The organism is Pseudomonas sp. KB_15 (genome assembly GCF_052114525.1).
In the GTDB taxonomy this organism is placed as follows: Bacteria; Pseudomonadota; Gammaproteobacteria; order Pseudomonadales; family Pseudomonadaceae; genus Aquipseudomonas.
Genome location: NZ_JBFREX010000028.1, coordinates 1 through 54237, shown reverse-complemented (window position 1 = coordinate 54237; position 54237 = coordinate 1). Strand labels below are relative to the sequence as shown.

Genomic DNA, 54237 nt, shown 5'->3' with positions numbered 1-54237 from the left:
GCGTTCGGCTGCGAAGCAGTCGTAAAATCAGTCATTGCGGTACGTCAGGCAGACCGCGTCAGCTGGACTCACGACTGCTATGCAGCCGAACGCAGCCTCGCGGGCTCGGCAGCTGCTACAAAGGGTGTCGCGGCTAACTGACTGGCATTACCCTGAAACGCTGTTCTTCAGACGTGAAAAAGCCCGCATCAAGCGGGCTTTTGTGTATTCGGCGGCGCCAGGATTACAGCTCTTTAACGGTACGAACCTGGTCTTTATTGATGCGGGTCTGTTTGCCGTCGAGCTGTTCGAATTCGTAGAAACCGGAATCCTTGTCGAACTGTGGCGTGTCGACGGCCTGGATTTCGCGACCGTCATTCAAGGTGATCACCGTAGGCGATGCACAACCGGCGAGAGTTGCGAGGCCGAGTGCGAGCATGAAAGTGGCGAGGGTCCGTTGAGTCATGTGTGTGTCTCCGAATAAGAAATCTTTGGTTACTGAACCTGAGACGTGCACCGTCCGTGCAAGTTCCTGATGAAAGTCAGTCTGACACAGTGTTATGACCGCTTAACAGTTCCGGCGTGTTGAGGTTGGCCAGCCGAGGGTCGTTGTCGGGGCATTGCAGCGCTGTCGCGCCGAGGTTGCGCATTAACCGGCCAGGGCTGCGTTCACCTTCGTTCCAGGCATTCTCGAACGCCGCCCTGTGTTCCACGGGAATCACGCACAACAACGGCTCCCAGTGATTGTCATGGCGCACCATCAGCGGTTTGTCCGGATGCAGGTTGGCGGTCTCGCGCATGTTGCCGATCAGTGCCGCATCAATGCCCGGAACGTCACATGGCAGGACCAGCAGATGAGTATGGCGAGCCGCTTTCAGACCTGCGCGAATTCCGGCCAGAGGCCCGGGGAAGTCACCCTCATCATCGTGGACCAACTGGTCGGCGTAGGGCCCATACTTTTCAAGGTTACGATTGCAGGAGATGATCAGGTCATCGGTCAGCGGACGGGTCTTGCGATGCAAGTGTGCAATCAGCGGTTCACCGTGCCAGTCCAGCAAGCCTTTATCCCGCCCCCCCATACGTTGGCCACGTCCGCCCGCCAGGAGCAGAATGGAGCAGGGTGGCAATTGTGAATTCGTGGTCATGGCAGGTCTCCATGGGAGCGGCGAAAAAACGGAGCGCTGTGATATAACACCGGGCTGTTTCTCCTACAACTGGACGAGCCTATGAAAGCCAAGGCTGATGTACCTTTCGCACCGCTGAACATCGCAGTGCTGACTGTCAGCGATACCCGCACACTGGAAACCGACACCTCGGGTCAGGTTTTTGTCGACCGCTTGACCGCTGCCGGACATTACCTGGCGGCCCGGGTGTTGCTCAAAGATGACCTCTACAAAATTCGCGCGCAAGTTGCCAACTGGATTGCCGACGATGTCGTGCAGGTTGTGCTGATCACCGGCGGAACCGGTTTTACCGGGCGTGACAGCACGCCGGAAGCCGTCAGCTGCCTGCTGGACAAACAGGTTGACGGATTTGGTGAACTGTTCCGCCAGATCTCGGTTGCCGATATCGGCACCTCGACCGTTCAGTCCCGGACTTTGGCCGGATTGGCCAACGGCACACTGGTCTGCTGTTTGCCGGGTTCGACCAATGCCGTGCGCACCGGTTGGGACGGCATACTTGCCGAGCAGCTGGATTCGCGGCATCGCCCGTGCAATTTCGTGCCTCACTTGAAACAGGCGGCGCCTTGTGAATCCCGCGGGTAAGCCTGGCAAGGCTGGCAGTCTGATGCCTGTCGAGCTGGCGTTGGCGCGCTTGCTGGAAATGGCCGAGGCCTCAAGGATTGTCGAGCGTGAACGCTTGCCGTTGGCGCAGGTACAGGGGCGTGTACTGGCTGAAGATCTGGTATCGACGCTTGATCTGCCGCCCTGGCCCAACAGCGCCATGGACGGTTATGCCTTGCGCATGGCTGACTGGACGGGAGAGCCGTTGGTGGTCAGTCAGAAGGTGTTTGCCGGTCAGGCCCCCGATCCATTGCAGCCAGGAACCTGTGCGCGCATTTTCACCGGCGCGCCTGTTCCCGCCGGTGCCGATTGCGTCGAGATGCAGGAAAACGCCGAAGTTCAGTCCGATGGGCGAGTACGTTTCACTGGATCCTTGACCCAGGGCCAGAACATCCGTCCGCAAGGCCAGGAAACGACCATCGGCGAGTTGATTCTGCCGGCAGGTACGCGGCTGGGACCGATCGAGCAAGGATTGGCTGCCTCCTTGGGATGCGCTGAGCTGGAAGTGGTTCGCAAGGTACGTGTGGCGGTGCTGTCTACCGGCGACGAATTGATTGAGCCCGGGCAGACGCTGGGGCCGGGACAGATCTACAACAGCAACCGGGTGTTGTTGTGCAGCTGGTTGCAACGTTTGGGATGTGAGGTCGTCGACGCGGGGATTCTTCCGGACAATCTGGAAACCACTCGCTCCCGATTGGGTGAATTGAGGGATGTCGACCTGATCCTCTCGACCGGTGGTGTATCGGTAGGAGAAGCCGATTTCMTGGGCATCGCCTTGCGCGAAGAAGGCGAATTGACGCTGTGGAAACTCGCCATCAAGCCCGGTAAACCGCTGACGTTCGGACATTTTCGCGGTGTGCCGGTGATCGGCTTGCCGGGCAATCCGGCATCGACCCTCGTGACCTTTGCTTTGTTGACCAGGCCCTATCTCTTGCGTCGTCAGGGTGTGGAAGACGTTGAGCCGCTGAAGGTGCAGGTGCCGGCGGGGTTTGACTGGCTCCAGCCCGGCAATCGGCGTGAGTATTTGCGTGGACGGCTGGAAAACGGCAGGGCGACGATCTACAAAAACCAGAGTTCCGGTGTGCTGCGTAGCGCTGCCTGGGCTGATGGACTGGTAGAAGTCCTGGAAGGTCGCACGCTGGTGCAGGGCGACAGCATTTTCTTCATTCCGTTGAGCGAAGTCCTGAGCTGATGGCTTCGGCGGCTTAGCCGCACAAGACCCGGTTGCTTGAACCGGGTCTTGTGTTGAAGGCAACTCAATGCGCCAGAAGCAATGAAATAACCTGCTCGAAACGGCTATTGGCGATCCAGCCAAGGAGGCCGAGGATGACCGCTGTTCCGCCGGCGGAATAGGCAAGCCTGTGCTTGATGGATTTGACGTCATCCCGGGCTTCTTCCATGTCCCTGCGAATGCACTTGAGGTGTGTTTCCAGCTCGGTGACGCGAGGTTCCATATCAACTTCTCCCGTGGCTTTCATGCTGTTGCGGCATTCAGCTCGATGGCCTGTGATTTTATTATCTGTGAGCGGCAAGACCGAAATGGCCGGTGATGCGAGGTTTTGGGGTTGCATGGCACGTCCTTGTGATGTYCTGCTGTAACCCCAAGGTCTATCAATTCAGATTTCTGGTCAATTGAGCCGATTCCTCACGTTTTGTAAGAAAAATCCTGCCGTGTCGTTTTGCCTGGAAATAATTCATTTTCTTGCGACTTTTAACGGGGGGGAGGTCAACGAGACTGGCAGGAGGTGGACGGGACGTAGAAAAACCTGCTGACCGAAGGCTTCGGCATTGACAGCATGTTGGTCCGTGCGCGCCTGCCCCGGGTCGAGATCAAGGTCTCGGAAGGGCTTTATATCAATCTGGATGGTGAGCCGCTGGAAGGGGATAACCTGCGTTTCTCGGTTCGCTCAGCGGCGCTGCTCGTGGATTTACCTGAGGATTCGCCGCTATTGAATGCCAGTGAGGCGACTAGTCATCAAGGCTGATGATTTGTTCGCGCACCGCAAACAGCACCAGGCCGGCCACATCGTAGATCTGCAGACGCTTCATGATCTGCGAGCGGTGGGTTTCGACGGTCTTGATGCTCAGTCCCAGGCCGTTGGCGATCTCTCGGGTGGATTTTCCGCGAACGATCAACCGCAGGATTTCCAGCTGACGTGCCGTCAGGTTGTGCGAGTCGGCAGGTTCGGGCTGGTGCTTCTGGTTTCGGCTCAACGCCTGATTGATCACCGTGTGGGCAATGGCCGGGCTCAAATAACGCTCGTTGTTGCGCAAGGCATCCAGCGCGTGCTCGAGTTCGGTCGCCGTGGTGTCCTTGAGCAGGTAGCCGTGGGCTCCGGACTCCAGAGCCTGCATGATCAGGTCCGGGTCGGTGTGCATCGAGAGGATCAGGACCTTGCTCTGCGGACGCACTCGCTTGAGCTGCTGCAAGGCTTCGAGGCCGCCGGTCTGGCGCATCGAAATATCCAGCAGGACAATATCGGGGGACAGATGCCCGACCATTTCGAGCAACTGCGAGCCGTCATTGGCCTCACCGATGACGGCATAGCCGGGCAGATCCATTACCAGGGCGCGCACRCCAGCCCTGATCAGCGAGTGGTCATCCACCAGTAGTAAATTACAAGTCAATGCATAACCTTATTCGGGCTGGCCCGTTCGAGCGCACGGGGCGCCCAGGGAAAAAGAGCTTCGATTCGAGTGCCTTTGCCCGGCTCGCTGGTAACGGTCAGTGTACCGCCCAGTTGATCGATCCGTTCCGACATCCCGGCCATACCGCGTTGCCCTTCGCGACCAGGGTCTGGTGCGGGAGCGAAGCCCTGACCATCATCGCTGATCTGCAACTTCAGGCCTTGGGGCAGGCGCTGCAGGCATACCAGCAGGTTTTTGGCCTGGGCATGTCGCAGGATGTTGGTGACCGCTTCCTGGGTGATACGGAAAGCGGCCACGGCCATTTCCTCCGGTATGCCGGTCAGGCGCTGCTGGCATTCCAGGCTCCAGTGCACCGGGGTGTTGGCCAGGGTCTTGAGCAGGTGCGCGCGCAGACTGGCTTCCAGCCCAAGGCTGGTCAACTGCCGGGGATTGAGAATGGCGGATACGTCACGAACTTTGGTCAGGGTTTCTTCCAGTGTGTCGCAGAGGAGCGAGCATTGACCCTGGAGTTCTTCGGGCATTCGGCGTTTGAGCCAGTCACTTTGCAGTTTTGCAGCGGTGAGCAATTGGCCGATATCGTCATGCAGTTCCCGGCTCAGCCGGTGACGCTCGTTTTCCTGAACCTGCAACAGCCGGTCGGCCAGTTCCTGGGGCTGGAATTTGATGGATTTGCGCGAGAGGCGGTACTGCACCGCAACACTGGTCAGTGCAGCTACGTTGAGCGCCAGCAACGCCAGGGGCAACGGAATGGACAAGCCATAGACCAGCAAACTGCCGAGCGTCGAGCAGGCGCATAGCAATAGCGTGAATGTGCGTGCACTTTCTCGGGAGGGTGGCCACATGGCGATTGACTTGAGACTGGCGTGCATAGCGGATGGAGCCAATGGATGTACGCTGCGGGCTGACCGGTCATGCTGGCTGACAGGCCCCTGGTTTTTAATGTGGAGCGTCGACTTCAACGGGATCTAATCTTTTTTGTTGGAGAAATCAGCCCCAGGCTGTCCGACTGCAATCACACTGCCATTAATTGGCGCCAACTAACAGGCGGCATAGTAGCACTTAAGATACCGTTGGTCGCGTTCGTATGTATGTCTGAAAGGTCAGGAACAGGGCGATGGTTCCATACTGAACAAGTTGGTTGTTGCGGTCGCAAGTTGACGATTGTCCCTGGGTTAATACCTTGGTGAAGACAGGCACGTAACTGTCGATGGGAATTAGTGTTTGTTACAAGATGTCGTTTATGGCTATGAAGTATTCATTTGCGACATGTGCGCACTCAAGTTGCAGCGCGGTATTGATAACCAAAACACACCTTACGGCATGGTTTGGCAAGTTCAGGCCTGTCGTTCCGAATGGGATACGAGGGTGAACGGCCTGGAATTGACCGGTGGTTGAAATCGGCTTTGCCCTACCTGAAAGGCAAAGGCTTCGATCAGGGTGACCTGCTCGCTGTCGTCGAGGCTGAGTTGCCCGGTGGTCTGGTCGATGAGTTCGAGTTGCCAGGCAATCAGGGTCAGGCAGTCTTTCAGGGCACCCAGCGCCTCGTCGTGCAGGCTCATCGTGTTCTGTGCGTGGTTCAGCAGGCCATGAATATGTAGAGAAAATTCAGACACGGCCGCCAACGCCAGGGCATCGGCCTTGTTGGCCAGCTTGAGCAGTATGCTGAGCATGCAGTCGATGGCGTCCTTGTCATTGCTGATCAACTGCAGATGACTCAGGCATTCCTCGGTTTTAGCCAGGAGTGTTTCAGCTTCGACGAGAAACTCCGGGAGCCGCTGGGCCCACTCTTTACGGTCGTTCGGCATACTTATCTCCACAACGTCATGTCAAATGAGGGGATATCGTGTGTGTCGACGAGGGCGGTCGGAACCCCGGCATTACCGAGTCGTCGGGTAAACGAACTGCGGCTGGCCCGGAAGCAGGCTGGGGAACACGCGAGGGTGGTTGGCCACTGACCTGCGATCGCACACAAAAGCCTGACTCCGTTCATGCAATGAGAATGGCGTCACATTAATGGCTATTGGATATGGCGAATATCAGGTTGCGCCTGATTGTTGATAGGGGAATCCCTTATGCAGCGGAACTTTTCGCGCGAACAGGGGTCGCGCTGGCGCAGAAGTGCAGCAGATGTAATCACAGCGTCAGTAAAGCATGATGTTAATGTGACATCAATGGCCGTGCGTGGCATTTTAGAGAGGGTCAAGCTTCGGCAAAAACAGCCGATAACCTTCTTTAAGTGAAATCATCCGAACAAGACCAGGAGTCATTGATGGCCGGCATTCTCGACACGGTAGACCAACGCACGCAACTGGTGGGTGAGAATCGCCTGGAAATTCTCATGTTCCGGCTCGCGGGACGGCAATTGTTCGCGATCAACGTCTTTAAAGTACAGGAAGTCTTGCAGCTGCCAAAGTTGACGCTGATGCCGCAGCGCCATCCTTTTGTGTGCGGCGTGGTCAACCTGCGTGGCCAGACCCTGCCGGTGATCGACCTGTCCCAGGCCATTGGCATGCGCCCATTGGTGCCGGGGCCTGGCAGCACGATCATCGTCACCGAATACAACCGTTCGGTGCAGGCCTTCCTGGTCGGTGGCGTGGACCGGATCGTCAACATGAACTGGGAAGCCATCCTGCCACCCCCGAGCAGTGCCGGCCGCCAGCACTACCTGACGGCCATCAGCAAGGTCGATGATCAACTGGTGGAAATCATCGACGTCGAAAAAGTCCTGGCCGAAATCGTCCCGTACAACGCCAAGGTCTCCCGCGACAAGCTCGAAGATCCGGTGCTGGAACGCGCCCGTGGCCGTGAAGTGCTGCTGGTGGACGACTCGAACGTGGCCCTGGCGCAGTTGCGCGATACCCTGGGGCAGTTGGGCGTGAAGATGCACATCGCCAGCGACGGGTTGAAGGCCTTGAACATGCTCAAGGCCTGGGCCGATACCGGCGTAAACATGACTGAAAAACTGCTGATGGTTTTCACCGATGCGGAAATGCCGGAAATGGATGGTTATCGCCTGACCACCGAAATCCGCAACGATCCGCGTCTGCGTGGCTTGTACGTGGTGCTGCACACCTCGCTGTCCGGCAGCTTCAACGACTCGATGGTGAAAAAGGTCGGTTGCGACAACTTCCTCTCCAAATTCCAGCCGGACAAACTCGTCGATGTGGTGCGCCAGCGCCTGATGCTTGACGAAGTGCCGGCCTAAGCGGGGCCTGCACAACMTGTGGGAGCGGGCTTGCTCGCGAAGGCGTCGGCACATCCAACACTGATGTGACTGATACACCATCGCGAGCAAGCTCGCTCCTACAGGTTTTGCTCTTTGATTCGGTGATCAAGCTCGTATAGGGTGGCGTTTTTGCCTACCAGGGAGCTGGCCATGTTGCGTCTGAGCGCGCTGTATCGTTATCCGTTGAAGTCCGCCAAGGGCGAGACGCTGCAACAGATCGGTCTCGATAAACTCGGGCTGGACGGCGATCGCCGCTGGATGCTGGTGGATGAGGCCAGCGGGCGCTTCCTGACCCAGCGCGCAGTGGCGCAAATGAGCCAGTTGTCGGCGTTGTGGAATGCCGAGGGTGGCTTGACCCTCAGCGCGCCGGGGCATTCGTCGATCGATATTGCCTTGCCTGGCAGCGATGCAGAACTGCGTGGCGTGACGATCTGGCGCGATACCTTGCGAGTCCCCGATGCAGGCGATGAAGCAGGGGCCTGGGTCAGCGAGTTTATTGGTAAACCGACCCGTCTGGTGCAAGTGCCGCTGGATCGGGCGCGGATGACGGAGGCCGGTTACGGCAAGGATGACGATCAGGTGGCGTTCGCCGATGGCTATCCGCTGTTGCTGATTGGCCAGGCCTCCCTCGAGGACTTGTCGCAACGGGTCGGGCGTCCGTTGGAGATGCTGCGTTTCCGGCCAAACCTGGTGATCGAAGGCAGTGAAGCGTTCGCCGAGGACGGCTGGAAGCGCATCCGTATCGGCGAGGTCGAATTCCGCGTGGTCAAGTCCTGTTCACGCTGCATCCTGACCACCATTGACCCGCAAACCGGGGAGCGCAGCGACGACCGCGAACCCTTGGCAACCTTGCAGAAATACCGTTCGCAGGAGGACGGCGCAATGTTCGGGCAGAACCTGGTCAACGATGGCAACGGTCGACTCGAAGTCGGCATGCCGGTGGAGATCCTCGAGTAATTTTCCACAGAATAAAAAATGCCCGTGTCGAAAAACACGGGCATTTTTTTTGGCGCTGGCTTTATTTTGCTGAAGCCCCGCAGGTTTAGCCGCGGTATTCGCACAGGTAAGCGGTGTCGACGGCCACTTTCAGCTGGAACTTGCTGTTGGCCGGCACGTTGAACTGGCTGCCGGCGGCGAAGGTTTCCCAGTCGCTGCTGTCCGGCAGTTTGACGGTCAATGCGCCGCTGACCACGTGCATGATTTCACGCTGGCTGGTGCCGAATTCGTACTCGCCCGGAGCCATGACGCCGATGGTCGCTGGACCTTCTGCGGTGCCAAAGGCGATCGACTTGACGGTGCCGTCGAAGTACTCGTTGACTTTAAACATGGGCGATTCCTCGAAAAGGGCTAAAAAGGGCCGGCCAGTATGCACAAGGCCCTGGGAGTCGTCACCTGTCTAAAGCGGAAGAACCAGCGGCAGCAGTCGTGCGGTATTGCGCGCATCTTCCAGCGCCCGGTGTTGCTGGCCGGTGAACTGCAGGCCAGCCAGTTGCAGAGCGCCGTTGAGCCCCAGCGGACGTTCCAGGCGTCGGGCCTTGGCAAAGCGCTGCTTGAGGTTCATGTGCGGCACGTTGGCCAGCGCACTGGCGAGCCCCAGCCGCTGCCATTCCTGAAGCAGTTGTTTGCGATCGTAATCGCCCCAGCTGACCCAGCCTTCAAGTCGCGTGTGGTGATGACCGAGCCAGCGTTCAAACGCCGGCCAGACTTCGCCCAGCGGTTGCGCGGCATCGATGTTGGCTTGGGTGATGTGCGTGAGTTCGCGGCAAAACGGTGTCAGCAACGGCCGCCGCAAGGGGCGGACGAAGCGCTGGAAGTAGTCCAGTTCGCGTCCTTTGCGGTCCACCAGGGTGGCGCCGATTTCAATGATTTCCATATCCGTTACGGGCCAACCACCCTCATCGGTGGTCGCCTCCAGATCAATGACCAGCCAGTGAGGCATTGCAGGGTTCCTGGTATCCGCGTCCTGATAGGCTTTGAGCGTAGCCAAACCCGGCGGTTCCGCCTAGCGGCTTATTCGATCTCCAACAGAATCTGCCGGTTTTTCACCTGATCCCCGACTTTTACTTGCAAGCGCTTGAGAACACCGTCTATGCCCGATTTCAACGGGTGCTCCATTTTCATCGCCTCCAGTACCACCAGTAATTGGCCTTTGGTCACCGGGCTGCCTTCATTGACCAGGACGTCGATAATCGCCCCGTCCATCGGTGCCTTGAGGGTGCCCGAGCTGACACTGGCCTGGCTGCAGACCTGCGCCTGAGTGCGATCCACGAACTGCAGACTGCCCGGACGGGTAAACAGCCAGAGATGCCCGGTCTCCAGGCGGTAAGCGTGGCGTTGGCGAACGCCTTCGATTTCGAGGGTGGCCCAGCGTCCGTCGCTGTGGATGATCTTCAGTTCGAGGCTGCGCTCGGCGACCTGAATGCGCAACGGCTCGCCCGGGATCGCCTGCAACGCTACCGGCCAGTCCTGATCGTCAAGGCCAATGCGATAGTGCAGCGGCACACTGGCGTTGTTGCGCCAACCAGACAGCGGTGCCGGATGAGCCTGCGCCGGCGCCTGATAGAACAGGGCGGCTGCGATGGCCAGGTGTTGCGCGTTTGGGACGTGAGGATGCAGGCAGGCATGCTCGGAAAAATGCTGCGGGATGAATCCGGTACTGAAATCACCGCAGGCGAACTGCGGGTGTTCCAGCAAGCTGGCCAGCAGGCGTTGATTGCTTTGCAGGCCCAGCAGCACGCTGTCTTGCACCGCCCGCAGCAATTTGCGCCGGGCTTCTTCGCGGGTGGCACCGTGGGCGATGAGCTTGCCGAGCATCGGGTCGTAGAAGGGACTGATGACCTGGCCTTCGATCAGGCCGTGGTCAATCCGCACGCCGTCCTGTAATGCCGGTTCCCAGGCCACGACGCGCCCGGTTTGCGGCAGGAAACCCCGGGCAGGATCTTCGGCATACAGGCGCACTTCCATGGCATGGCCCTTGAGTTGCACCTGCTCCTGGCGCAGCGGCAATGGTTGCCCCTCGGCAATGTTGAGTTGCCAGGCCACCAGGTCCAGCCCGGTGATCAGTTCGGTCACCGGGTGTTCCACTTGCAGCCGAGTGTTCATCTCCAGGAAGTAAAACTGCCCGCGCGCATCCAGCAAAAACTCTACGGTACCCGCGCCAACGTACTGCACCGCTCGGCCGGCCTTGAGCGCCGCTTCGCCCATGGCCTGCCGCAACTCAGGGGTCATTACCGGGCAGGGCGCTTCTTCGATGACTTTCTGATGCCGGCGCTGCACTGAACAATCGCGCTCACCGAGGTAAATCAGGTTGCCATGCCGGTCGCCGAACAGCTGAACCTCGACGTGACGTGGTTCGACAAGTGCCTGCTCAAGGATCAGTTCGCCGCTGCCAAATCCGTTCAGGGCTTCGGAGCGCGCAGTGCGAATCTGTTCCAGCAATTCGCCGGCGTCGTGCACCAGGCGCATACCGCGTCCACCGCCGCCAGCGCTGGCCTTGATCATCAACGGATAGCCGATGCGCTCGGCTTCGCGGCTCAGGGTGGTGTCGTCCTGTTCGACACCTTGATAACCATTGATGCAKGGCACGCCTGCTTCGATCATGGCGATTTTCGACAGGCGCTTGCTGCCCATCAGTTCGATGGCCTCGGGGCTGGGGCCGATGAAGGCGATGCCGGCGTCCCGGCAAGCGAGGGCAAACCCGGCGTTTTCCGAGAGGAAACCGTAGCCCGGATGGATCGCGTCCGCACCCGTGCGCCGGGCCGCTTCGAGGATCGCCGGGATGTTCAGGTAAGACTGTTGCACCGGGGCCGGGCCGATGTTGACCGCTTCGTCGGCCATCTGCACGTGCAGGGCATCGGCGTCGGCATCGCTGAACACGGCGACCGTGCGATAGCCTAGCGCCTGGGCCGTGCGCTGGATTCGGCAGGCGATCTCACCGCGATTGGCGATGAGTATTTTTTTGAGTCCGGGCATGGGTTGGCTCTCTGGTTTTTGCGGTGTCTGGTCGGGCCTCATCGCGAGCAAGCTCGCTCCCACATTTGAAATGCATTCCAGTGTGGGAGCTGGCTTGCCAGCGATGCTTTTCAGGAGGCCCACCCCGGTTTGCGTTTTTGCACGAAGGCCATCGTTCCCTCGACGCCTTCTGCCCCGGTCACCGCTTCGCTGAACCATTCGGCAGCCTGATCCAGCATGGCATCCGATGGTTGTCCGGTACTCGCCAGCAAAAGTTTCTTGGTCATCGCATTCGCCTCTGGAGCACAACACAACACATGGGCCAGGACCTCGTCGAGACGCTCGGCCAGGGCCTGCGGATCATGCTCGACAAAATGCACCAGCCCCATGCGCCGTGCCTGGTGACCATCAAAACGGGCCGCGGTCAGGGCCAGGCGCCGGGCCTCGGTCAGGCCGATGCGCTGGACCACGAATGGCGCGATCTGCGCCGGCAGCAGGCCGAGGCTGGTTTCCGGCAGGCCGAATTGCGCCTGGTGATCGGCCAGGGCGATATCGCTGACACAGGCCAGGCCGAAACCACCGCCAAGTACCGCGCCTTGCAGCACCGTGATCACCACTTGCGGGGCGTGTTGCACCTCTTGCAGCAGCGCACCGAACAGCCGGTTCAAGTCGCGGTGCGCACTGGCACCTTGAGCGCGGGCGTTGGTCATGTCCTTGAGGTCGCCGCCGGCACAGAAATGACCGCCGGCACCGCCGATCACCAGAGCGCGAACCCCTCGGTCATCGCGCACGGCTGTCAGCACCGAACGCAACTCGGTGACCATCTGCAAGCTCATCGCATTGCGGCATTCCGGGCGGTTGAGGGTGATATGCAGCACGCCGTTGTGCAGTTCCAGGAGCAAGGTCTGGCAAACCGGCAGGCTGCTCATTTCTTTTTCCCCGGCAGAATGCCCATCAGTTTGCAGATGATCCCCAGCATGATTTCGTCGGCGCCGCCGCCAATCGATACCAGCCGTACATCGCGGTAAGCCCGGGCCACCGGGTTGTCCCACATGAAGCCCATGCCGCCCCAATATTGCAGGCAACTGTCGCTGACTTCGCGGCCCAGCCGGCCGGCCTTGAGCTTGGCCATGGAGGCCAGGCGCGTGACGTCCTGGCCTTTGACGTATTGCTCGGTGGCCTGATAGACCAGCGCCCGCAGGCATTCGATTTCGGTTTGCAGTTCAGCCAGGCGGAAGTGGATCACCTGGTTGTCGATCAGCGCGTTACCGAAGGTTTTGCGCTCCTTGCAGTACTCGATGGTGCTGTCGACGCAATATTCCAGGCCCTTGATCATGTTGGCCGCGCCGAASAGGCGTTCCTCCTGGAATTGCAGCATCTGCATCATGAACCCCGCGCCTTCATGGCCGATGCGGTTGCGCTGCGGTACGCGCACATTGTCGAAAAACACCTGGGCGGTCTCCGAACTGCGCATGCCGAGCTTGTCCAGGTGCGAACTCAAGCTGATGCCCGGTGTGTTCATCGGCACCATGATCAGCGATTTGTTGATGTGCGGTTTGTCGTCCGACGTGTTGGCCAGCAGGCAGATGAAGTCGGCGCTCGGCGAGTTGGTGATCCACATCTTGCTGCCGTTGATCACGTAATCGTCGCCGTCCTTGCGCGCGGTGGTTTTCAATCCGGCGACGTCGGAGCCGGCACCGACTTCGGAAACGCCGATGCAACCGACCTGCTCGCCGCTGATGGCCGGGCGCAGGAATTCGTCGCGCAATTCATCGGAGCCGAAACGTGCCAGCGCCGGCGTGCACATGTCGGTCTGCACGCCGATGGACATCGGGATGCCGCCGCAATGAATGGTGCCGAACTCCTCGGCGGCAACGATCGAGTAGCTGTAGTCGAGTCCCATGCCACCGAATTTTTCCGGTTTGGAAATCCCCAGCAGGCCAAGGTCGCCGGCCTTGCGGAAAATTTCGTGGATAGGAAAGCGCCCGGCCTTTTCCCATTCATCGACGTGCGGATTGATCTCGTGCTCGACGAATTGGCGCACGGTGCGGCGCAGTGCTTCGTGTTCCTGGGTGAAGATCATTTTTATTGTTCTCCTTGAGCCGGCCTAGAGCCGCGCTACGCCAAAACTGTTGGCTTGCAATGGCCGCACCTCGGCCTCGTGACAGATATCCAGCAAGTAACCGAGCAGCGTCCTTGTATCCCGCGGGTCGATCAAACCGTCGTCCCACAGATTGGCACTGCCATAGAGCGCGGTGGACTGGCTGTCGAGTTTCTGCGCGGTGACCTGTTCCAGCATGTCGAGCATTTTCGGATCGGGCACCAGTCCGTCCTTGACCTGTTTGGCCTCGGTGACGATGCGCAGCACTTTGCCCGCTTGCGCGCCACCCATCACGGCGGTGCGGCTGTTGGGCCAGGCGAAGATGAAACGCGGGTCGAGGCCGCGTCCGCACATTGCATAGTTGCCCGCGCCATAGGAGCCACCGACGACGATGGTCAGCTTCGGCACCCGGGCATTGGCCACCGCTTGAATCATCTTCGCACCGTGTTTGATCACACCTTGTTGCTCCGATTCGGTGCCGACCATGAACCCGGTGGTGTTGTGGAAAAACAGCAGCGGCGTGCGGCTCTGGTCGCAAAGCTGAATGAACTGCGCGGCCTTGCTCGCACCTTTTGGCGTGATCGGGCCGTTGTTGCCGATGAAGCCGCAGGCGCGGCCCTGAATTTTCAGGTGACCGCACACGGTCTGCTGATCGAACTCGCCCTTGAATTCAAGAAAGTTCGAAGCGTCGGCGAGACGGGCGATGATTTCGCGCACGTCGTAAGGTTTTTTCGGGTCATCCGGGATCAGGCCCAGCAATTCGTCGATGGGGTAGAGCGGCTCCTCCCAATGCCGTTCGGGCAGGTGAGGCAATTGCTGGTTCCACGGCAACAGGCTGACGATCTCGCGCACCTGACGCACGCCGTCGGCATCGCTCTCCGCCAGGTATTCGGCGGTGCCGGCGGTTTGTGCGTGCATCTCGGCGCCGCCCAGTTCTTCATCGGTCGCGACCTCGCCGGTGGCGGCCTTGAGCAGGGGCGGGCCGGCGAGAAACAGCTTGGCCTTGCCGCGCACCACCACCACGTAATCCGACAATCCCGGCTGATAGGCGCCGCCCGCCGTGGCCGAACCGTGCACCACAGTGACCTGCGGCAACCCCATGGCCGACATCCGCGCCTGATTGGCAAAGCTGCGCGCGCCTTCGACGAAAATCTCTGCCGCGTAATTGAGGTTGGCGCCGCCGCTTTCGGCGAGGGTGATCACCGGCAGTTTGTTTTCCATGGCGATCTGTTGCAGGCGCAGGGATTTTTTCAAACCGGCGGGTGAAATGGTCCCGCCCTTGATTGCGCTGTTGTTGGCGACTACCAGCACACGCACACCAGACACGTAACCAATGCCGGCGATCAAACCGCCACCGGCGGAGCTGCCGTCCTTGTCGTCGTGCAGCTTATAGCCGGCCAGGCTGGCCAGTTCGAGAAACGGCGCGCCGGGGTCCAGCAGCAGATTGAGGCGCTCGCGGGGCAGCAGTTGGCCGCGTTTTTCAAACCTGGGTTTGGCTTCGGCAGCCTTGTTCAGCAGGTTCTGTTCGAGCGCGCGGACTTGCTCGATGGCGTTCAGCATCGCCGCACGGTTCTGGGCGAACTGCTCGCTGTGGGGGTCGAGTTGCGACTGAATCACCGGCATGGCTTATTCCTTGCTCTTCAACACGTCTGGCAAGTAGGCGCGGTGAAAACCGTTGTACGACTCGCTGTTGGTCGCCTTGTGAATCGGCCAGGCACGCCCGCCGAGGCTGGCGGCGCCGTCGATGCGCAAGGTGCTGCCGCTGACGAACGCCGCTGCCGGGCTGAGCAGGAAAACAATCGCCGCGCTGACTTCCGATTCGGTGCCGATGCGCTTGAGCGGCACGTGTTCGCGCAAAGTCGGAATCGCAGCCTTGAATGCGCCTTCGTAGGTGTCCATGCCGCTGGAGGCAATCCAGCCCGGCGCCACGGCGTTGACCCGCACCCCGGCATAACCCCATTCGTACGCGGCGGTCTTGGTCAGGTTGTCCATGCCCGAACGTGCCGCGCCGGAGTGGCCCATCCCGGGCATGCCGCCCCACATGTCAGCGAGCATGTTGACGATGGCGCCGCCGTGCTTGCTCATGGACTGGTTGAACACTTCCCGGGCCATCAGGAAACCGCCCACCAGATTGGTGCGCATCACGGTTTCGAACCCCTTCTGATTGATCGATGCCAGGGGCGACGGGTACTGCCCGCCAGCGTTGTTGACCAGGCCATGAATGGGGCCATGTTTGCGGATCAATTCGCTGACCAGGTGCTGCACCGGTTCTTCCTCGCGGATGTCGCAAACCGCCCAATCGGCCTTGCCACCGTCTTCGGCGATCTCCGCCGCAACGGTTTTCAGCTTGTCGGCCTTGCGCCCGACCAGCAGCACATGGGCGCCGAGGGCCGCCAGTTCGTGGGCGGTGCAGCGGCCGATGCCACTGCCACCACCGGTGACAATGATGTTTTGGCCGGCAAACAAATCGGCTTTGAAAATCGAATCGTAGGCCATGGCGGCAATCCTCTAGTTGAACTGGTCGGCGATGCGCTGCGGCACCGGAATCTGGATTTCCAGCAGTTGCTGGGCGAAGGCCTTGCCTTGCGGATCGATTCGCAGGCTGGCGACACCGCCGCCGCCGAGGGCGTTTTCCAGCAGGAAATTCAGGCTGTGGCTGGCGGGCAAGTACCAGCGTTCGACTCGCCCGTGGATTGGATCGAGGACATGGCCCATCCAGTCGACGATCACTTCCGGGGTCAAGGCCTCGGCGATCCATGGCAGGAATTCGGGCGCGCGGGCCATGACGCCGATGTTGCTGTGGTTGCCCTTGTCGCCAGAGCGGGCGACCGCCAGTTTGACCAGGGCCACGCTGGCGTCGGCCAGGCCAGTCGGTTTCGGTGGCGCGAGTGGGGCTGGCAGGTCCAGCGGGTCGAGCACATCGAGGGCGGGCAGGGCACACCGGTGGCGCTGGCCCATGAAGTCAATGTCCAGCGTGCAGGCGGTTTTGTCGATGAGGAACGAGAACAGCCGGATCAGCGGATACACTGTCGGCCGCCCACCGACAATCCCGGTCAGCCCCGGCGCCATGCCGGTGGCGGCCTGGGCGATTTCCCGGGAGAACACGATCAAGGCCTGCTTGTCCGGATGGCGCACGGCGAGTTTGATCACCACTTCGCGGCAGTCCTGGCGCTGGCCGTGGGGGCCGTAGGTGGCCTCGCTGCCCAGCAACTCGATACTCACGTCGCTGTAGGGCGCCCAGCCGCGCTGGCTGAACATTTCCGAGGTCTTGTTGATGATCGCCGCGCTGACGCGCCGCGCCTTGTCGACGGCATCGATGCCGGCAATCAGGCAACTGGCGGTGCAGCGAAAACCATCGGGGTAGGTGGCGCTGACCTTGTATTGAGCCGTCGGTGGCAGGCCTTTGGCACCGTGCACCTGCACCGCGTTCTTGCCTTGTTGCAGCAGTTTGACCTGAGTGAAATCGCACACCACGTCGGGCAACAGATACGCGCGCGGGTCACCAATTTCGTACAACATCTGCTCGCCCACCGTCAGCGGCGTGACCAGCCCGCCGGTCCCTTCGGGTTTGCTGACGATGAACTGGCTGTCGGCGCTGACTTCGACGATGGGAAAACCGATGTGTTCGTAGTCGGGGACGTCGCGCCAATCAGTGAAGTTGCCGCCCGTGCACTGGGCGCCGCATTCGATGATGTGCCCGGCCAATGCCGCCTGGGCGAGCTTGTCGTAGTCGTGCCACGACCAGCCGAATTCATGCACCAGAGCGGCGCTGACCACGGCACTGTCGACCACGCGCCCGGTGATCACGATGTCTGCCCCCAGACGCAAGGCTTCGACGATGCCGGGTGCACCGAGGTAAGCATTGGTCGAGACGCACATCGATGGCAGGGGCGCGCCGCTGAACATTTCATGAATGCCCAGGTTGCCCAGCTGTTTGAATTGCGGTTGCAGATCGTCACCCAGCAGCACGGCGATCTTCAGCGCCACCCCGGCCTTGTCGCAGGCCGCTTGCAGGGCGGCGGCACAGGCTTGGGGATTGACCCCGCCGGCATTGCTGATGACCCGGATGTTTTGCTCCGCGAGTTGCGGCAGCAAGGGCGCGAGGACTTCGATGAAGTCGCCCGCATAGCCGGCCTGGGGATCTTTCATCCGCGCACCGGCCATGATCGACAGGGTGATCTCGGCCAGATAGTCAAAGACCAGATAGTCCAGATGTCCGTGTTCCACGAGTTGCGCGGCGGCGGTCGAGGTATCGCCCCAGAAGGCGCTGGCGCAACCGATGCGAATTGTTTTAGGCGCAGTCCATTCCATAGCCACCTCCAACCGAAGTGCGTCGACATTACCAAGCAAGCGCTTGGTTTGTAAATGAGTTGATTATCTTCTGCCCAAGCGCTTGCTTGGTTGCATCCATGAGCATAAATTGCCCGCGCAACCCCGCTGTTTCGGGGGATCGGCGTTACTGATTGATCGACTGTAGGAGAGAACGGGTGGACGAGCAAAAAGCCCTGAGGGTCATGCGCGAATTGGTGGACGACGGCCAATTGACCGACCCGGACAGCGCCCGTGGCAAGCTGCTGCAAGTGGCGGCCCACCTGTTCCGCAATAAAGGCTATGAGCGCACGACCGTGCGCGATCTGGCCGGCGCTGTGGGCATTCAGTCGGGGAGTATTTTCCATCACTTCAAAAGCAAGGACGAAATCCTGCGCGCCGTGATGGAAGAAACCATACGCTACAACACCGCGTTGATGCGTGCGGCCATCGCCGAGGCCGGCAATGTGCGCGAACGGGTGCTGGCGTTGATCCGCTGTGAATTGCAGTCGATCATGGGCGGCAGCGGCGAGGCCATGGCCGTGCTGGTCTACGAATGGCGCTCGCTGTCCGAAGACGGCCAGGCCAGGGTTCTGGCGCTGYGGGACATCTACGAAGACATCTGGCTGCAAGTACTTGGCGAAGCCAAGTCCGCCGGGTTTATCCGCGGTGATGTGTTCATCACCCGACGGTTCCTGACCGGCGCATTGTCCTGGACCACGACCTGGTTTCGCGCCGGCGGCAGCATGAGCCTCGATCAGTTGGCCGATGAGGCGTTGATATTGGTGCTGGAAGAGCAGCAATAAAGTTGAATTGGCCAGCATTAAACTGGCTAATTGGATGAAACCGCCTAGCTTGAATGCATTGATGCCGTTTTATTGGGGAGTGGGGGCGTTTTGATGGGTTTGCCAATTCGGACAGCCTCGCAGCTTTTGCTGGCGATGCTTGCGGCGTCAACGGTGATACCGTCCCAGGCTGCGCAACTGGTGCGTATTGGTGCCGCGCACTTTCCGCCCTACACCGTGCGCCCGGAATCCGGGGCCGATACCGGGTTGCTGCCGCAACTGGTCGAGGCCCTGAACGCATCGCAAAGTGACTACCAGTTTGTCCTGGTGCCCACTTCCATTCCCCGACGCTTCGGTGACTTCAAGCAGGACCGGGTCGACATGGCCATCTTCGAAAATCCCGCCTGGGGTTGGGAGGAGATCCCCCACACGGCCGTCGATATGGGGCTGGAGGACGCCGAGATTTTTGTCGCGCAACGCCTGCCTGATCGACAGCAAAACTATTTTGCCGACCTGAACGGCAAGCGTCTGGCATTGTTCAGCGGCTATCACTACGAATTCGCCAATTTCAATGCCGACCCCAAGTACCTCGCGGAAAACTACAACGCCACGCTGACCTATTCCCATGACAGCAATCTGCTGATGGTGTTACGCGGTCGCGCCGACATCGCCCTGGTGACGCGCTCTTACCTGAACGACTATTTTTTGCGCAATCCGAATGTCGCCAAGGAGTTGTTGGCGTCCGATCGCATCGATCAGGTCTATCACCATTACGCCATCCTGCGTCCGACCGCGCCCATCAGCGGCGAGGCCTTCGGCAAGTTGTTGCAAGGCTTGCGGGACAACGGCCAGATGCTGAAAATTTTCGACCCGTACAAGATTGCGATTGTGCCGATCCCGCACAACGAACCGGATTCACAGGTTGCCAAGTGATGGTCTTTTCCTAAGTTTCCCGCCGTGGCTCACGTCACCTCGTTGAACTGTCGACGATTATCGTGAGCCTGATCCATGCCCAATCTGAATGACCTGACTGCCCTGTATCTGCCGACAGGCAGTCGTCTTGCCGCTGATGAAACGCAAAGCCGCCTGAGTCTCAGCTTGAAGGGCAACCGTTGCTAACCCTGTGGCTGATGCGTGGCCCCGAATTGCACGTGCAACTGGAGGAGCATTTCGGTCGCCCTGAAGGGCAGGGAAGATCGCGTCGCACCGTTCTACGAAGCCGGGGATTACGAGCGCGGTATCCACATGCTGGTGGGCGAAGAAAATCACCGCGGTCCGCACAAGGTGGCGAGCTGGTTATCGGCGCTGGTGCATTACCTGTTTCTTGATGATCCGCGCACGCAGCGCGTGGTGGCCGAGCCTCGTACCGATAACGCGAAGATGATCGGGTACATGCAGAACCAGTGCTTTCACTGCGAGAAAGAGTTCGACTTCCCGCACAAGCGTGCGGCCTTGATGGTGTTGGGGTGGAAGCGGTTTTTTGATCGCTGCAGACTGGCCTGATGTTCAAGGCTCAAGTGTTTCTTTGATCTCGAGTCCGCTATCGCGAGCAGGCTCGCTCCCACATTTGCCCTGTGTTCGCAGGATCCTGTGGGAGCGAGCTTGCTCGCGATAGGGGCAATGATTTTTCAGATATTAACGACGAGCAGCCGCATCACCCCGCTTGCCCGACACCTTGCGGCAGTGCACCAGCGCATCACGAATCATGAAGTTCACCAGGGTCGGTGAGACACCGAGTTCCCTGGCGATGTCTTTTTGCGGTACGCCGTGCAGGCGATACATTTCGAAGGCGTAGCGGGTGCGGCTCGGCAGCTCGGTCAACGCATCGGCAATGTGCTCCAGCGTCGAGAAATTCATGTGTGAAGTTTCCGGTGACGCACCCTGGATCACCACATTCAGCCCTTCCTCTTCAGGGCCGGAATACTTCTGCTCCAGCGCCTGCTTGCGGTAGTGGTCGATCGCCAGGTTGCGCACGATCTGGAACAGGTAGCTCAGCTGAGCCTTGATCGAACCGGTGATGGGCGGGGCCGATTGCAGCCGGAAGAATGCGTCCTGCACAACATCTTCGGCACGTGAACGGCAACCGGTAATTCGGGCTGCGATCTTCACCAGAATCAATCGATTGTCGACGAATGCCTGAAGTAGCGGTGTATCGCACCTGCTTGTGGATACTGGTTCCATCATGGAAATCACCCTGCTGCCAAAAGGTTAGCGGGACGGCGAAGAAACCTGGGGGCCGTCCTATACATCGAGCGACAAACTAGGTTCAATGATAATGATTGTCAAATGAGAAAAATAACTAATTCGTCGTGCCGGTGCGAAGTGAGAACTGCGACACGTTGATTCACTTCAGTGCGCTTGGTGCTCCAGCCGACACCTAATTATTTCACGACGTCTTCCGTTCTCATTGGTGAATGAAACAGCGCAATCCTCGTAACCCTGTAGATACTCTGTTCCCGGTCAAGCTTTCAGCAGATGCTTATCGCTGAAAAGCTTGGCCGTGTCGAAATCCTCTCCCGAGCGCATGCACGCCAACAAACCCGTCAGGTATTTGCGCATAACCGCGCCGTGTTGCTGTTCCCCAGCGGCCCGGATTACGTCGCGGCGTTCTTCGGTTGCCTGTACGCCGGGGTGATCGCAGTGCCGGCCTACCCGCCGGGGTCGACGCGACGTCATCACCAGGAACGCCTGTTGTCGATCATCAGCGATGCCGAACCGCGCTTGCTGCTGACCAGCGGCGGACTGCGCGATGGGTTGCAGCAAATTTGGTGCGCTACAAACCTTTCGACGCTAATCGGGTTAGCTGCGCAACCGCTGGATGAAGTTCTGTCTCTCCCTCCAAATGGATCATTCCCATTTCCAGCGCTTTGATCAGCGCCAGCCAGCGCGAGCTGACGCCGAATTTTCGACGAATATTGCAGAAGTGATAATTCACCCCCGCCTCGGAGCAATTGAGGATCCGTCCGATCTCCCATGATGATTTGCCAATGGCACACCACTTCAGGATTTCCTGCTCTTTGGCAGAGAGGTTCAGGGGGATATGAGGTGTATCCGCGTAGCTGTGGGGCTTGGCGGGTAGCGTTTTGGGTTGGAACTGGATTGGGCTCGCAGTGTGCATGGCTGGTCTCCCGGGGTAGGGGCGCCCCGGAGGGCGGTGGGTAACTCCAGGACTCTTTTATAGCGCGATTCAGCGTCGTAGGAACCTGTAAGAAATAACAGTTCGGTGGGCTTTTTTCGCAGGCTGGTTGCGAGTGTAGGTTAAGGGGCCAAATGTATGCTTGCTAAGTTAGTGGTGTTTTTTTTTGTTCGGGAGTGTATGCGTGTTGCAGCGATTGGGTTTGTTGAAGCGAATGGGAAGGTGGGTGTTAAGTTTTTGAAAAGTGGAAGATTTTCGCGAGCTGGAAGTGATTTCTATAGTGTACTAGCAGTTCTGCTAGTGTGTGGGTGGCTTTTTTTATGGGTTAATGCAGGCGCGGAGTGTTTTTATGAAAAAAGCACTGTAGTTGTAAAATTTTTCTTTTGGAGATGGTAAATGAATCAGCCAGTTTTGAATCAGCCAGTTCTCAATAAGCCAAATTTCGATGAGTCACCTCTTACCTGGAAAATTGAAGGTGTGACAAGAAATACTATAGAATTGTCGTGGGAGCGTCGCCCAGGTGTAGTGGAATATTTTCTTGCTACTGCAAGCGGACATCCTGGGGGAGTGATTTATCAAGGGGGCGATACAACATTTACTATCGAATCGCTTAAGTCAAATACCGCCTATTCTTATTTTATTAGTGGAAGAAATGCTGATGGGAAGAGTACTAAGCTGGCCTTGATCAACACACGTACGGCAGTTAGAGGGATTCCGGAAGCACCAAGTTTTTTCGAAGCATTTGGTCAAACGCTTACAGAAGTGTCTTTCTATTGGAATGAAGGAGTGGTAGATGGAGGTCCGCTTCGTTATGAAATAGAAAGAGACGGGGATTTGATCGAGACACCTTCACGTCCTCCCTATACAGATACAAATCCTCAGCAGGGAAGGGACCATCTTTACTGCATACGTACCATTGATGATGAGTTTCATCGTTCTGAGCCTCACTGTGTAATCGTCAGCTTCAAGGACATTACCCCACCCACAGACCCTTCGAATTTGCGTGTCGAAGATGTTCAGTTGAAAGCGAAGTGGACCCCATCGTACGACAGTTCCCTGAGGGTTACTTATACAGTTGATCTGGGAGTCGATAATCAATTGGGAACTACAACGGAGCCGGAGTTTACTTTTACCGGATTGCAATCGGGGAAACAATATGAAATTGGAGTGACAGCCTCTGATGAAGCCGGTAATAAGTCGAACAGGGTGGTCATTCAGTATCCGGTACTGGGTATTCCTCCTCAGAGGAAATAGTCGTTCCCTGTGTCGCTGACCATGCGTGCATGAAAAAGTCCCGATGCCTGTGCATCGGGACTTTTTTTGTGCGCCGGTAAGCACGTCCGGTTGATTTTCACATCAAAGAGCTCTTTCAGCCCCGGTACACCCTCGGGGTCTACCGCCCCGCCTCCTCGCTGAACGCTTCCCGACATCCCTGAAGAGCTTCAAAACACTCCCCCGACAACACTTGCGCAACGGGCCAGCGGCACTCGGGCCCCTTTCATTATTCGCGCGCGAAGGTGTTTAAGTCGCAGGGATTTATCCTACAGAATGTTCGGATAGTTCTGGCATACCGGTACTACAGAAAACGAGAAGATGCGCGCCGTTGAAACGCAACATCATATTTACTGATGTTGATCAATAACCCGGTGCCTGACTTTTGTCGCTTGGCTGAAGCACGCACTATTAATCAGATGTTTAAAGGTGAATCCAATGTTCAAGAAAATTGCAATTTCTGCCCCGGTGCTTGCTTTGGCTTTTGTTTCCTCGGCTGCCATGGCTGCTCCACAAACTCACACCGTTCAAGTCGTCGCTGATATCCCGAGCACCGACTTCTATGTGCAGCCAGTCAACCACGACACTGTAGCCATGCCTCAACAATTGCTCTGGAATGCTACAACTTCCAAGCTGGAAGGCATCAGCCGTGACTTCAAGGCGAAAAGCGCCGTTGCCGCTGGTCCTGCCATCAAGGCAACTCTGCTGGACCCAGCAGTCATGACCTCTGGCACAGAAGAAATTCAGTTGGACGTCAAGTTCAATAGCGTTGCGCTGACTCTGGGCAGCGAAGTAGATGTTGTTCCCGCTGGCGGTGCAACCACTGAAATCATCGCTCCCCTGAGCATTACGCCAATCGAACCTGGCGCCGGTTACAAGGAAGGTAACTACACCGGAAACGTTCGTGTGATGTTCGACGCGCCTTGATGATTGTTGGATAAGTTCCAACTATCTGCACGTCCTTTATGTGGCCGGCGCAGCCGGCCGCATTCTTTCTTGCATATGCAAGCGCTAACTTGAGATGTTGATCAATGTTCTCGATGACTCCTATCGCAGGAGCGCTTGCGCTTATTATTTGCGCAGGTGCGCTTGCCAGTGAAAGCAAGCCTGCGAACAAGTCCGTAAGTTTGCTCCAGCAGGCTGAAGGTTTGCCTGCAGAGTTTCATGAATTCTTTTTTGATGTTCCATTGGCTGTTCGAGTCGAAGTCGATCGACAGTTCCTGGGCGAAGCCATGATCCTGTTGACCCGTGATGAGCGAGTGACGCTGATCAACTTTACGGATACACGCAACAGTGACCTTACTTCGAGCGAGCGTGATGAGTGGGCTGCATTCCTGACGCAGGGCGTGGCATTGGGTGCCTGTAAAAGTGGCTGCCCTCGGCAATTGCAGTCGGTTCACTACAGTCTGGAAGACTCGATGGTGTCGTTGGTGACGGCGAACGCCGAGCGCGATCCGCAAACCCGACTGTTTCATGACCAGCCTGAAGGCGGCAGCCACGGTATGATTGTGCGCAATCAACTGAACATCAGCGGCGGTCAGCAGCAGAATGTCGCCGGCCGTTATGGCCTGGAGGCATCCGCGAGCCTGGGCAACTGGACGAACACGTTCAATGCTCAACTGTCGCGCATGTCAGGTATAGACACGGGCATCAAGCATGCTGTCCATGAGTTGCATACCCAACGGGAACTGGAGGGCACCTTCATCCGTGCCGGGTATTTCACGCCCAGTGCCCAAGGTCTGACTCGGTCTGTACGCACCATCGGGCGAGGTCCCGACACGGTAATGGGCCTGATGTACGGCAGTTCCGACAGCCTGGCAATCGACAACGCCAACCCCAGTCTCTATCCCATTACGGTGACCGCCAACCGACAAGCGATGGTGGAAATCTATCGCAACGGTGTGCTGATCAACAGTCAGCAGGTGGCGAGCGGTCTGCAGACGCTCGATACACGTCCGCTGCCTGGCGGAATCTACGAAGTGGAAGTACGTGTGGTCGAAGACGGTCAAGTGATTACCACCACTTCGGAGCTTATTTACAAGCCCACTAACTGGCGCAACCCGGAAAATCGCTGGCGCTACAACCTGTTCGCCGGTCGCGAGAGCAAACTGCTCAGCAATTGGCAGGAGCGTGATGACGGTGAACTGACGGCAGGCGCAGCCTTTAACTTCTTGCTGCACCCGCGAGTTGTCCTGGGGCTTTCCGCCCGTCAGGTCAAGGAACAGATGCAGTTGGGCACCTCTGCCGACTTGACGGTGGGCGAGAAAACTTCCGTTTACACCAGCCTTTCCCAGACCAAGGGAGAAGGCACGGGGATGGAGGTGCAAGGTGTGCATCGCTACAACGGCGGCAGTGTGGTGTTGCGCCATCAACGCAGCTGGCTGGACACCCGTAATACTTACGAAGTGCTGCCGGACGGGACACACATCCGTCATCGCAACACCTACAACGGACAAACCAGCAATACATCGCTGTCGGTGAATCAGCGCTTGAACAGCAAGAGTTCGCTCAGCGCGCAAGTGTCCCATAGCCAGGGCTACTCCGAAGGCGTGGGCATCGACCTGAGCTGGACCCGCAACGCACAGTTGTTCGGCAGCAGCGCCGACTGGCGCGTGGCGGTGTTCGATCGACCGGGCACGGTTGGCACTGCCGGCCAGCGAAACCGCGGGATCGATATCAGCCTGCGCATGGCACTGGGTTCCGACGGTCACCAGGTGACCGGTAGCGTCGGTCAACGTACATCGCGTGACGGTGGACGGGATCCCAACGCGTCCGCCACCTATCGTCGCGACCTCAAGGATCACGTCCTGCAAAGTGTTTCTGCAACCGTCAGTAAAGACGTGTTCGGGACAGGTCAGGCGGGCACGGCTGATTTCAAGACTGACCAGGTCAGCGGTTCGATGCATGCGCAACGTTCCTCCTACAACGGTCAGATCAGCGGCGGTTTGAATCTGGACAGTACTTTGGCGGTCAGTGGCAAAAAACTCGTATTGAGTAGCCAGGCCTCGACCGGAGAGGCGGGAATGATCGTCGATGTCGAAAGCGATCTCGATGATATCGAGCTGCGGGCCGACGACTTCGCCGGTACCCATGCCACGTTGCGGCCGGGCCGCAATTTCATTCCCGTTTCGGCGTACAAGAACGGCACGGTGAATTTTGATTTCAAGGGCACCGATGTTCCCGCGGCGGCAATCCAGCCTGCGCGCACCACCTATCACTTGAACAAGGGAGGGGTGGATTATCGCCAGGTGCGCATTCTGAAGACCGTGACCGTGATGGGGCGCTTGTTGGATGCTGGTGGAAAGCCTTTGAAAGGCCATCACGTTATCAACCACGCCAGTCGTGGTGTCAGCGAAGTTGATGGGTTCTTTTCCATGGAACTTAGCGAGAATTCTCCTACACTCGAAGTGCGGCACGACAGTCAGTTGTTATGCCAGTTCAGGCTCGATCCAGCCTCCCAGCGTCGAGAGAATGATGTGCTGATGGTAGGGGATCTGCGGTGTCATCCGGACACCTTGGCCGAAGCTGCTTATAAGTCTGAGAAAGCCAGTTGATGGGCACTTATACAACAGCAGTCAGAACATGGCGTACACAGGACAGTCAAATGAACAAGTTAATCAACCGTCTGGTGCTGGGATCGGCACTTTGCGGGTTTGCAAGTTTAGCCAATGCCGCTGTATTGGACGTACAAGCCGAGATCAGGCCGGATTCGATTAATCCGGGAAGCGCGGAGATTGTCAACAACACACCTGTCACCGGGTACTGCACGGAATTTCCGAGTAATTGCAGCAGTAAGGGAATTCGAAGTAACAGCTTTCCTATTGAATTTAGCCGGTCAGGGCTCATTCCCAAGGATCAGGTGATCCCCTTTGCTTTTCCGGCAACATGGCGCACATTTACTGTCTCACATTCGAGTATTCCTGGCGAAACGGCGGAGATTCAAATTCGCATTGCCGGAGCGGGAACCCGTTATCGCCTGGGTACTACAGCACAACAGATAACCGGTATGCCGGCGGGGCGGCCTCCGTTTGACTATCACGCCTATCTCTGGAATCCCTCGTGGGCTGAGGCAACTGCTCCTTGCCAAAGAGTAAACCAAACTTCCCAGGGTGCTTATGGTAATGGAGTAGAGTTCACCGCGTTCTGGTTGATACCTGAGAACGTCACTACTTGCCAAAGGAGTCCGGATTTCGACATTCCCGGCATGACCATGCAAAGGCTCGATGTACATTATGAGTTGCGGGCTGTTCGACCGGAACAATTGATAAGTGGTAACTATCAAGGGTCGTATACCTACTCCACCAGCGGCGATTTCGATATGGGTGTCTTGACCCCCAATGACGGTGCAATGACATTCAATTTGAACCTGGCGGTAAAGCAGGACGTCAACGTCAAAATGTCCGCCGACAGTGTTGCCCTGGCACCCAAGGGCGGCTGGATGGAGTGGATCACCCATGGAAGACGACCCGAGAAAATATTGGGTGACTTGCGGTTTTTCATCTTGACGTCTTCGCCGTTTAAAATGGATCTCAGCTGCAGTCAATCGGGAGTTGGAACCTGTCTGATAAACAACGGTACCCACGAAGTACCTGTCGATATCAGTGTCAGCCTGCCAAGTCCTTGGGTGGACGATGCAGGCCAGTCGGTAGTACGGCGTCCGCTGACGATAGGCGGTGCCGGCCTGGAGCATCTGAAGCCTATAGGATTGCCCACACGACAACCCAGCCTGCTGCATTTTGAAGTGCCGCAAGATTCAGTTGCAACAATGCACGACGATAGCAGTTATCGAGGAACCGTTAATATAACTTTTGATTCCGATATCTAATCGCAGTAGCAAAGCCTGAGGCTTACTCAGGCTGTTGTCCCAGTACGAGGCTTTATCTCATGAAATCCATTTATATGTTGTTGTGCACATTTTTTTTCAGTCTGTGTGCGCATGCCGGCCCCAGCCTGCAAATTGGTACCTTCTATGACTTTATGAAGGACAATCAAAGTACCTATCTGAAACGTATTCATAACGGTGGTACTTCAACGGCGTTCGTCAAGATCGAGATCAAGGAGATCTTTTATGAGAAAAATGGAAAATCCCGCGAAGTGCCCTTGAAGAGTGTCGATGGCCGTACCCGGGACGGTCTGGTCGCCAGCCCGGCGAGGCTTATCGTACCGGCCAAAGGGACTCAGGGTACTCGCCTGCTGTATACCGGCGATCGAAGTAAAGAGCGGTATTTTCGGGTTCGTTTTTTACCCGTCGTTCCTGAAAAAGAAGACAAGTTTGCCGTCTCGGACACTGAGCGTGAAACTTATGGAAAAGAAATGTCTGCCGGTTTTAACGTAATGGCCGGTTATGGCATGGTGTTTTTTGTTCGCCCGGCCAATACCCGTTTTGATACCAGAATCGATAACACGGCTAATGGTTATCAAGTGAAAAACCATGGCAATAGCGTAGTTGTCATCGATTCCTTCAAGGATTGTTCGGCGAAGAACGAAGATGATTGCAAGCCGACCAAAAAAGTCCACTTGATTCCAGGTCATGATTTCGCGTTCGACAAACAAGCGGGTCGAGTCTATCGCTACAACCTGATCGAGGACGAAAAGAAAACACCTGTGGTAGTGAAGAGGTAGTCAGCGTTCATGAGTCATGTTCCCCAAGGCACCGGCCCGGCGGTGCTGCTGGCCGGCAGTTTCCTGTGGGACCAGGCCAAGTGGGTGCCGCTGCGTATCAACGGGCTGGTGAGGGGCGCATTACCTTTGGCCGCGAGGATTTCATGGTTCGACTGGGTGAGTCATACCACCAGGATATCCCGCGTCCGCCGGAGGAAGCCCGTGAAGTGGCTGAGTCGATTGGCTGCCCATGGCTGCTGGTACCGGAGGCGGGGCAAATCTCGCGAAACACCTGAACGCAAGATCTTCAGCAACCTCGCTTTTACACTGATCCTGCGGTTTGCATGGGGGATGTAAAGCGGGCCGATTTGGGCTGATATACCTGATACTCAAGAACGCGCTGTCCAACACCATTGGGTTTCACTCACATCGATACCCAATGCGCGTAACTTCTCCGCGACGTATCTCAGGCAAGATCCTCCATCAGGCTTATAATGGCCGGACGCATCGTTGATGTGAACTATCACATTTTTAATGGGGGTGGTATTTGTCTTGGATTCAACTTTGAATTCGCCTGCGCAAATAACCGGGCGGCCGCTGCCCAGTTGGCTGTGTCGTATGTAATTCTGAGTGTCTGCATGCTTCCAGCGCCGATAGATGATTGATCCTTCCGGTGTATATACCCAGGTATAACTATCACTGTCTGCATTAGGGTGTAGTACCTCGGTTTCTCGTGTTTTCAATAGCTCACCAACCAGTTTTCCGTCTATCATTCCGATTAGTTGGCCAACACCATCAATTTTCGACGGATCGTAAGTGCGCCAGGATTTGAGGTCGGCGATGTAGGGCAGCCATCTGACCGGATAGGTTTGAGCATTCAAATCGATAGGACGTTTATCATTGTTTGTCCATGCAGACCATTCGATCTGTCCGGCCCAGACCTGATGCAGGTGTGTCGAGTGATTCCCGAGCCATTGATGGACCTTTCTGAAAGATGAATTACTGAAAATGCCGTTGACGGTCAGCGTCACGCCTCCAAGCTCCCAATCATCATTGACCAACGGATGATCTGTCGGAATTTGATAAATTGCTACATGCTCTATTTCACTTATGTGTACATCTGATTTTCCAAACAATCTAAGTATGTCAACTTCGATGGTGGTATTGGATCCGACACTCGGGGCCTGTTTCATTAATTGCATATTGGCTGTATGGCCCATGCTTATGTAAATGCTGTCGTCGGTGCCGGCCCAGTAATCGTTGCCGATGGTTATCGATACGCTGAGTTCGGTAACCATCGCACTCGGTTCAAAGGTTTTGGTGAATTCGCTGATCATTTTATTTGTCCTTGAGTTTTATCGAAAGTCCATCCATTGCCAAGATAAGACTATCTGATGACTCTAATGATCAGCTATATGTTTTAGGTGTTGCTTTATTGCCTTTTGTTAGTCTCAAGTATATGCCTGATGACTACTTCGGCCCGAGAATCTTCGCCAGCTTGTCCGGCGAAGGCGCGCCTTGCTGCTGTTGCAGATTGCCCTTGTCGTCCATGTAGAAAATCGCCGGTGTCGCTTGCAGCTCCAGTTCTTCCATCAATTGCATGTTGGCCGCGAATTTTGCCTGAATCGCTGGCGGCACTTCCTTCAGGGCCTTGAGCGAGCTGTCCTTGCCAGCGGCTTCGTGATCCTGCAGGGCTTTTTCCGGGTCTTTGGCCGCAAGCAGTGCGGCGGATTTCCCCGGGCTGTCTTCGCGGATGATGCCCACCATGATGTGACGCAACTGCACCTTGCCAGCCTTGACCCACGGCCGGGCCTGTTCCCAGAACATATTGCAGTACGGGCAGTTCGGGTCACTGAACAGGTACACCACGCGCGGCGCATCCTTTTTGCCGTCGCCGATCCAGTTGCTGGTTTCGAACTTGGCCCAGACTTCCTTGGCCATCGGTGCGTACACCAGTTTCTGCAATGGCGCGCTGCTCAGGTCATTGCCTTCAGCGTCATACAAGTTGCCCAGCAACACGTGTTTGCCACCCGGAGTCAGGTACAGCGCCATGCCGCGGTTCTGGTATTGCGCGGCATAACCACGCAAGCCGTCGGGAGCGTCGAACTGACCGACGATTTTCGCGCCCTTGGCCTCGATTTTCTTGATGGCATCGGGCAACTCTTCGGCCTGTACCGACGGCAGGTGCAACAGGGCAGCACCGAGGCTCAGGGTCAGCAGGTGGCGGAGGCGGGGCATGGCAGTTTCCTTGAAGAGGTGACGGGTACGGTGTCGAAGTTTTCCAGCGCGCGGGCCAGACTGGCTTCCGACAGCTCGCCCAGATGACTGCCCAGAAGGCGACCTTCGGGGCTATAGAACAGCGTAGTCGGCAATGCCATGGAGCCGACGGCCTGGCTCAGACGCCCGCCGCCGTCGAACAGCACGTTGGTCAGGCTCAGGCCCTGGGTTTCCAGAAAGGTCGCGACGCTTTGCATGCTTTCCGCCTGATTGACGAACAGGAACGTCAGGTCCGGCCGGTGTTGCTGGGCGTTTTCCAGCACCGGCATTTCCCGGCGACATGGCGGGCACCAGGTGGCCCAGAGATTGATCACCAACGGGCCCCCCTTGTAGTCGGCCAGTTGCACGACTTCTCCGGCGGCGTTTTTCAGGGTGATTTCCGGCAGGCGTGTGCCTTGTTCATAAATCGACAGGGAGAACGTCGCCAACAACCAGAACGCCAGGCCACTGGCCACGCCAAAACCCAATGGACGGCGCAGGCCCGGGCGACGCCAGCCGCGATACAGCGTGGCGAGCAAAACGACAATCACCCCCGGCCAGGCAAGGAAACCGCCATCGCGCAGGTCGATGACCTGCCACGGATCGTTGCGATAGTGCGCCCAATAGACCGCCACGAAGCTGATCCGGGCCGCGAGCATGCCCATCAGAAACAGGCTGAACAGTACCGACTCGGGGTTATCTCCTCCTCGCCTGGCCACCCGCCAGCCAATAAAAGTGGCCAGCGCCAGTGCACTGATCAACAGCAGGTGATTGAGCGCGATGGCAAAGGTGCCGAGGGTGAAGGTCAGCATTAACGGGCGTCTCGGGTGGTGGTCCAGCGTTGCAGGAAAGTATCGGCATCGACCTCGCCGGTGATGCGCTGATTGCGACGCTCTTCACCGTCAGCGCCAATCCACAGCAGGCTCGGTGGCCCTGGCACTTTGTAACGGCCGAGCAGTTCGCTGCTGGCGGCATTGTCGGCGGTCACGTCCAGTCGGAGCAAGCGCACATCGCTCAGGGCTTCGAGGACACGGGCTTTGCCGAACACCTGCTTTTCCATGACCTTGCACGACACGCACCAGTCGGCGTAGTAGTCCAGCAGCACCCACTGGCCCTGAGCCTGCGCGGCGTCGAGTTCCCGTTGCAGTGCCTGCGGATCCTTGATGGTGGTGAAGGCATCGTGGCCAACCGGTACGGCGGCTACAGCCTGGTTCGAGGCGCGGTAGACCTGCAATGGATTGAACGGATCATCACTGCCACCGGCCGCCCCGATCACCAACAGGCCACCCCACAAACCGAACAACAACGAACTGGCGCCAAACAGGTGCGCGACGCGGCCGAAACCTTCCGACTGTTTCCAGGCGCTGTAGGCCGCGATCAACAGCAGTGCACCGCACAAGCCGACCCACAGGGATTCGTCCAGCACCGGGCGCAGCATCAATAATGCGGTGGCGAGGAACAGGAAGCCGAAAATGCCCTTGACCAGGTTCATCCACGCGCCAGGCTTGGGCATGAAGCGATTGCCGACGGTCACCAGCAACAGCAGCGGCACACCGATGCCGATGCCCATGGTGAACAGAATCAATCCGCCATGCAGCGCGTTACCGCTTTGCGCGATGTAGAGCAGGGCGCCGGCCAGCGGTGCGGTCATGCACGGGCCGACCAGCAGACCGGACAGCGCTCCCAGCACCCCGGCACCGATCAGACTGCCGCCGCGTTGATTGCGCGAGACGTTTTCCAGGCGATCGCGCAAGGCTACCGGCAGTTGCAGTTCGAAGTAGCCGAACATCGGCAGTGCCAGCAGCACGAAAATCGCCGCGAAACTCCCCAGCAGCCAAGGGTTCTGCAACCAGGCTTGCAGGTTCGCCCCGAGGGATGCAGCCAGGACACCCATCACCGCATAGACCAGCGCCATGCTGACCACGTAACTGCTGGCCAGGGCGAAACCACGCTTGGGCGTGGCACCACTGCCGACGATCAATCCGGCCAGAATCGGCAGCATCGGCAATGAACAAGGCGTGAAGGCCAGCAACAGGCCCAGGCCGAAGAACAGCAAAAGGCTCCAGCCCAACGCCCGTTGTTGCAGGCTGCTGGCCAGCGCCTGGTCCGGTGCTTCAGTGGCCGTGTTCGCCACACGGGCATCGCCCAGATCGACGATTCTGGTTTGCGGTGGATAACACAAACCCGCATCGGCGCAACCTTGGTAACTGACTTTCACCTGACCACCGGCCCCGGCTGGAATCTTCAGTTCCAGGGCCTGGCGATAGACTTGTTGCTGACCGAAGAACTCATCGCTGTGATCTTCGCCTTGGGGCAATGCGGGGTGCTGCGCGACAGGCAATCCGTCGAACTTCAAGCGTTTTTGATACAGGTAATAGCCGTCGGTAATTTGCCAAAACAGTTGAGTCTCACCGGACTCCAGGCGTTCGGAAGTAAAGGCGAAGGCTTTGTCGACTGGAAGAAAGTCGGGTTTGGTTTCAAATGGATTGTTGCCAGCCTGGGCCTGACCCAGGCTGGCAATCAATGCCAGTAGCAAAAAAACGAAGTAACGCATCGACAACACCTGGAGGTTTACATAATCCGTTCACGATGATGGCCATCGATTAACCGGGTGTTAACGCAGTGAAGTCGAGCGTTTGCTGTGACAGATGCAATGAGTTGTCGTTGACCTGGCCCGATCACCTGGCCGAGCTATAGGTCAGCCTGTACTCGGACATTGGCGGATGATCAGCCTCCCATTGCCGGGCAAAGACTTTCGCCGCGTCGATCTGAGCGGCTGTCATGTCTTTTGCAATGGTCTGGAGGTCCTGCGCGGCCGAAGTATGCACGGACAACTCCCGGGTGGTTTCGGTGATCAGCCAGAACATACCGTAACTTTTGACCAGATCTTCCGTGAATCCATACTCATCAGTCCCGTCATCGTATGTGTAAAAGCCCCCGACGGCACGGCCATAGTTCAGCAACGCATGGACATCATTGAGCTGTATACGTTTTTCCAGCCATTGACGCCTGACAGGCAGATCCCGATTGATGGGGGGACGATTGGCGTACCAGGTTATCGCCTTCGAAAGACCGCCCTCGGCGGCTTTTTTCAGCAATGCGTCAATGGCCGCTTCCCGTTCGATGCTATCGGTAATGAGATTTTTGTCAGCGTCATACTTGATCGCGAGAATGTACTGGGCCTCCATCGATCCGGCATCGGCCGCTTTTTTCAGCGTTGCAATGTTCTGGTCCAGTTCGTACAGCTCAAGCATGGCGTCGGCATTGCCTTTATCCGCCTCTGCCTGAGCCAGCTCCCTGGCCTTTTCCCGTGAGTCATCGTCGCCCAGCCGCATCAGGGCATACACGTGATTTTGCGCTGCGGCCAGTCCATACCACTTTTTGGCGTCATCGGTCAGGCCGTTTGCCCGGCCTCTGAAGACTTCGCCCAAGGCGTATTGCGCATCCCGATTGCCAGCCGTCGCGCCGATAGTCAGATAGGTTTGCGACTGGGTGAATTCACCCAGGTTGTACAATGCCAACCCCTTCGTCGTGGCGTGTGTTTGCAGTTCGGTTATTTGCGTGGTGTGCATGACCAGGCTGTCACGCAGATTGAAAAGTGTCTTGAGCGCAGTTTCGTAGGTGTACATAGTGGGTACCGGTGTTGAATTGAATTTGAGTGCTACCCGACACAGACTATTGAGATGGGGGGGGATGGATGCGGTACATATGTATTGCATTCAATCAATCCGGGTGCACCATCATTACCCTCCGGGTCGCGGGCATAATCCGGGCTTAATCGACGGTGTATTCAATCGTCATATTTGCGAAGGTTTCACCATGCACGTACTGGTTTGCGAAGACGATGAGCTGATCGCCAGCGGCATCGTCGCCGGCCTGACCGCCCAGGGCCTGACCGTGGAACACGTCGCCACGGCGTCCGCCGCCCGGGCAATGCTCAGGGTGGCGGAGTTTGATGTCATGGTGCTCGACCTCGGGCTGCCGGACGAAGACGGCCTCAAGCTGCTGCAGCAGTTGCGCCATCAAGGCCTGGAATTGCCGGTTTTGATCCTCACCGCGCGTGATTCGGTCACCGACCGCGTCGATGGCCTGCAAGCCGGTGCCGACGACTATCTGCTCAAACCATTCGACTTGCGTGAACTGGCTGCACGCTTGCATACGCTGTTGCGACGGGTAGCGGGCCGCAGCGTCAACCTGATCGAACACGGAGCCCTGACCTACGACCCGAGCAGCCGCGAAACCACACTCGCGGGGCAGCCGGTGGACCTGTCGCGTCGCGAGCAGTCATTGCTGCAAGCCTTGCTGCATAATCGTGGCCGGGTGCTGTCTACCGAGCAGCTCAAGGACAGCGTCTACGGTTTCAACGACGAGCTGGAAAGCAACGCCCTCAACGTCCATATCCATCACCTGCGGCGCAAGCTCGGCAACGGCATTGTCGAGACCGTGCGCGGCCTGGGTTATCGCCTGGGGCCGGCTGATGGCGGAGAAGAATCGAAGTGATGAGTCTGCGTTTGCGCCTGAGCCTGACGCTCGGCGCCGCCTTTGCGTTGATCTGGGCCCTGGCCGCGGCCTGGATGCTCAGCGATTTGCGCAATCAAATGATGTTTTCCCTCGACCAGCGCCTGGTGGCGTCGGCGCGCATGGTCGCCGGCCTGATGGAGCAACTGCCGCCCGTGCCGAGCAAAGGCGAGGGCACCCACTTCAGCGCCGAACAATTGAACATTCCGGGCGGCATGGCGTGTCAGGTCAGCTCGTTGCGCGGTGAAATCCTCGCCCGCAGTCACACCGAGCCGCAGCAGACCCTGGAGGCCGAGAAACTCGGTTTTCACGATCAGATGATCGACGGCGCGCCGTGGCGCAGCTTCACATTGGCCCGGGGCGATCTGCGCATCACCACCGCCGACCGGCAGATCGAACGTGAGGCGTTGAACATGTCGATCCTGCTGGCTGCTTCGGTGCCGGTGGGCGTGGCGTTGCTCGGCTGCCTGTGCCTGCTCTGGCTGGGTATCGGCCAGGGGCTGGCGCCGCTCAACCGCATGCGCGACGCCTTGATGCGCCGCAGTGCCGACTCCCTCGAGCCCTTGCAGATCCAACCGCTGCCCAGCGAGCTGCAACCCTTGCTGGAAACCCAGAACCAGTTGCTCCAGCGCATCGGCAAGACCATCGAGCGCGAACGTCGCCTGACCGGAGACGCGGCCCACGAACTGCGCAGCCCGCTGACCGCGATCAAGACCCACTTGCAAGTGGCGCGGATGACGGACGGCAACGCCCGGGACCAGTCCCTGGCCCGGGCCGAAGAGGGGGCGGACCGCATGCACCGGACCCTCGAACAATTGTTGTTGCTGGCGCGCGTCGAGGGCAGTCTGTCGTTCGACGACGGTGTGCAATGCAACGCCGAACAAGTGGCGAAACTGGCGATCCAGGACGCGGCGAGCGGCGATCGTCAGCGCATCAGGTTTCAGGCTCCGGGCAAGGTCTCCGCTGCGCCGGTACAAATGCCCGCCGTGCTGTCGATTGCCGCGCTGCGCAACTTGCTCGACAACGCTCTGCGTCATACCCCCGCCGACAAAGCGGTGGAGTTGAGCCTGGAAACCACCGGCAATCGTGTGCAGTTCGTGGTGCGCGACCATGGGCCGGGGATTGCCGAAGAAGATCTGCAAAACCTGACCCAGCGCTTCTGGCGCAACGGCCAGAGCACCGGTTGTGGTCTGGGCCTGGCGATTGTCCAGGCCATCGTTCAGCGTTGCGGTTGCACGTTGCATTTCGATAGCCGGCCGGACGGCTTGCGGGTCGAGCTGACGATGCCACTGCAACCGGCCTGAAAAACACCATACCCCCCCTGTAGGAGCGAGCTTGCTCGCGATGTTCGATAACGATAACGCGTGCTTTCTGAATGCACGCGGTGTTCTTGAGTCCATCGCGAGCAAGCCCGCTCCCACAGGTGACCGCATTCCAAATGTGGGAGCAGGCTTGCTCGCGAAGAACGATAACGCGGCCCAACTGAGGTCACGCCCCGCCAAGCCCCTTGATCAACAAGTCCACATTCCCTTCCAGTTCAGCCACCGGATCCTCGGCATCGGTACTCAACACCACCCACCGGCTACCCGACTCGGCAATCACCGCTTTCAGTGCATCCGACGGCTGCCGATGATGCAGCACCACCGCCACGTCATTGTCCTTGAGTGTTGTGGCCAACTGCCTGAGCGCTTCGGGTGTCCACTCGGCCTCGGGGCGTGCGTCCTGGCCGATCAATTCCAGATTGAGACTGCCGATCAGGTAGCCAAAGTGATCGCTCAGGCTCATCACACTGAGGTTATCCGCGTTGGCCAGGCGCGCCTCGCTGGCGGCGCTGAGTTTGAGCAAGCGCTGCTTGAGCGCTGCCAGGTTGGCGTCGATTGTCGGCTTGGCCTCGGGGGCCAGGCGCACCAGATCCGCCGCCATCACGTCGGCCATCCGCCCCATGTTATTGCTGGAAAACCACGGCTGACTGTTCAGCCCGTCGACCTTGTTGCCGGGTTGCACGGCAATGCCGGGCAGGGCACCGTCTACCGGGCGGGCGGCGTCGACTTCGACGATACGGATATTGCTGCGGCGCGCGATCGGGTACAGCGGGTCATCCGGCCACAGTGAGCGCAGGCCGATCACCGCATCGGCATCGTCCGCCAGTCTGGCCAGCGCCGGGGCGCCACGGCCAGTGAAGTAGGCGGTCTGGCGGCTGCCGGGCAGGTTGGCCGGGGCTGCACGTTCGAGGCTGACATCGGTGCCCTTGAGCAACACTTCACCCAGCCCATACGTAATCGGCAAGGAGGCCAGCACACGCAGCGGTTTGCCGTTGTCGGCGGCAATGCTCGTTGTCGCCAGTCCACACAGGGCAACGGCCAGGGTCAGTTGACGCAGTGAAAAAATCATTTATCCAAGGTTCCCTTTCAGGCTGGGGACAACGCCGCGCGCGATGGCGGCCAGGGCGAAGGCGATACCGGCCATGAGGATGATGGCGGCGCCGGACGGGATCGGCAGGTCGAAGACAATCGGTGCGAGAATCCCGCATAGCGTGCTGACGGTGGCGATCAACACCGAACACCAGAAAAAGCCCTTCAGCGATTGACTGAGCAGGCGTGCCGCGGCGGCCGGAATCACCAGCAGGGCACCCACCAGAATCGCGCCGATGACTTTCACGGCGGCGACGGTGATCAGCGTCACCAGAATCACGAACAGGTAATCCAGGGCTTTCACCGCCACCCCGCGCACCGCCGCCAGTTGCGGATTGAAGCTGGCGAGCATGATGCGATTGTACAGCGGCAAAGCCAGGGCCATGACCAGCGAGCCAACGATGGCCAGCACCAGCAGGTCATTGCCGTTGACCGTCAGCACCGAGCCGAACAGTACGTTTTCCAGAATGTGCACGTTGATCTTGCCCGCCAGAATCAGCAGCAGGCTCGCCCCCAGGGCGAGCGACACCGAGAGGAACACGCCGATCAAGGTGTCCGGCGCCAGACCGGTGCGGTTGCGCAGGTAATTGAGCAGGATGCCGAACAGCAGGCAGTAGCCGAACAGGCTGCCGTAGGGGCCGGTATAGGGTTCGCCGAGCAGAATGCCGATGGCCACGCCGGTCAGCGCAGCATGACCGACCGCCTCGGAGAAAAACGCGAAGCGCTTGACCACCACCAGCGTGCCCAGACCACCCAGCACCGGGCCGATCAGCAGGCCGGCGAGCAGGGCGTTGACCACAAACCCATAGGCCAGCGCCTCGGGCAGATAACCCGACGATGCCCAACCCTGGACCATCAGGCGAAAAGCTTCGTAACTCATCAGGCAAGGCTCCGTGGGTGGGTCGAGAACAGCGTCAACAGACGCTCCGGTGTCAGAGCCTGTTGTGGCGTGGCGTCAAACTGCACCCGGCGATTGAGTCCGGTGACGTGATCGGCCAGGCGCCCGACCGCTTCCAGGTCGTGCTCGATCCACAGCACGGTGATGCCCGCTGCTCGCCAGTCGCCGAGCAAGCGCTCGAACACCTGAATGCCGGCCTCATCGAGGGCTGACATCGGTTCGTCGAGCACCAGCAGTTGCGGAGGCGGGATCAGCCCCTGTGCCAGCAACACCCGTTGGCGCTCACCGCCGGACAGCGCGCCCATGCGTCGCTTGCGTTTGTCCTGCATGCCGACCCGTTCCAGTGCCTCCCCAATCGCCGCCGCGTAGTGTTTGCTCAAACCGAGAAATGCCGGGCGGCGCTGGCACATGGCGGCCATGAAATCGTCGACAGTCATCGGCAAGCCCCGGTCGAACTCCAGGGCCTGTGGCACATAGCCAATGGTCCCCGGTCCGGCGGGCCATTGCAGGCTCAAGCGGCCCTGGTGGGGCATTTGCCCGAGCAGGGTCTTGATCARCGAACTCTTGCCGCCGCCGTTGGGGCCGACCAGTGCGTGCACGCTGCCGGGGCGGACCTGAAAGGTCACCTTGTTGAGGATCGTCGTGCGCCCGAGGGTCAGGCTGACGTCGGAAAAATCCAGGGTCGGTCCCGAAACCTGTGGGAGCGAGCCTGCTCGCGATTGCGGTGTGTCATTCAACGATGATGTTGACTGACTGGGCGCCTTCGCGAGCAAGTCGAATCGTCGCACCGCCGCTCCCACAGGGTATTCGGCGCTTGGGGTGGTGAGCGTTTCTTTCGATGTCATGCGCCCGACTCCTGAATCGCCCGCACCACGGTGTCGAGGTTGCCGGTCATTTCCTTTTCATACTTGTCGGCGGCGTATTCGCCGTAGGAGATGTGCGACAGCGGATACAGCTTCACGCCGGATTCGCGCTGGATGGTGTCGACGTAAGTGGACGGGAAATCCATCTCCGAGAAGATCACCTTCACGTCCAGCTCACGCAGTTGGTCGATGGTCTTTTTCAACTGGCTCGGGCTCGGTTCGATGCCATGGGCCGGTTCGACCACGGCCGTCACCTCCAGGCCGAATTCGCGCAGCAGGTAGTCGTAGGCCGCATGCACCGTCGCCACACGCAGTTCGGCATTCGGTGCCTGGGTCAGTTTGGCCAGGGCGTCGGCGCGCATTTTGCGCAGGCGCTTACCGTAGGCGCGGGCGTTTTCGGTATAGGTTTTGGCATTGGCCGGGTCGAGCTTGCCCAGCTCCCGGGCGATGTTGTTGACCTGGGCAATCGAGGCGCTGATCGACAGGAAGGTGTGCGGGTTCACCACTTTGCCCGCGCCGCGCGCGGCAACACCGGTGGCGGCCAGCAGCGGCACGTTTTCGTTGGCTTCGATCACCGGGACATTTGGGGTTTCGCTGGCGGCGATCATGCGGTCGGCGAAATCATCATGGCCGACACCGTTGAGCACGATCACGTCCAGCCCGCTGATGCGCTTGATGTCTTCGGCGCGGGGTTCATAGGCATGCGGGTTGAAACCGGCCGGAATCAGCGGCACCACGTCAGCCTTGTCGCCGACGATGTTCGCCACATAGCTGTAATAAGGGTGCAGGGTGATGCCGATGCGCAGGTGCTTGGTTTCGTCGGCGCTGGCCAGTGATGGCAGCAGGCAAGCCAGCAGGCCCGCCAGCAGCAGTCGCAGGAAAGAACGTTGAGATGAAATAGGCATGGGAAAACGGTCTTCTCTCGGGTGAGGGTTCAGTGCCGGTACTGRCGGGTCACGCCGGCATCGAATTGCGCGACGATCTGCTGCCAACCGGCGCTTTCGAGCGCTGCGTCGCTGAGGTCGGCCGGAGCCGTGAGCCTGTTGTCGCGGTTGAGCCAGATGTCCGGTGCGGCATCGTCGGTTGCGCTCATGTGCAGCAGAAACGAACCGGCGACTGTCGGCTTCTGGCTCTGGCCGAAGTAGGCCTTGGTTTCGAGCAGATGCCAGGCGTGACCGCCACGGCTGACGGCACTGGCATCCTGGGCAAACGGGGCAAAACCTTCCTCGGCGAGGGCCTCGGGAGTCGGCAGCGTTTGCTGTTCCTGGCGCAGCAAATGGATCTCGTCCAGCGTCACACGCAAATCGGCGTAGATGCCTTGCTCGGCAGCACTGAGGTCGCGGCGGGCATCCAGTTGATGGCTGCTGACGCTGCTCACCTCATGGGTTTCACCGCGCCAGAGCACCACAGTCCCTGCGACCRCGAGAATCACCAGACACAGCAACAGAATGTAGAGGGTTTCGTGGCCGGCCCCGGCCGGGCACACGACTTGGGTCGTTGGAGTGCTCATGGCGCTTCGATGTCCGTCTGGTCAATTTCCACCACGTGGCCGGGGCCGGCATCGAACAGCACATAGAACTCGGCGCCGGGTTTCTTGAAGGTCAGGGTCGAATCAGGCCCGAGCTTGCCCGGCACCAGAATGGTTTCGTCGTAGCCGATCACATCGAGGGTCACGCCCGGAGCGCCGCTGCCGTCGGAAAAACCGCCGGTGCACTGGATCTGTTCGGCGTCGATGGCCTTGCATTCGCACATCGGATTGTGGGCCAGGGCGCTGGTGCTGAAGCCGGCGCAGAGCACCAGCAACACAGCGTTGAGCGGGCGAAGAGGGTTGATCATGGTTTGCCTCCTTGTTTGTTCAGCCAGGCGATGGTGGCGGGGGATGCCTGACTCAACGGAACGAATGCCTGATGCAAGGTGCCGTCCCAGCCTTCCATGGTGATCCACAGTTCAGCGCCGGCCGTGGTTTTTTCCGGGACGGGCAGTGAAGCGCCCATGCGGTACGGCGTACCGAAGAAAATCACCCCGGCGGCGCGCAGGCTGCGGGGTTTGCCAATACGCAGGTAAGTGGCCTTGACCTGTCCGATACAGGCATCGCACAGCGCGGCGTTGAAGCCTTTCATGTAACCGGCCGGTCCTTCGAGCAGCGGGGCTGAGTTGCGCAATTCCGCCAGGCGCAGGCTCCAGGGGCCGACCCGGACTTCGCCGACCTCGCGTTCGCCCAGGCCGCTGTCGCCACGCATCAATGCTTCGTCGGCGAAATACTTGGGCATGAAACCCAGTGGAATCAGCAGCAACAGGACATTCAGGTGAAAGCGCCATTTGTGCCAGAACACGCTCAGGCGCGAGGGTTGCGAGGCCGCAGTGACTTTGCTCACAGGTTGGCCTCCGACGCTTCGTTGTTCGTGGCCGGTTGCGCCGCGGAGCCGCGCTGTTTCTTGTGGCTGCGTTTGAAGGCATTGGCCGTGGCCAGTGCCGTGCGTTTGGTCCAGATCAGCAGACCGCTGAGCACCATCATGCTCAGCAGCAGGCCGAAGAATGCCCAGATCAGTTTGATCCACAGTCCGCCGAAATCTCCGGTGTGCAGCGGGCGCATGGACTCGGTGACGAACTCCAGGGCCGAGCGGTCCGAGATCAAGCGCGTGGCGGCGATTTCGCCGTTGTACGGGTTGAGGGTGGCGGTCTGAAACATCAATGGATACCAACCGCGTCCACCGACATCCAGATGGCTGTAGGCATTGCCCGGCAGGCTGACGAAACTGGCCTCCAGACCGGAGATCTCCTGCGTGGCGATTTCAATCGCGCGGTCAAGGTCAATACGCGGCGGGGGCGACCCATCGGGCGACAGCGGTACCGCTTCGCGGGACATCGCCGGGATGATCTTTTCCGTGGAAATGGAAATCTGGTTATCGGACAGCAAGGCCTGGATCAGGAACCAGGTGCCGGTGATGGAAATCACCGCGATGAACCAGATCGACCAGATGCCGCTCAAGCGGTGAAAGTCGCCCCAGAAAATTCGCGCGCCGTGGCGAATACGCAAGGTCGGGTGGAAAAAACCTTTCCAGAAACGTTTGTAGACCACAAGCCCCGTGACCAGCGAAGCCAGCAGCGGCAGACCGAGAAACGACACCAGGTACCAGCCCCAGCTGTAACCGTTGGTGAACGGTACCAGCCACCAAGCGTGCAAGGCGCGGGTGAAGGCGCGGAAGTTGAACTCCGGCGCGACACCCTGGATCACGCCGCTGTACGGATTGACATAAATCACCACCGAGCGCCCGTCGGGGTAGCTGACTTCGACATCCAGGGCAAAGTGCGATTCGTCGGGACGGCTGATGCTCTGTACCACAGTCTGCGGTTCGGCCTTGTTGATGGCCTCGATGACCTGCTGATAGCTGAGCAGCGGGGCATCGTCCGAGGGTTGGGTGGCACGCATTGGCGGGTTGACCAGCCAGACGATTTCCTGGCYGATGACGGCCAGGGTGCCGGTCACACACACAATCAGTACGAAAAACCAGATCGGCAGCGCCAGCCAGCTATGGACCAGGAACCAGATTTTTGAACCGGACTTCTTTGACATGTTGGAGGTCTTGCCTGGATGAGTGGCCGCTCGGCTGCGGGCTTCGCAGGGCTGAGTGCCGTAAAGGTCCAGTCGTGGCTTTTGCCTACGCGAAAGGACTGCATCTAGGTAGGACGGATGAGCAGGGGAAATCCCGAAAGGGGAAATGAAAGAAAATGTTTCGCGAGAGGCAGAGAGGCAGAGCGAGCGGAACAAGCCCGCTCCCACAGGGGCCTTCAGAGATCACAAGTCCCGCGTAAGATCGGGGACCCACTGTGGGAGCGAGCCTGCTCGCGATGAGGACCGAGAGGGTAACGAAGGTCTCAACCCTGACTGAACATCTCCTTCGCCCGTTGCTCTATCTGTTCCTGGGTCAGGTCTTCCTTGCGCGTGGCCAGGAACCACAGGTGTCCGTAAGGATCTTTCAAGGTGCCTGTACGGTCGCCGTAAAACTGATCCTTGACCTCGGATACAACGGTTGCGCCGGCATCGATGGCTTGTTTGTAGGACTTGTCGACATCCGTCACGTACAAATGCAGACCCACGGACGGCGAATTGTCCGGGTTGCTCAGCGGCCCTTGATCGCACGGTGTGCCCAGCATGATCGGGCAATCGCCGATGCGCAGTTCGGCGTGACCGACACCGCCATCGGGCATGGCCAGGCGCATGACTTCAATGGCGCCGAAGGCTTTTTTGTAGAAAGCGATGGCTTCGGCAGCTTTGTTGATGGCCAGGTAGGGGGTGATGCTGTGATACCCCTCTGGAATGGGTTTGACGCTCATGATGGATCTCCCTGTTCCTGTTCTGCGAATAGATAGACAGTGCCTGCGCCGTTACTCGGCCGAATAAATATAGGTCAGCCTCTTTCGCCTCACCGAGCGCCCGACGAGCAGCAGCGCCACACAAGTGCCATCAAACCGGCTCCAGCCAGTGCGCTCCCGGCCCGCGCTCTCCCGGCACATCGACAATGATCGCCATTTCTTGATAGCCACTATTGAAAGCGTTGATTTCTGCTGCCCGGGAGGCGCGGGTAGCCTGTGTTCATTGCCTCGAACCCAGTCGCCAGGACGCCAAAATGAAACCGATGATTGCCACTTTGCTGATGCTCGCCGTCACCGTACTCGCCGGATGTGCCAGCCATGTTTCCCCTGAGCTTCGCCCTTACACGGCTGAAGAAAGCAAGGAACTGGCATTGGAGGCGCTGAACCGCCGCGGTTTGTCCTTCGACGAATACCATGCGAAAAAAGCCGAACTGCTCGGCCAGCCGCAGAAGGCGTTCGGCTTCGACAACCAGGGTGAAATGAACGCCGGGCGATCTGTACAGCTGCACGGTCGTCCGAGCTGAGACAAAACTGTACTGCTCCAAGTTTCGCGTAACTGTCCATGGGTTTCGCCCAAGGTGTGCGATAGGGTCAACACCTGACCGACCCTGACGGACTGCCACCCATGACGCTCTCACTCGATCTGCTGCTGGGCTTCGCCCTGTTTGCCCTCGTTACCTCGATCACGCCCGGCCCGAACAACACCATGTTGCTGGCATCCGGGGTGAACTTCGGATTCAACCGCACGATTCCGCACATGCTCGGCATCACCTGTGGCTTCTTCGTACTGGTGGTGGCGGTCGGTTTTGGCCTTGGCGCGGTGTTCCAGACTTACCCTTTGCTCTACACCGTGCTGCGCTATGTGGGGGCGGCGTATTTGCTGTATCTGGCCTGGAAAATCGCCCATTCCGGACCAATGTCGGAGAGCCAGCAGGGCGAGGCGAAACCGATCAGCTATTTGGGCGCCGCCGCATTCCAGTGGGTCAATCCCAAGGCCTGGATCATGGCCATTGGCGCCATCAGCACCTACACGCCGATGCAGGGTTACTTCACTAATGTGATCGTGATAGCGGCCGTCTTTGCGATCATCAACCTGCCGAGCGTCGGTGTCTGGGCCGCTTGCGGCACGCTGTTGCGCAACGTTCTGAAGGACCGCCGCTGGCTGCGCCTGTTCAATTGGGGCATGGCCGCGCTGCTCGTGGGTTCGCTGTATCCACTGTTGCTCGAAAGCATTAGCTGACGCATTGCTTCAACCGGTTGCCCGATGCCTGTTAAGCTGACTTTTCAGGAGCGTTCCTACGCACTATTAAATGAAGTAGTTCTTCTTTAACGGCATCCGATCAGGTATTGGTAACGTCCTGGAAACCGCGCGCAGCTCACAAGGCTGCGCTTTGCCGTTTGCAGTCACGAGCTTCCTGACCCCGGAACACGCTCTGCGAGTCTTTTATGAATAAACGTCCGTTGTATTTCGACTACGCCGCCACTACGCCGGTGGATGAGCGGGTCATCAAGGTGATGGTCGAGTGTCTGGGCTTTACCGGCAATTTCGGCAACCCGGCTTCCAGCTCCCACGCATTCGGCCAGCAGGCCCGGCAATCGGTGGAACAGGCGCGACGCCAGGTCGCCGAACTGGTCGGCGCGACACCTGAACAGATCGTCTGGACCTCAGGCGCCACCGAATCCAACAACCTCGCGCTCAAAGGCGTAGCCCAGGGCCGCGGCACTGGCGGTGGTCATATCATCACCAGCCAGATCGAACACAAGGCCATTCTCGATACCGCCAGGCAACTGCAGGATGTCGGTGTAGCGGTAACTTATCTGGTGCCGGACGCCGATGGCCTGATCACCGCGCAAGCGGTCAGCGAAGCCATGCGCGAGGACACCTTCCTGGTCTCGCTGATGCTGGTCAACAACGAACTGGGCACCCTCAACGACATTCCCGCCATCGGTCAGGTCGTACGTGATCGCGGGGCGTTATTCCATGTCGACGCCGCGCAGGGCGCGGGCAAAGTGGCGATCGACCTCGCGCAGTGGCCGGTGGACCTGATGTCTTTTTCCGCACATAAACTGTACGGCCCCAAAGGCATCGGTGCGTTGTACGTCGGTCCGCGTGCACAACAGCGTTTGCAGGCGCAGATCCATGGCGGTGGGCATGAGGGCGGTTTGCGTTCCGGCACCCTGGCGACCCATCAGATCGCGGCCATGGGCTCGGCCTTCGCACTGGCGGCGGCTGTGTTCGATGAAGAGAAAGCCAGCATCGTGCGTTTGCGTGAACGCTTGCTCGAGCAACTGTTGAGCATTCCCGGTGTACGGCTCAATGGCAGCCCGACCCGGCGCATTCCCCATACCCTGAGCCTGACCTTCAGCGAAGGCGAGTTCAACCCGGCAGCGTTGCTGTCCTCGATCGCGTTTTCCGCGACCTCGGCCTGCAATTCCGCCAGCAATACCCCATCCCATGTACTGCTGGCCCTGGGGCTTGATGCCCGCTCGGCCAGTCGCACCATCCGCTTGAGCCTCGGGCGTTTCACCACCGAGCGGGATATCGACCAGGCGGTTCAACTGATCAAGGCAGCCTGCGCCAGTGCTCCGGCATTCTGGCAATAGGGCGACGAAGTGCCGACGTTGATCGGTACTCAACAATAATGATGAAGTGGTTAGCAGGAGACACGATGAATACGCAGCTTTCGATCAATGGATCGGTGCCCCAGCGCCTGGCGCAAACCCGCGAACTGATGAGCCGGGAGGGCATTCACGCCTTGCTGGTGCCGTCGGCCGACCCGCACCTGTCCGAGTACCTGCCGGGTTACTGGCAAGGACGCCAGTGGTTGTCGGGTTTCCATGGTTCGGTCGGCACCCTGATCGTGACCCCGGATTTTGCCGGCGTTTGGGCCGACAGCCGGTATTGGGAGCAGGCGACCAAGGAACTCAAGGGCAGCGGCATTGATCTGGTCAAGCTGCAACCGGGGCAACCCGGGCCACTGGAATGGCTGGCCGAGCAAACCCCCGAGGGTGGCGTTGTCGCCGTCGATGGTGCGGTGATGGCCGTGGCTTCGGCACGGACCCTGGGCGGTAAACTTGAAGAGCGTGGCGCCCGTCTGCGCACCGACCTCGATCTGTTGAGCGGAGTCTGGAGCGACCGCCCAAGCCTGCCGAACGAACCGATCTATCAGCACGTGCCACCACAAGCGACCGTCAGCCGTGGCGAAAAACTCGCCAAACTGCGTGAAACCCTTAAGGCACGGGGTGCCGACTGGCATTTCATCGCCACTCTCGATGACATCGCCTGGCTGTTCAACCTGCGTGGCGGCGACGTGTCATTCAACCCGGTGTTTGTTTCTTTCGCCTTGATCAATCAGCAACAGGCCACGCTGTTTGTCGCCTTGAGCAAAGTCAGCGCCGAGTTGCGCGCAATCCTCGAACAGGACGGTGTGACCTTGCGCGATTACAGCGAAGTCGCTGCCGCACTGCGCGCCGTGCCGAGTGGTGCGAGCCTGCAAGTCGACCCGGCGCGGGTCACGGCGGGGTTGCTGGACAACCTCGACAGCGGGGTGAAACTGATCGAAGGCCTGAACCCGACCACCCTGGCCAAGTCGCAAAAAAGCCTGGCCGATGCTGAACACATCCGTCAGGCCATGGAACAGGACGGCGCAGCGCTGTGCGAATTCTTCGCCTGGCTGGACTCGGCTTTGGGCCGCGAGCGCATCACCGAACTGACCATCGACGAAAAACTCACCGCCGCCCGTGAGCGTCGTCCGGATTATGTGTCACTGAGCTTCAATACCATCGCTGCGTTCAACGCCAATGGCGCGATGCCGCACTACCACGCCACCGAAGAAGAACACGCGGTGATCGAAGGGGACGGTCTGTTGTTGATCGATTCCGGCGGCCAGTACCTGGGCGGCACCACCGACATCACGCGGATGGTTGCGGTGGGCACCCCGACCGATGAGCAAAAACGCGATTGCACCCGCGTCCTCAAGGGTGTGATTGCCTTGTCCCGCGCGCAGTTCCCGAAAGGCATTCTGTCGCCGCTGCTCGATGCAATCGCCCGTGCGCCCATCTGGGCGGAAAGTGTCGACTACGGTCACGGCACCGGGCATGGCGTCGGTTACTTCCTGAACGTCCACGAAGGTCCGCAAGTCATCGCCTATCAGGCCGCACCTGCACCGCAAACCGCGATGTTACCCGGCATGATCACGTCCATCGAGCCGGGCACCTATCGTCCGGGTCGTTGGGGGGTGCGGATCGAAAACCTGGCGATGAACCGTGAGGCAGGCAAAAGCGAATTTGGCGAGTTCCTGAAGTTCGAAACGCTGACCATGTGCCCGATCGACACGCGCTGCCTGGAAGCATCGCTGCTGTCGGACGAGGAAAAGCAGTGGTTCAACGCCTATCACGCCGAAGTGCGCGAGCGCCTGAGCCCATTGGTCGAGGGGGTGGCCCTTGAGTGGCTGAACACTCGTACCGCGGCTATTTGATTGCTTTCAGTTCGGGCGCTGTCTCCAGCGCCTGGCTCATGTAGTCAACAAACGCTTTGACCCTGGCGGATTGGCGACGATTCGCCGGGGATACAGCATGTATCGGCAGCGACAGCGTGCTGTAGTCCTGCAAAATCGCGATCACCCGGCCAGCTTTCAGGTCTTCGCTGAACAGCCACACCGGTGACAGCGCAATCCCCAATCCCCCCAGCACCAGTTCGCGGATCGCCTCGGAATTGTTGCTCTGCGCATTGCCCTTGATCCGCACTTCGTGACGTTGGGCGTCTTTTGTGTACACCCACAGGTTTTGACTGCTCAACAGATTGAACATCAGGCAGTTGTGCCTGCTCAGTTCCTGTGGTGTTTGTGGTTGGCCGTTTTGCCTGAGGTAGTCAGGTGATGCGACGGTCACCCGGTGGGTCGTGCCAACATGGCGAGCGATCAGGCCACTGTCGTTCAGGGCACCGATCCGGAAGGTGACGTCCAGCCCTTCGCTGACCAGATCCTGGTTTTGATCGCTCAGTTGCAGGTCTATCTGTACGTCAGGGTAGTGTTTGAGAAAGCCCGGCAATCGGGGGGCGATCTGCAATCGTCCGAAACTGACCGACGAGCCGATTTTCAACGGTCCGGCGACCCTTTCCCGACCGGACTGGAAGCTATGTTCTGCCGCATCCACGGCGGCGAGGATGATTCGGCATTCGTTGTAGTACCGCTGACCTTCATCCGTCAGGGATAACTTGCGGGTGCTGCGGGCAATCAGCTTTCCACCCAGTTGTGTTTCCAGCGCTTGCAGCACTTTGCTGATGGTCGGCTGACTGGTCTGCATCTCCCGGGCAACGGCGGAAAAGCTGCCCCGCTCGACCACCCGTACGAAAATCGCCATTGCATTGAGCTTGTCCACGGGATTCCTCATTGATGCTTTTTCAGCATGGTTACTATAGCTATATAGCGTCTTATCAGCATGAGTTGGTCGAGGCAAGATTGATCCTGCATTCAATTCTGATGGGACATTGCGAAATGACTGACTCACTGGATATGCGCGCTCTGATGGTCGACTCGGCCAATGCGCCGTTACGCCTGGTTTCCATCGCACGGCCGGTGCCCCAGGCGGGGCAGATATTGGTCAGGATCAAGGCCAGTGGTGTGAATCCGCTGGATGGCAAAATCCGCTCCGGGCAGGCGGCTCATGCAGGTCAATCGTTACCGGCGATATTGGGTATGGATCTGGCCGGAACCGTAGAAGCGTTGGGGGAGGGCGTTAGTGGCTGGCTGCCGGGGGATGAGGTGTACGCCATGGCCACCGGCATTGGTGGTATTCAAGGTTCATTGGCCGAATACGCAGCAGTTGATGCACGGCTGTTGGCTCGCAAACCGCACAACTTGAGTATGCGCGAGGCTGCCGGATTGCCGCTGGTGCTGATCACCGCTTGGGAAGGTCTGGTGGACCGGGCTCGCGTTCGACCCGGGCAGAGGGTATTGATTCATGGTGGTGCCGGTGGCGTCGGGCATGTCGCCGTGCAAATCGCCTGCGCTTTTGGTGCTGTAGTTTTCGCCACGGGTTCGGCCGTGCAGCGATCGATCATCGAAGGGTTCGGCGCGACGTTTATTGATTACCGCAAGTCTTCAGTCGAAGACTATGTGGCTGAGCATACGGCCGGAGAGGGCTTCGACATTGTCTATGACACCGTAGGGGGGGAAACGCTGGATGCGTCATTCAAGGCGGCGCGGATGTATCACGGTCATGTGCTCAGTTGCCTTGGTTGGGGGCAGCACAGCCTGGCACCGCTTTCCTTTCGCGGGGCGACTTACTCCGGTGTCTTCACTTTGCTGCCGCTCCTGACGGGCAAGGGGCGTGAGCACCACGGCGAGATTCTGCACCAGGCGGCGCGGTTGATTGAGGCGGGTAAGCTCTTGCCGTTGCTTGACCCGCACTCGTTCACATTGCAGACCGCAGAAGCCGCCCATGCACTGCTCTTTTCGGGAACGGCAAAGGGGCGGTTGGTGGTCGAGATTTAACTCAAGGCTTCGAGCACGAAGTCCAGTCGATCCTGGCCGAAGTACAGCTGGTTGTCGACAAACATGCTCGGTACGCCGAATACGCCGCGCTGCACCGCTTTCTCGGTATTGTCCTTGAGTGTTGCCTTGACTGTTTCATCGGCGGTCAGTGCCAGCACCTCATCGGGATCGAAACCGTTGCCGTTCAGCACCGCCGCCACGGTTGCCGGGTCATTGAGGTTGCGGCCGTCGACCCACAGGGCGTTGAACAGGCAGTCAATGAAGGCGACAAAGCGCTCGGGATGGTGCAACTGAATGCCGGTCACGGCGCGCATCAACATGAGGGTGTTGATCGGGAAATGCGGATTGAATTTCAGTGGCACGCCATAGCGCCGGGCATAACGGTCGAGGTCCTGAATCATGTGGCGGCCCTTGGCCGGAATGGTCGCCGGGGAGGCGTTGCCGGTGGCCTTGAACACACCGCCGAGCAGGATCGGAATGTAGATCAGTTGGCTGTCGGTTTGCTCACAGATTGCCGGTAGCTGGGTATACGCCAGGTAAGTGGTGGGGCTACCCAGGTCAAAAAGGAATTCCACGGTTTTGCTCATGGTCGGTGCGCTCTGCTTATTGTTGTAGGGGAGGGCTTACCAGCGTTCGCTCCAGGGGCGAAGGTCCAGCTCGAAGGTCCAGGCATCGCGGGGCTGGCTGTGCAGGTACCAGTAGTTTTCGGCGATATGCTCGGGATCGAGGATGCCGTCCTGATCCTTGGTGGCATATTTTTCGGGGAAGCTTTCACGGATGAAGTCGGTATCGATGGCGCCGTCGACGACGATATGGGCAACGTGAATGTTCATCGGCCCGAGCTCCCGGGCCATGCTTTGCGCCAGTGCACGAATGCCGTGCTTGGCACCTGCAAATGCGGCGAACCCGGCAGCGCCACGCATGCCTGCGGTGGCACCGGTGAACAGGATCGTGCCGCGCTGGCGCTTGGCCATGCGCTTGGCCACTTCACGGGCGTTGAGAAAACCGGAAAAACAGGCCATTTCCCAGATCTTGAAATACTTGCGGGCGGTTTCTTCGAGAATGCTGCAAGGCACGTTGGCGCCAATGTTGAAGACAAAGGCCTCGATGGGGCCGATCTGGTTTTCGATTTGCTCGACCAGCGCGATCACGTCTTCTTCTTTACGTGCATCGCAGGCAAACCCGTGGGCCTCGCCACCATCGGCCTCGATGGCATCCACCAGTGGCTGGAGCTTGTCTGCACTGCGGCGGGTGACGCAGGCGACAAAACCTTCCTGGGCAAAACGCTTGGCAATGGCGCCGCCCGTGGCATCACCTGCACCGACGACCAGTACGACCTTCTTGTTATTCATGGGTAGATCCCTTTTGGTAAACGATCGTTAACTAAACGAACGTTATGCTACGATTCGACTGACGTCAAGATGATCAACTCTGAGGGAAGGGCAATGCGTTATTCGGCCAGTCACAAGCTGGAAACCAGGCAAAGGCTGCTGGAAAGCAGTGCGTTATCGGCCAAGAAGTCCGGATTTTCAACGGTGGGCGTGGACGGCCTGATGAAAGCGATTGGCTTGAGTGGGGGCGCCTTCTACAGCCACTTTTCATCGAAAGACGAGTTGTTCGCAACCATTGTCGAGCGTGAGCTGGGTCAAAGTCTGGCGCGACTGGGGGAAGGGCAGGACCGTGAAAAGCTTGAGCGCTGCTTGAAACAGTACCTGAGCATGTCTCACGTCGAGAATCCGGAAACCGGTTGTGCATTACCGGCATTGGGGGCGGAAATTGCCCGTTCCGACGAGACTGTCCGCCAACAGGCAGAGCACTGGATTTGTCGGCTGCAGGAAAGTTGGGCGGGGGTTCTGCAAAGCGACAGCCTGGCGTGGGCGATTCTGTCGCAATGTATTGGCGCGCTGGTCGTGGCGCGCATGCTGGCTAGCCCGAATATCCAGCGCACTGTGCTGAAGTCCAGCTACGAGGAAATTGGCCGTCAGATCGCAAGTCCGAGAACCTGACGCGACGGCCCTGCCTACTTGCAGATGACAATCATACTGCGGCTGGTATAGCCCGCAGGGTTGAGGCCAAACGGATAATCGCCGGGTTCTTCCACAGCATCTCCCGACTTGGCAATGACCTTGTATCCCTTGGGTGCGCAGGAGTTGGCGGCGCTGGTGTAGCACTTGTCCCAGGACGAAGACAGTCCGGAACAGTTGATGTGTAGCCCTTTCTTGCCGTGCTTGATCTGTGTTTCCGAGGTCGCTGCGCAGCCCGCAATTGCAAGTACGGCGATCAGCATCAAAAATCGTTTCATTACTGTCCTTAAAGCGTCCCGGATCTTGTGCCCGGGTCTGGCTGCATTCGCTTGCACTTGAAGCGTACCGATATTCCTATCTGGAATTGTCCATGGTATGACCCTGGGTTGCGGGGCTAAACATGGCCTAATTGAGCGGCAAATACCAGACCCGTGTCATATCTGCTATCAATCTGCTGCTACTGCTGGCCTGGCGGCACTGCTCATGGTCATGGTTGCGCCGACGGATGCCAGTATGATGCACAGGATTGCCGTCCACTGCGACAGTGAGAGGTATTCATGAAGGAACAGCAAGCCCGATAACGCGCCGAAGGCAGGCTCGATACTCATCAGTGTGCCGAAGGTTCTGGCCGGCATGCGAGTCAGCGCGACCATCTCCAGGGTGTAGGGGAGGGCAGTGGACAAGATGGCGACACCAAGGGCCACAGGGATCAATGATGGGGTCAGCAGGGCGGAACCAGCATGGACAATGCCGATAGGGGCCACGAATAGCGCAGCGATCATTACCCCCAGTGCGGCGGTTTGCACACCATTGTCGGCCCCTGCTTTTTGGCCGAACAAAATGTACAGCGCCCAGCAGACACCTGCCCCCAAGGCATAACCGGCGCCTACCAGATCGATTCCTGCGGTCGCTTCTCCCGTCGGAATCAATAACAGTAAGCCGACGGCCGCCAGGGCGATCCACAAGAAGTCGATCGCGCGACGTGAGGCGTAGATCGCCACGGCCAATGGGCCGGTGAACTCAAGAGCCACCGCGATTCCCAGCGGGACTGTTTGCAATGACATATAGAAGAGGAAGTTCATGCCGCCCAGCGCCATCCCGTAGACGATGACGGTGCGCAGGGATCTTGCGGTGAATTTTGCCCGCCATGGACGCAGTATCAGCATCATGATCACGCTGGCAAAAATCAGTCGTAATGTTGTCGTCCCTTGAGGACCAACAACAGAGAACATGCTTTTAGCCAGGGAGGCTCCGGACTGGATCGATGCCATGGCTATGAGCAGCAGCCCAACCGAGAACAGAGTAGAGGCTAGGCTGCGAGGCTGATCATTCATTACGTGGCATCGTCCGAAAATAGGAAGTAAGGGCATTTTTTTCGTGATGGGCAATATACTGCGCACTCACCGCGGGCGCGTCTATATATAAGCAGCGTTTTTGCACATATCTGTACAAAACCAGAATCAGTGCTTGACGGCAGATTCTGGAGGCCTATAATTCGCCCCACTTCCGGCKCAGTCGAAACGGAAAACTCCTTGGTAAACAAAGAGTTACGCAGTTTTCGGCAGTGGTTGCTTCAGTTCATCGAAGCGCAAAGGAAGTTGAAAAAG

Annotated in this window: 55 protein-coding genes and 4 pseudogenes; 23 read left to right on the top strand and 36 right to left on the bottom strand. The window is 58.7% G+C overall.

Translation table 11 applies throughout. From position 1 onward, the window contains the following. Positions 1-223: 223 nt before the first annotated feature. Entirely contained in the window at positions 224-445 is a 222-nt protein-coding gene (locus tag AB4Z35_RS20535; RefSeq protein WP_007994800.1) for a YgdI/YgdR family lipoprotein, read from the bottom strand. Positions 446-521: 76 nt separating this feature from the next. Then, positions 522-1124: a molybdenum cofactor guanylyltransferase MobA gene (gene mobA / locus AB4Z35_RS20530; protein ID WP_116264800.1), complete on the bottom strand. Its 603-nt coding sequence runs from the start codon at positions 1122-1124 to the stop codon at positions 522-524. Between the two features lie 81 nt (positions 1125-1205). Here mobA and moaB point away from each other — a divergent pair, with 81 nt between their 5' ends. Together moaB and AB4Z35_RS20520 are read left to right on the top strand one after the other, a co-directional pair. Then, on the top strand, positions 1206-1745 hold the full coding sequence (gene moaB, locus AB4Z35_RS20525; protein WP_007990181.1) for a molybdenum cofactor biosynthesis protein B: 540 nt from the start codon (positions 1206-1208) through the stop codon (positions 1743-1745). Next, positions 1729-2955, top strand: coding sequence for a molybdopterin molybdotransferase MoeA (locus tag AB4Z35_RS20520; RefSeq protein WP_442099044.1), 1227 nt, complete (start codon positions 1729-1731; stop codon positions 2953-2955). The genes moaB and AB4Z35_RS20520 overlap by 17 nt, the downstream gene beginning before the upstream one ends. 64 nt (positions 2956-3019) lie before the next feature. Here AB4Z35_RS20520 and AB4Z35_RS20515 read toward each other — a convergent pair whose 3' ends face one another. Continuing rightward, positions 3020-3334, bottom strand: a complete 315-nt coding sequence (locus AB4Z35_RS20515) for a hypothetical protein (protein WP_442099042.1) — start codon at positions 3332-3334, stop codon at positions 3020-3022. Positions 3335-3523: 189 nt separating this feature from the next. On the opposite strand from AB4Z35_RS20515, the pseudogene AB4Z35_RS20510 reads away from it, so the two are divergent. Next, positions 3524-3748 (top strand): annotated as a pseudogene (locus AB4Z35_RS20510) (lipid kinase YegS); the annotation flags it as partial. Here AB4Z35_RS20510 and AB4Z35_RS20505 read toward each other — a convergent pair. From AB4Z35_RS20505 to AB4Z35_RS20495, 3 genes are all read right to left on the bottom strand, one after another. Continuing rightward, complete coding sequence (locus AB4Z35_RS20505) at positions 3732-4391, bottom strand: response regulator (RefSeq protein ID WP_442099040.1); 660 nt, start codon at positions 4389-4391, stop codon at positions 3732-3734. The pseudogene AB4Z35_RS20510 and the gene AB4Z35_RS20505 sit on opposite strands and share 17 nt — an antisense overlap. Beyond that, the gene (locus tag AB4Z35_RS20500) at positions 4388-5281 is read right to left on the bottom strand and encodes a sensor histidine kinase (RefSeq protein WP_442099038.1); all 894 of its coding nucleotides are present in this window, start codon (positions 5279-5281) and stop codon (positions 4388-4390) included. The genes AB4Z35_RS20505 and AB4Z35_RS20500 overlap by 4 nt, the downstream gene beginning before the upstream one ends. Before the next feature lie 465 nt (positions 5282-5746). After that, entirely contained in the window at positions 5747-6217 is a 471-nt protein-coding gene (locus tag AB4Z35_RS20495) for a hypothetical protein (protein ID WP_442099036.1), read from the bottom strand. 464 nt (positions 6218-6681) lie between these two features. Between AB4Z35_RS20495 and AB4Z35_RS20490 the strand changes: the two genes are divergently transcribed. Both AB4Z35_RS20490 and AB4Z35_RS20485 read left to right on the top strand, forming a co-directional pair. Then, on the top strand, positions 6682-7617 hold the full coding sequence (locus tag AB4Z35_RS20490) for a chemotaxis protein CheV (RefSeq protein ID WP_442099034.1): 936 nt from the start codon (positions 6682-6684) through the stop codon (positions 7615-7617). Positions 7618-7788: 171 nt separating this feature from the next. After that, positions 7789-8595, top strand: a complete 807-nt coding sequence (locus tag AB4Z35_RS20485) for an MOSC domain-containing protein (RefSeq protein ID WP_442099032.1) — start codon at positions 7789-7791, stop codon at positions 8593-8595. Between the two features lie 85 nt (positions 8596-8680). Here the strand turns inward: AB4Z35_RS20485 and ppnP are convergent, their stop codons facing one another. The 8 genes from ppnP to AB4Z35_RS20445 all read right to left on the bottom strand — a co-directional run bounded on the left by ppnP (position 8681) and on the right by AB4Z35_RS20445 (position 18001). After that, the gene (ppnP, locus tag AB4Z35_RS20480) at positions 8681-8965 is read right to left on the bottom strand and encodes a pyrimidine/purine nucleoside phosphorylase (RefSeq protein ID WP_007940055.1); all 285 of its coding nucleotides are present in this window, start codon (positions 8963-8965) and stop codon (positions 8681-8683) included. Positions 8966-9034: 69 nt separating this feature from the next. After that, complete coding sequence (locus AB4Z35_RS20475; protein WP_442099030.1) at positions 9035-9577, bottom strand: exonuclease domain-containing protein; 543 nt, start codon at positions 9575-9577, stop codon at positions 9035-9037. Positions 9578-9648: 71 nt separating this feature from the next. After that, positions 9649-11610 (bottom strand): acetyl/propionyl/methylcrotonyl-CoA carboxylase subunit alpha, encoded by a 1962-nt coding sequence (locus AB4Z35_RS20470; protein WP_442099028.1) that lies wholly within the window; start codon positions 11608-11610, stop codon positions 9649-9651. Between the two features lie 110 nt (positions 11611-11720). Then, complete coding sequence (locus AB4Z35_RS20465; protein WP_442099027.1) at positions 11721-12518, bottom strand: enoyl-CoA hydratase/isomerase family protein; 798 nt, start codon at positions 12516-12518, stop codon at positions 11721-11723. After that, positions 12515-13672: a citronellyl-CoA dehydrogenase gene (gene atuD / locus AB4Z35_RS20460; protein WP_442099026.1), complete on the bottom strand. Its 1158-nt coding sequence runs from the start codon at positions 13670-13672 to the stop codon at positions 12515-12517. The genes AB4Z35_RS20465 and atuD overlap by 4 nt, the downstream gene beginning before the upstream one ends. Positions 13673-13696: 24 nt before the next feature. Continuing rightward, entirely contained in the window at positions 13697-15313 is a 1617-nt protein-coding gene (atuC, locus tag AB4Z35_RS20455) for a geranyl-CoA carboxylase subunit beta (RefSeq protein WP_442099025.1), read from the bottom strand. Between the two features lie 3 nt (positions 15314-15316). Next, positions 15317-16186 (bottom strand): SDR family oxidoreductase, encoded by an 870-nt coding sequence (locus AB4Z35_RS20450; RefSeq protein ID WP_442099024.1) that lies wholly within the window; start codon positions 16184-16186, stop codon positions 15317-15319. Between the two features lie 12 nt (positions 16187-16198). Beyond that, positions 16199-18001 carry an acyclic terpene utilization AtuA family protein gene (locus AB4Z35_RS20445; RefSeq protein WP_442099022.1) on the bottom strand — a complete coding sequence of 601 codons (1803 nt, stop codon included), beginning with the start codon at positions 17999-18001 and terminating at the stop codon, positions 16199-16201. Positions 18002-18177: 176 nt separating this feature from the next. Between AB4Z35_RS20445 and AB4Z35_RS20440 the strand changes: the two genes are divergently transcribed. From AB4Z35_RS20440 to AB4Z35_RS20430, 3 genes and pseudogenes are all read left to right on the top strand, one after another. Continuing rightward, entirely contained in the window at positions 18178-18804 is a 627-nt protein-coding gene (locus AB4Z35_RS20440; RefSeq protein WP_442099020.1) for a TetR/AcrR family transcriptional regulator, read from the top strand. A gap of 93 nt (positions 18805-18897) precedes the next feature. Then, the gene (locus tag AB4Z35_RS20435) at positions 18898-19716 is read left to right on the top strand and encodes a substrate-binding periplasmic protein (RefSeq protein ID WP_442099018.1); all 819 of its coding nucleotides are present in this window, start codon (positions 18898-18900) and stop codon (positions 19714-19716) included. A 255-nt stretch (positions 19717-19971) separates the two neighbouring features. After that, a pseudogene (locus AB4Z35_RS20430) lies at positions 19972-20286 on the top strand (GNAT family N-acetyltransferase); the annotation flags it as partial. Positions 20287-20418: 132 nt separating this feature from the next. On the opposite strand, the gene AB4Z35_RS20425 reads toward AB4Z35_RS20430, so the two are convergent. Continuing rightward, entirely contained in the window at positions 20419-20967 is a 549-nt protein-coding gene (locus AB4Z35_RS20425; RefSeq protein WP_442099017.1) for an RNA polymerase factor sigma-70, read from the bottom strand. 276 nt (positions 20968-21243) lie between these two features. Beyond that, positions 21244-21348, bottom strand: a pseudogene (locus AB4Z35_RS20420) (IS110 family transposase); the annotation flags it as partial. On the opposite strand from AB4Z35_RS20420, the pseudogene AB4Z35_RS20415 reads away from it, so the two are divergent. Then, positions 21343-21549 (top strand): annotated as a pseudogene (locus AB4Z35_RS20415) (AMP-binding protein); the annotation flags it as partial. The pseudogenes AB4Z35_RS20420 and AB4Z35_RS20415 sit on opposite strands and share 6 nt — an antisense overlap. A 7-nt stretch (positions 21550-21556) precedes the next feature. On the opposite strand, the gene AB4Z35_RS20410 reads toward AB4Z35_RS20415, so the two are convergent. Then, positions 21557-21901 (bottom strand): helix-turn-helix domain-containing protein, encoded by a 345-nt coding sequence (locus tag AB4Z35_RS20410; protein WP_442099015.1) that lies wholly within the window; start codon positions 21899-21901, stop codon positions 21557-21559. A gap of 414 nt (positions 21902-22315) precedes the next feature. Between AB4Z35_RS20410 and AB4Z35_RS20405 the strand changes: the two genes are divergently transcribed. The 6 genes from AB4Z35_RS20405 (at position 22316) to AB4Z35_RS20380 (ending at position 29149) form a co-directional block, all read left to right on the top strand. After that, on the top strand, positions 22316-23173 hold the full coding sequence (locus tag AB4Z35_RS20405; protein WP_442099013.1) for a fibronectin type III domain-containing protein: 858 nt from the start codon (positions 22316-22318) through the stop codon (positions 23171-23173). A 456-nt stretch (positions 23174-23629) separates the two neighbouring features. Then, the gene (locus tag AB4Z35_RS20400; RefSeq protein ID WP_442099012.1) at positions 23630-24118 is read left to right on the top strand and encodes a CS1 type fimbrial major subunit; all 489 of its coding nucleotides are present in this window, start codon (positions 23630-23632) and stop codon (positions 24116-24118) included. 104 nt (positions 24119-24222) lie between these two features. Further along, positions 24223-26745 (top strand): TcfC E-set like domain-containing protein, encoded by a 2523-nt coding sequence (locus AB4Z35_RS20395; RefSeq protein WP_442099011.1) that lies wholly within the window; start codon positions 24223-24225, stop codon positions 26743-26745. A gap of 50 nt (positions 26746-26795) precedes the next feature. Continuing rightward, the gene (locus tag AB4Z35_RS20390) at positions 26796-28016 is read left to right on the top strand and encodes a hypothetical protein (protein WP_442099009.1); all 1221 of its coding nucleotides are present in this window, start codon (positions 26796-26798) and stop codon (positions 28014-28016) included. 59 nt (positions 28017-28075) lie between these two features. Then, the gene (locus AB4Z35_RS20385; RefSeq protein ID WP_442099008.1) at positions 28076-28813 is read left to right on the top strand and encodes a molecular chaperone; all 738 of its coding nucleotides are present in this window, start codon (positions 28076-28078) and stop codon (positions 28811-28813) included. Between the two features lie 9 nt (positions 28814-28822). After that, the gene (locus AB4Z35_RS20380; protein WP_442099007.1) at positions 28823-29149 is read left to right on the top strand and encodes a hypothetical protein; all 327 of its coding nucleotides are present in this window, start codon (positions 28823-28825) and stop codon (positions 29147-29149) included. Between the two features lie 32 nt (positions 29150-29181). Here AB4Z35_RS20380 and AB4Z35_RS20375 read toward each other — a convergent pair whose 3' ends face one another. The 5 genes from AB4Z35_RS20375 to AB4Z35_RS20355 all read right to left on the bottom strand — a co-directional run bounded on the left by AB4Z35_RS20375 (position 29182) and on the right by AB4Z35_RS20355 (position 34677). Then, complete coding sequence (locus AB4Z35_RS20375; RefSeq protein ID WP_442099005.1) at positions 29182-30129, bottom strand: hypothetical protein; 948 nt, start codon at positions 30127-30129, stop codon at positions 29182-29184. 133 nt (positions 30130-30262) lie between these two features. Continuing rightward, positions 30263-31030 (bottom strand): thiol:disulfide interchange protein DsbG, encoded by a 768-nt coding sequence (gene dsbG, locus AB4Z35_RS20370; protein ID WP_442099003.1) that lies wholly within the window; start codon positions 31028-31030, stop codon positions 30263-30265. Next, entirely contained in the window at positions 31006-31860 is an 855-nt protein-coding gene (locus AB4Z35_RS20365) for a prolipoprotein diacylglyceryl transferase family protein (protein WP_442099001.1), read from the bottom strand. Before AB4Z35_RS20365 ends, dsbG begins: the two co-directional genes overlap by 25 nt. Beyond that, complete coding sequence (gene dsbD, locus AB4Z35_RS20360; protein ID WP_442098999.1) at positions 31860-33602, bottom strand: protein-disulfide reductase DsbD; 1743 nt, start codon at positions 33600-33602, stop codon at positions 31860-31862. Before dsbD ends, AB4Z35_RS20365 begins: the two co-directional genes overlap by 1 nt. 124 nt (positions 33603-33726) lie before the next feature. Further along, entirely contained in the window at positions 33727-34677 is a 951-nt protein-coding gene (locus tag AB4Z35_RS20355) for a tetratricopeptide repeat protein (protein ID WP_442098997.1), read from the bottom strand. Between the two features lie 190 nt (positions 34678-34867). Between AB4Z35_RS20355 and AB4Z35_RS20350 the strand changes: the two genes are divergently transcribed. Further along, the gene (locus AB4Z35_RS20350; protein ID WP_095968102.1) at positions 34868-35548 is read left to right on the top strand and encodes a response regulator; all 681 of its coding nucleotides are present in this window, start codon (positions 34868-34870) and stop codon (positions 35546-35548) included. Further along, positions 35545-36870, top strand: a complete 1326-nt coding sequence (locus AB4Z35_RS20345) for an ATP-binding protein (protein WP_442098995.1) — start codon at positions 35545-35547, stop codon at positions 36868-36870. The genes AB4Z35_RS20350 and AB4Z35_RS20345 overlap by 4 nt, the downstream gene beginning before the upstream one ends. 184 nt (positions 36871-37054) lie before the next feature. On the opposite strand, the gene AB4Z35_RS20340 is transcribed toward AB4Z35_RS20345, so the two are convergent. The 9 genes from AB4Z35_RS20340 to AB4Z35_RS20300 all read right to left on the bottom strand — a co-directional run bounded on the left by AB4Z35_RS20340 (position 37055) and on the right by AB4Z35_RS20300 (position 44073). Next, positions 37055-37957: a metal ABC transporter substrate-binding protein gene (locus AB4Z35_RS20340; protein WP_442098993.1), complete on the bottom strand. Its 903-nt coding sequence runs from the start codon at positions 37955-37957 to the stop codon at positions 37055-37057. Beyond that, complete coding sequence (locus AB4Z35_RS20335) at positions 37958-38857, bottom strand: metal ABC transporter permease (protein ID WP_442098991.1); 900 nt, start codon at positions 38855-38857, stop codon at positions 37958-37960. It lies immediately after the preceding gene. Further along, positions 38857-39720 (bottom strand): metal ABC transporter ATP-binding protein, encoded by an 864-nt coding sequence (locus AB4Z35_RS20330; protein WP_442098989.1) that lies wholly within the window; start codon positions 39718-39720, stop codon positions 38857-38859. The genes AB4Z35_RS20335 and AB4Z35_RS20330 overlap by 1 nt, the downstream gene beginning before the upstream one ends. Beyond that, positions 39717-40643: a metal ABC transporter substrate-binding protein gene (locus AB4Z35_RS20325; RefSeq protein ID WP_442098988.1), complete on the bottom strand. Its 927-nt coding sequence runs from the start codon at positions 40641-40643 to the stop codon at positions 39717-39719. Before AB4Z35_RS20325 ends, AB4Z35_RS20330 begins: the two co-directional genes overlap by 4 nt. Positions 40644-40672: 29 nt before the next feature. Next, entirely contained in the window at positions 40673-41248 is a 576-nt protein-coding gene (locus AB4Z35_RS20320) for a DUF6162 family protein (protein ID WP_442098986.1), read from the bottom strand. Beyond that, on the bottom strand, positions 41245-41574 hold the full coding sequence (locus AB4Z35_RS20315; RefSeq protein ID WP_442098984.1) for a hypothetical protein: 330 nt from the start codon (positions 41572-41574) through the stop codon (positions 41245-41247). Before AB4Z35_RS20315 ends, AB4Z35_RS20320 begins: the two co-directional genes overlap by 4 nt. Continuing rightward, positions 41571-42113 carry a thiamine pyrophosphate-binding protein gene (locus tag AB4Z35_RS20310; RefSeq protein ID WP_442098983.1) on the bottom strand — a complete coding sequence of 181 codons (543 nt, stop codon included), beginning with the start codon at positions 42111-42113 and terminating at the stop codon, positions 41571-41573. Before AB4Z35_RS20310 ends, AB4Z35_RS20315 begins: the two co-directional genes overlap by 4 nt. Further along, on the bottom strand, positions 42110-43312 hold the full coding sequence (locus AB4Z35_RS20305; protein ID WP_442098981.1) for a PepSY-associated TM helix domain-containing protein: 1203 nt from the start codon (positions 43310-43312) through the stop codon (positions 42110-42112). Before AB4Z35_RS20305 ends, AB4Z35_RS20310 begins: the two co-directional genes overlap by 4 nt. Before the next feature lie 302 nt (positions 43313-43614). Continuing rightward, positions 43615-44073, bottom strand: coding sequence for a VOC family protein (locus tag AB4Z35_RS20300; RefSeq protein WP_442098979.1), 459 nt, complete (start codon positions 44071-44073; stop codon positions 43615-43617). 293 nt (positions 44074-44366) lie between these two features. Here AB4Z35_RS20300 and AB4Z35_RS20295 point away from each other — a divergent pair, with 293 nt between their 5' ends. The 4 genes from AB4Z35_RS20295 (at position 44367) to AB4Z35_RS20280 (ending at position 48590) form a co-directional block, all read left to right on the top strand. After that, positions 44367-44636, top strand: coding sequence for a hypothetical protein (locus AB4Z35_RS20295; RefSeq protein ID WP_442098977.1), 270 nt, complete (start codon positions 44367-44369; stop codon positions 44634-44636). A 101-nt stretch (positions 44637-44737) separates the two neighbouring features. Continuing rightward, positions 44738-45352: a LysE family translocator gene (locus AB4Z35_RS20290; protein ID WP_442098975.1), complete on the top strand. Its 615-nt coding sequence runs from the start codon at positions 44738-44740 to the stop codon at positions 45350-45352. A gap of 206 nt (positions 45353-45558) precedes the next feature. Continuing rightward, positions 45559-46716, top strand: a complete 1158-nt coding sequence (locus AB4Z35_RS20285; RefSeq protein WP_442098973.1) for a cysteine desulfurase family protein — start codon at positions 45559-45561, stop codon at positions 46714-46716. Positions 46717-46781: 65 nt separating this feature from the next. After that, a complete protein-coding gene (locus tag AB4Z35_RS20280) occupies positions 46782-48590 on the top strand; it encodes an aminopeptidase P family protein (protein ID WP_442098971.1) in 1809 nt (602 codons plus the stop codon). Here AB4Z35_RS20280 and AB4Z35_RS20275 read toward each other — a convergent pair. Next, positions 48583-49503: a LysR family transcriptional regulator gene (locus AB4Z35_RS20275; RefSeq protein ID WP_442098969.1), complete on the bottom strand. Its 921-nt coding sequence runs from the start codon at positions 49501-49503 to the stop codon at positions 48583-48585. The two genes, AB4Z35_RS20280 and AB4Z35_RS20275, sit on opposite strands and share 8 nt — an antisense overlap. Positions 49504-49607: 104 nt before the next feature. Between AB4Z35_RS20275 and AB4Z35_RS20270 the strand changes: the two genes are divergently transcribed. Beyond that, complete coding sequence (locus tag AB4Z35_RS20270; RefSeq protein ID WP_442099047.1) at positions 49608-50606, top strand: zinc-dependent alcohol dehydrogenase family protein; 999 nt, start codon at positions 49608-49610, stop codon at positions 50604-50606. Here the strand turns inward: AB4Z35_RS20270 and AB4Z35_RS20265 are convergent. Together AB4Z35_RS20265 and AB4Z35_RS20260 are read right to left on the bottom strand one after the other, a co-directional pair. Next, entirely contained in the window at positions 50603-51193 is a 591-nt protein-coding gene (locus tag AB4Z35_RS20265) for a 2-hydroxychromene-2-carboxylate isomerase (RefSeq protein ID WP_442098967.1), read from the bottom strand. The genes AB4Z35_RS20270 and AB4Z35_RS20265 overlap by 4 nt on opposite strands. Positions 51194-51229: 36 nt before the next feature. Next, on the bottom strand, positions 51230-51958 hold the full coding sequence (locus AB4Z35_RS20260) for an SDR family oxidoreductase (protein WP_442098965.1): 729 nt from the start codon (positions 51956-51958) through the stop codon (positions 51230-51232). A gap of 93 nt (positions 51959-52051) precedes the next feature. Here AB4Z35_RS20260 and AB4Z35_RS20255 point away from each other — a divergent pair, with 93 nt between their 5' ends. Then, positions 52052-52612: a TetR/AcrR family transcriptional regulator gene (locus tag AB4Z35_RS20255; protein WP_007993937.1), complete on the top strand. Its 561-nt coding sequence runs from the start codon at positions 52052-52054 to the stop codon at positions 52610-52612. A 14-nt stretch (positions 52613-52626) separates the two neighbouring features. Here AB4Z35_RS20255 and AB4Z35_RS20250 read toward each other — a convergent pair whose 3' ends face one another. Together AB4Z35_RS20250 and rhtA are read right to left on the bottom strand one after the other, a co-directional pair. Beyond that, a complete protein-coding gene (locus tag AB4Z35_RS20250) occupies positions 52627-52908 on the bottom strand; it encodes a hypothetical protein (RefSeq protein WP_007993936.1) in 282 nt (93 codons plus the stop codon). 168 nt (positions 52909-53076) lie between these two features. Further along, complete coding sequence (gene rhtA, locus AB4Z35_RS20245) at positions 53077-53964, bottom strand: threonine/homoserine exporter RhtA (RefSeq protein WP_442098963.1); 888 nt, start codon at positions 53962-53964, stop codon at positions 53077-53079. Between the last annotated feature and the right edge of the window lie 273 nt (positions 53965-54237).

Bases quoted from the DNA above. Each gene is read 5' to 3' on its own strand.
- AB4Z35_RS20295 (WP_442098977.1), top strand. From the start codon at position 44,367: ATGAAACCGATGATTGCCACTTTGCTGATGCTCGCCGTCACCGTACTC.
- AB4Z35_RS20390 (WP_442099009.1), top strand. From the start codon at position 26,796: ATGAACAAGTTAATCAACCGTCTGGTGCTGGGATCGGCACTTTGCGGG.
- AB4Z35_RS20285 (WP_442098973.1), top strand. From the start codon at position 45,559: ATGAATAAACGTCCGTTGTATTTCGACTACGCCGCCACTACGCCGGTG.
- dsbD (WP_442098999.1), bottom strand. From the start codon at position 33,602: ATGCGTTACTTCGTTTTTTTGCTACTGGCATTGATTGCCAGCCTGGGT.
- AB4Z35_RS20350 (WP_095968102.1), top strand. From the start codon at position 34,868: ATGCACGTACTGGTTTGCGAAGACGATGAGCTGATCGCCAGCGGCATC.
- AB4Z35_RS20265 (WP_442098967.1), bottom strand. From the start codon at position 51,193: ATGAGCAAAACCGTGGAATTCCTTTTTGACCTGGGTAGCCCCACCACT.
- AB4Z35_RS20250 (WP_007993936.1), bottom strand. From the start codon at position 52,908: ATGAAACGATTTTTGATGCTGATCGCCGTACTTGCAATTGCGGGCTGC.
- AB4Z35_RS20425 (WP_442099017.1), bottom strand. From the start codon at position 20,967: ATGATGGAACCAGTATCCACAAGCAGGTGCGATACACCGCTACTTCAG.
- AB4Z35_RS20410 (WP_442099015.1), bottom strand. From the start codon at position 21,901: ATGCACACTGCGAGCCCAATCCAGTTCCAACCCAAAACGCTACCCGCC.
- AB4Z35_RS20535 (WP_007994800.1), bottom strand. From the start codon at position 445: ATGACTCAACGGACCCTCGCCACTTTCATGCTCGCACTCGGCCTCGCA.
- AB4Z35_RS20355 (WP_442098997.1), bottom strand. From the start codon at position 34,677: ATGTACACCTACGAAACTGCGCTCAAGACACTTTTCAATCTGCGTGAC.
- AB4Z35_RS20445 (WP_442099022.1), bottom strand. From the start codon at position 18,001: ATGGAATGGACTGCGCCTAAAACAATTCGCATCGGTTGCGCCAGCGCC.
- mobA (WP_116264800.1), bottom strand. From the start codon at position 1,124: ATGACCACGAATTCACAATTGCCACCCTGCTCCATTCTGCTCCTGGCG.
- moaB (WP_007990181.1), top strand. From the start codon at position 1,206: ATGAAAGCCAAGGCTGATGTACCTTTCGCACCGCTGAACATCGCAGTG.
- AB4Z35_RS20465 (WP_442099027.1), bottom strand. From the start codon at position 12,518: ATGAGCAGCCTGCCGGTTTGCCAGACCTTGCTCCTGGAACTGCACAAC.
- AB4Z35_RS20275 (WP_442098969.1), bottom strand. From the start codon at position 49,503: ATGAGGAATCCCGTGGACAAGCTCAATGCAATGGCGATTTTCGTACGG.
- AB4Z35_RS20475 (WP_442099030.1), bottom strand. From the start codon at position 9,577: ATGCCTCACTGGCTGGTCATTGATCTGGAGGCGACCACCGATGAGGGT.
- AB4Z35_RS20380 (WP_442099007.1), top strand. From the start codon at position 28,823: ATGAGTCATGTTCCCCAAGGCACCGGCCCGGCGGTGCTGCTGGCCGGC.
- AB4Z35_RS20405 (WP_442099013.1), top strand. From the start codon at position 22,316: ATGAATCAGCCAGTTTTGAATCAGCCAGTTCTCAATAAGCCAAATTTC.
- AB4Z35_RS20335 (WP_442098991.1), bottom strand. From the start codon at position 38,857: ATGAGTTACGAAGCTTTTCGCCTGATGGTCCAGGGTTGGGCATCGTCG.
- AB4Z35_RS20280 (WP_442098971.1), top strand. From the start codon at position 46,782: ATGAATACGCAGCTTTCGATCAATGGATCGGTGCCCCAGCGCCTGGCG.
- AB4Z35_RS20490 (WP_442099034.1), top strand. From the start codon at position 6,682: ATGGCCGGCATTCTCGACACGGTAGACCAACGCACGCAACTGGTGGGT.
- atuC (WP_442099025.1), bottom strand. From the start codon at position 15,313: ATGCCGGTGATTCAGTCGCAACTCGACCCCCACAGCGAGCAGTTCGCC.
- AB4Z35_RS20260 (WP_442098965.1), bottom strand. From the start codon at position 51,958: ATGAATAACAAGAAGGTCGTACTGGTCGTCGGTGCAGGTGATGCCACG.
- rhtA (WP_442098963.1), bottom strand. From the start codon at position 53,964: ATGAATGATCAGCCTCGCAGCCTAGCCTCTACTCTGTTCTCGGTTGGG.
- ppnP (WP_007940055.1), bottom strand. From the start codon at position 8,965: ATGTTTAAAGTCAACGAGTACTTCGACGGCACCGTCAAGTCGATCGCC.
- AB4Z35_RS20435 (WP_442099018.1), top strand. From the start codon at position 18,898: ATGGGTTTGCCAATTCGGACAGCCTCGCAGCTTTTGCTGGCGATGCTT.
- AB4Z35_RS20340 (WP_442098993.1), bottom strand. From the start codon at position 37,957: ATGATTTTTTCACTGCGTCAACTGACCCTGGCCGTTGCCCTGTGTGGA.
- AB4Z35_RS20515 (WP_442099042.1), bottom strand. From the start codon at position 3,334: ATGCAACCCCAAAACCTCGCATCACCGGCCATTTCGGTCTTGCCGCTC.
- AB4Z35_RS20495 (WP_442099036.1), bottom strand. From the start codon at position 6,217: ATGCCGAACGACCGTAAAGAGTGGGCCCAGCGGCTCCCGGAGTTTCTC.
- AB4Z35_RS20270 (WP_442099047.1), top strand. From the start codon at position 49,608: ATGACTGACTCACTGGATATGCGCGCTCTGATGGTCGACTCGGCCAAT.
- AB4Z35_RS20255 (WP_007993937.1), top strand. From the start codon at position 52,052: ATGCGTTATTCGGCCAGTCACAAGCTGGAAACCAGGCAAAGGCTGCTG.
- AB4Z35_RS20400 (WP_442099012.1), top strand. From the start codon at position 23,630: ATGTTCAAGAAAATTGCAATTTCTGCCCCGGTGCTTGCTTTGGCTTTT.
- AB4Z35_RS20385 (WP_442099008.1), top strand. From the start codon at position 28,076: ATGAAATCCATTTATATGTTGTTGTGCACATTTTTTTTCAGTCTGTGT.
- AB4Z35_RS20485 (WP_442099032.1), top strand. From the start codon at position 7,789: ATGTTGCGTCTGAGCGCGCTGTATCGTTATCCGTTGAAGTCCGCCAAG.
- dsbG (WP_442099003.1), bottom strand. From the start codon at position 31,030: ATGCCCCGCCTCCGCCACCTGCTGACCCTGAGCCTCGGTGCTGCCCTG.
- AB4Z35_RS20450 (WP_442099024.1), bottom strand. From the start codon at position 16,186: ATGGCCTACGATTCGATTTTCAAAGCCGATTTGTTTGCCGGCCAAAAC.
- AB4Z35_RS20325 (WP_442098988.1), bottom strand. From the start codon at position 40,643: ATGCCTATTTCATCTCAACGTTCTTTCCTGCGACTGCTGCTGGCGGGC.
- AB4Z35_RS20300 (WP_442098979.1), bottom strand. From the start codon at position 44,073: ATGAGCGTCAAACCCATTCCAGAGGGGTATCACAGCATCACCCCCTAC.
- AB4Z35_RS20290 (WP_442098975.1), top strand. From the start codon at position 44,738: ATGACGCTCTCACTCGATCTGCTGCTGGGCTTCGCCCTGTTTGCCCTC.
- AB4Z35_RS20365 (WP_442099001.1), bottom strand. From the start codon at position 31,860: ATGCTGACCTTCACCCTCGGCACCTTTGCCATCGCGCTCAATCACCTG.
- AB4Z35_RS20375 (WP_442099005.1), bottom strand. From the start codon at position 30,129: ATGATCAGCGAATTCACCAAAACCTTTGAACCGAGTGCGATGGTTACC.
- AB4Z35_RS20315 (WP_442098984.1), bottom strand. From the start codon at position 41,574: ATGATCAACCCTCTTCGCCCGCTCAACGCTGTGTTGCTGGTGCTCTGC.
- AB4Z35_RS20500 (WP_442099038.1), bottom strand. From the start codon at position 5,281: ATGCACGCCAGTCTCAAGTCAATCGCCATGTGGCCACCCTCCCGAGAA.
- AB4Z35_RS20395 (WP_442099011.1), top strand. From the start codon at position 24,223: ATGTTCTCGATGACTCCTATCGCAGGAGCGCTTGCGCTTATTATTTGC.